At 73.4% G+C, this 48,164-nt stretch carries 42 protein-coding genes and 2 pseudogenes; 32 read left to right on the forward strand and 12 right to left on the reverse strand.

Features of this window, described 5'->3' with window-relative positions:
- The 6 genes and pseudogenes from JZ5iCDA_RS18695 to JZ5iCDA_RS02000 all read left to right on the forward strand — a co-directional run.
- A pseudogene (locus tag JZ5iCDA_RS18695) lies at positions 1-252 on the forward strand (DUF6297 family protein); the annotation flags it as partial.
- Between the two features lie 125 nt (positions 253-377).
- Positions 378-647, forward strand: coding sequence for a 30S ribosomal protein S15 (rpsO, locus tag JZ5iCDA_RS01980; RefSeq protein WP_069385593.1), 270 nt, complete (start codon positions 378-380; stop codon positions 645-647).
- Positions 648-908: 261 nt separating this feature from the next.
- Complete coding sequence (locus JZ5iCDA_RS01985; RefSeq protein WP_069385594.1) at positions 909-3,146, forward strand: polyribonucleotide nucleotidyltransferase; 2,238 nt, start codon at positions 909-911, stop codon at positions 3,144-3,146.
- Position 3,147: 1 nt separating this feature from the next.
- Complete coding sequence (locus tag JZ5iCDA_RS01990; RefSeq protein ID WP_069385595.1) at positions 3,148-4,479, forward strand: M16 family metallopeptidase; 1,332 nt, start codon at positions 3,148-3,150, stop codon at positions 4,477-4,479.
- A gap of 164 nt (positions 4,480-4,643) precedes the next feature.
- Entirely contained in the window at positions 4,644-5,399 is a 756-nt protein-coding gene (gene dapB, locus JZ5iCDA_RS01995) for a 4-hydroxy-tetrahydrodipicolinate reductase (RefSeq protein ID WP_290438794.1), read from the forward strand.
- Positions 5,396-5,908 (forward strand): hypothetical protein, encoded by a 513-nt coding sequence (locus JZ5iCDA_RS02000; RefSeq protein ID WP_083259551.1) that lies wholly within the window; start codon positions 5,396-5,398, stop codon positions 5,906-5,908. Before dapB ends, JZ5iCDA_RS02000 begins: the two co-directional genes overlap by 4 nt.
- Before the next feature lie 4 nt (positions 5,909-5,912).
- On the opposite strand, the gene JZ5iCDA_RS02005 is transcribed toward JZ5iCDA_RS02000, so the two are convergent.
- Both JZ5iCDA_RS02005 and JZ5iCDA_RS02010 read right to left on the reverse strand, forming a co-directional pair.
- Positions 5,913-6,422 (reverse strand): GNAT family N-acetyltransferase, encoded by a 510-nt coding sequence (locus JZ5iCDA_RS02005; RefSeq protein WP_069385622.1) that lies wholly within the window; start codon positions 6,420-6,422, stop codon positions 5,913-5,915.
- Between the two features lie 56 nt (positions 6,423-6,478).
- Positions 6,479-6,610: pseudogene (locus tag JZ5iCDA_RS02010) on the reverse strand (AzlD domain-containing protein); the annotation flags it as partial.
- A 374-nt stretch (positions 6,611-6,984) separates the two neighbouring features.
- On the opposite strand from JZ5iCDA_RS02010, the gene JZ5iCDA_RS02015 reads away from it, so the two are divergent.
- The 9 genes from JZ5iCDA_RS02015 to JZ5iCDA_RS02055 all read left to right on the forward strand — a co-directional run bounded on the left by JZ5iCDA_RS02015 (position 6,985) and on the right by JZ5iCDA_RS02055 (position 18,216).
- Entirely contained in the window at positions 6,985-8,832 is a 1,848-nt protein-coding gene (locus JZ5iCDA_RS02015; protein ID WP_083259552.1) for an alpha-glucosidase, read from the forward strand.
- A gap of 54 nt (positions 8,833-8,886) precedes the next feature.
- Positions 8,887-9,927, forward strand: coding sequence for an ABC transporter ATP-binding protein (locus JZ5iCDA_RS02020; RefSeq protein ID WP_083259553.1), 1,041 nt, complete (start codon positions 8,887-8,889; stop codon positions 9,925-9,927).
- Positions 9,924-10,934 (forward strand): ABC transporter permease subunit, encoded by a 1,011-nt coding sequence (locus JZ5iCDA_RS02025; protein WP_069385596.1) that lies wholly within the window; start codon positions 9,924-9,926, stop codon positions 10,932-10,934. Before JZ5iCDA_RS02020 ends, JZ5iCDA_RS02025 begins: the two co-directional genes overlap by 4 nt.
- Before the next feature lie 437 nt (positions 10,935-11,371).
- Positions 11,372-13,264, forward strand: coding sequence for an acetolactate synthase large subunit (locus tag JZ5iCDA_RS02030; protein ID WP_069385597.1), 1,893 nt, complete (start codon positions 11,372-11,374; stop codon positions 13,262-13,264).
- 20 nt (positions 13,265-13,284) lie between these two features.
- Entirely contained in the window at positions 13,285-13,809 is a 525-nt protein-coding gene (gene ilvN / locus JZ5iCDA_RS02035) for an acetolactate synthase small subunit (RefSeq protein WP_069385598.1), read from the forward strand.
- A gap of 100 nt (positions 13,810-13,909) precedes the next feature.
- The gene (gene ilvC, locus JZ5iCDA_RS02040) at positions 13,910-14,935 is read left to right on the forward strand and encodes a ketol-acid reductoisomerase (RefSeq protein ID WP_069385599.1); all 1,026 of its coding nucleotides are present in this window, start codon (positions 13,910-13,912) and stop codon (positions 14,933-14,935) included.
- A 269-nt stretch (positions 14,936-15,204) separates the two neighbouring features.
- A complete protein-coding gene (locus JZ5iCDA_RS02045) occupies positions 15,205-15,768 on the forward strand; it encodes an ASCH domain-containing protein (RefSeq protein WP_253181913.1) in 564 nt (187 codons plus the stop codon).
- Positions 15,769-15,838: 70 nt separating this feature from the next.
- The gene (locus JZ5iCDA_RS02050) at positions 15,839-16,882 is read left to right on the forward strand and encodes a 3-isopropylmalate dehydrogenase (protein ID WP_069385600.1); all 1,044 of its coding nucleotides are present in this window, start codon (positions 15,839-15,841) and stop codon (positions 16,880-16,882) included.
- A 197-nt stretch (positions 16,883-17,079) separates the two neighbouring features.
- Positions 17,080-18,216, forward strand: coding sequence for a branched-chain amino acid aminotransferase (locus JZ5iCDA_RS02055; protein ID WP_069385626.1), 1,137 nt, complete (start codon positions 17,080-17,082; stop codon positions 18,214-18,216).
- 13 nt (positions 18,217-18,229) lie between these two features.
- On the opposite strand, the gene JZ5iCDA_RS02060 is transcribed toward JZ5iCDA_RS02055, so the two are convergent.
- Entirely contained in the window at positions 18,230-18,823 is a 594-nt protein-coding gene (locus JZ5iCDA_RS02060) for a hypothetical protein (protein WP_069385627.1), read from the reverse strand.
- Between the two features lie 268 nt (positions 18,824-19,091).
- Here JZ5iCDA_RS02060 and cimA point away from each other — a divergent pair, with 268 nt between their 5' ends.
- Both cimA and JZ5iCDA_RS02070 read left to right on the forward strand, forming a co-directional pair.
- Positions 19,092-20,741 carry a citramalate synthase gene (gene cimA, locus JZ5iCDA_RS02065; protein ID WP_069385601.1) on the forward strand — a complete coding sequence of 550 codons (1,650 nt, stop codon included), beginning with the start codon at positions 19,092-19,094 and terminating at the stop codon, positions 20,739-20,741.
- Positions 20,742-20,782: 41 nt separating this feature from the next.
- Positions 20,783-21,832, forward strand: coding sequence for a lipoate--protein ligase family protein (locus JZ5iCDA_RS02070; protein WP_069385602.1), 1,050 nt, complete (start codon positions 20,783-20,785; stop codon positions 21,830-21,832).
- 10 nt (positions 21,833-21,842) lie between these two features.
- Here the strand turns inward: JZ5iCDA_RS02070 and JZ5iCDA_RS02075 are convergent, their stop codons facing one another.
- From JZ5iCDA_RS02075 to JZ5iCDA_RS02085, 3 genes are all read right to left on the reverse strand, one after another.
- The gene (locus JZ5iCDA_RS02075) at positions 21,843-22,901 is read right to left on the reverse strand and encodes a glucose 1-dehydrogenase (RefSeq protein WP_069385603.1); all 1,059 of its coding nucleotides are present in this window, start codon (positions 22,899-22,901) and stop codon (positions 21,843-21,845) included.
- Complete coding sequence (locus JZ5iCDA_RS02080) at positions 22,898-24,673, reverse strand: glycoside hydrolase family 15 protein (protein ID WP_069385604.1); 1,776 nt, start codon at positions 24,671-24,673, stop codon at positions 22,898-22,900. Before JZ5iCDA_RS02080 ends, JZ5iCDA_RS02075 begins: the two co-directional genes overlap by 4 nt.
- 125 nt (positions 24,674-24,798) lie before the next feature.
- Positions 24,799-25,536 (reverse strand): YggS family pyridoxal phosphate-dependent enzyme, encoded by a 738-nt coding sequence (locus JZ5iCDA_RS02085; protein ID WP_069385605.1) that lies wholly within the window; start codon positions 25,534-25,536, stop codon positions 24,799-24,801.
- A 103-nt stretch (positions 25,537-25,639) separates the two neighbouring features.
- Between JZ5iCDA_RS02085 and JZ5iCDA_RS02090 the strand changes: the two genes are divergently transcribed.
- Positions 25,640-26,038 (forward strand): YccF domain-containing protein, encoded by a 399-nt coding sequence (locus JZ5iCDA_RS02090; RefSeq protein WP_069385606.1) that lies wholly within the window; start codon positions 25,640-25,642, stop codon positions 26,036-26,038.
- A 3-nt stretch (positions 26,039-26,041) separates the two neighbouring features.
- On the opposite strand, the gene ybaK is transcribed toward JZ5iCDA_RS02090, so the two are convergent.
- Both ybaK and JZ5iCDA_RS02100 read right to left on the reverse strand, forming a co-directional pair.
- Positions 26,042-26,542 (reverse strand): Cys-tRNA(Pro) deacylase, encoded by a 501-nt coding sequence (gene ybaK, locus JZ5iCDA_RS02095; protein WP_069385628.1) that lies wholly within the window; start codon positions 26,540-26,542, stop codon positions 26,042-26,044.
- A gap of 97 nt (positions 26,543-26,639) precedes the next feature.
- Positions 26,640-29,354, reverse strand: a complete 2,715-nt coding sequence (locus JZ5iCDA_RS02100) for a DEAD/DEAH box helicase (protein ID WP_069385607.1) — start codon at positions 29,352-29,354, stop codon at positions 26,640-26,642.
- A gap of 154 nt (positions 29,355-29,508) precedes the next feature.
- Here JZ5iCDA_RS02100 and JZ5iCDA_RS02105 point away from each other — a divergent pair, with 154 nt between their 5' ends.
- From JZ5iCDA_RS02105 to JZ5iCDA_RS02125, 5 genes are all read left to right on the forward strand, one after another.
- A complete protein-coding gene (locus JZ5iCDA_RS02105; RefSeq protein ID WP_083259555.1) occupies positions 29,509-30,624 on the forward strand; it encodes a S1C family serine protease in 1,116 nt (371 codons plus the stop codon).
- A 9-nt stretch (positions 30,625-30,633) separates the two neighbouring features.
- Positions 30,634-30,984 carry a twin-arginine translocase TatA/TatE family subunit gene (locus JZ5iCDA_RS02110; RefSeq protein WP_069385608.1) on the forward strand — a complete coding sequence of 117 codons (351 nt, stop codon included), beginning with the start codon at positions 30,634-30,636 and terminating at the stop codon, positions 30,982-30,984.
- Between the two features lie 86 nt (positions 30,985-31,070).
- Positions 31,071-32,168 carry a tryptophan--tRNA ligase gene (trpS, locus tag JZ5iCDA_RS02115; RefSeq protein WP_083259556.1) on the forward strand — a complete coding sequence of 366 codons (1,098 nt, stop codon included), beginning with the start codon at positions 31,071-31,073 and terminating at the stop codon, positions 32,166-32,168.
- Positions 32,165-32,782: a 2'-5' RNA ligase family protein gene (locus tag JZ5iCDA_RS02120; RefSeq protein WP_083259557.1), complete on the forward strand. Its 618-nt coding sequence runs from the start codon at positions 32,165-32,167 to the stop codon at positions 32,780-32,782. The genes trpS and JZ5iCDA_RS02120 overlap by 4 nt, the downstream gene beginning before the upstream one ends.
- A gap of 9 nt (positions 32,783-32,791) precedes the next feature.
- The gene (locus JZ5iCDA_RS02125) at positions 32,792-33,895 is read left to right on the forward strand and encodes a YihY/virulence factor BrkB family protein (RefSeq protein WP_069385609.1); all 1,104 of its coding nucleotides are present in this window, start codon (positions 32,792-32,794) and stop codon (positions 33,893-33,895) included.
- A gap of 90 nt (positions 33,896-33,985) precedes the next feature.
- Here the strand turns inward: JZ5iCDA_RS02125 and JZ5iCDA_RS02130 are convergent, their stop codons facing one another.
- The 4 genes from JZ5iCDA_RS02130 to sdhC form a co-directional block, all read right to left on the reverse strand.
- On the reverse strand, positions 33,986-34,753 hold the full coding sequence (locus tag JZ5iCDA_RS02130) for a succinate dehydrogenase iron-sulfur subunit (RefSeq protein WP_069385610.1): 768 nt from the start codon (positions 34,751-34,753) through the stop codon (positions 33,986-33,988).
- The gene (gene sdhA, locus JZ5iCDA_RS02135) at positions 34,753-36,597 is read right to left on the reverse strand and encodes a succinate dehydrogenase flavoprotein subunit (RefSeq protein ID WP_069385611.1); all 1,845 of its coding nucleotides are present in this window, start codon (positions 36,595-36,597) and stop codon (positions 34,753-34,755) included. The genes JZ5iCDA_RS02130 and sdhA overlap by 1 nt, the downstream gene beginning before the upstream one ends.
- A gap of 69 nt (positions 36,598-36,666) precedes the next feature.
- The gene (locus tag JZ5iCDA_RS02140; protein ID WP_069385612.1) at positions 36,667-37,125 is read right to left on the reverse strand and encodes a succinate dehydrogenase hydrophobic membrane anchor subunit; all 459 of its coding nucleotides are present in this window, start codon (positions 37,123-37,125) and stop codon (positions 36,667-36,669) included.
- Positions 37,125-37,508 (reverse strand): succinate dehydrogenase, cytochrome b556 subunit, encoded by a 384-nt coding sequence (gene sdhC / locus JZ5iCDA_RS02145; RefSeq protein ID WP_083259558.1) that lies wholly within the window; start codon positions 37,506-37,508, stop codon positions 37,125-37,127. Before sdhC ends, JZ5iCDA_RS02140 begins: the two co-directional genes overlap by 1 nt.
- Positions 37,509-37,730: 222 nt before the next feature.
- Here sdhC and JZ5iCDA_RS02150 point away from each other — a divergent pair, with 222 nt between their 5' ends.
- The 9 genes from JZ5iCDA_RS02150 to JZ5iCDA_RS02190 all read left to right on the forward strand — a co-directional run bounded on the left by JZ5iCDA_RS02150 (position 37,731) and on the right by JZ5iCDA_RS02190 (position 48,129).
- Positions 37,731-38,870, forward strand: coding sequence for a mannose-1-phosphate guanylyltransferase (locus JZ5iCDA_RS02150; protein ID WP_069385614.1), 1,140 nt, complete (start codon positions 37,731-37,733; stop codon positions 38,868-38,870).
- A complete protein-coding gene (locus tag JZ5iCDA_RS02155; RefSeq protein ID WP_069385615.1) occupies positions 38,867-40,126 on the forward strand; it encodes an amidohydrolase in 1,260 nt (419 codons plus the stop codon). The genes JZ5iCDA_RS02150 and JZ5iCDA_RS02155 overlap by 4 nt, the downstream gene beginning before the upstream one ends.
- 224 nt (positions 40,127-40,350) lie before the next feature.
- On the forward strand, positions 40,351-41,445 hold the full coding sequence (locus tag JZ5iCDA_RS02160; RefSeq protein ID WP_069385616.1) for a BMP family lipoprotein: 1,095 nt from the start codon (positions 40,351-40,353) through the stop codon (positions 41,443-41,445).
- Between the two features lie 202 nt (positions 41,446-41,647).
- Positions 41,648-43,267 (forward strand): ABC transporter ATP-binding protein, encoded by a 1,620-nt coding sequence (locus JZ5iCDA_RS02165; protein ID WP_083259559.1) that lies wholly within the window; start codon positions 41,648-41,650, stop codon positions 43,265-43,267.
- A gap of 11 nt (positions 43,268-43,278) precedes the next feature.
- The gene (locus JZ5iCDA_RS02170; protein ID WP_069385617.1) at positions 43,279-44,583 is read left to right on the forward strand and encodes an ABC transporter permease; all 1,305 of its coding nucleotides are present in this window, start codon (positions 43,279-43,281) and stop codon (positions 44,581-44,583) included.
- Complete coding sequence (locus JZ5iCDA_RS02175) at positions 44,580-45,875, forward strand: ABC transporter permease (RefSeq protein ID WP_069385618.1); 1,296 nt, start codon at positions 44,580-44,582, stop codon at positions 45,873-45,875. Before JZ5iCDA_RS02170 ends, JZ5iCDA_RS02175 begins: the two co-directional genes overlap by 4 nt.
- A gap of 7 nt (positions 45,876-45,882) precedes the next feature.
- Positions 45,883-46,344: a cytidine deaminase gene (locus tag JZ5iCDA_RS02180; protein WP_083259564.1), complete on the forward strand. Its 462-nt coding sequence runs from the start codon at positions 45,883-45,885 to the stop codon at positions 46,342-46,344.
- Complete coding sequence (locus JZ5iCDA_RS02185) at positions 46,341-47,714, forward strand: thymidine phosphorylase (RefSeq protein ID WP_083259560.1); 1,374 nt, start codon at positions 46,341-46,343, stop codon at positions 47,712-47,714. Before JZ5iCDA_RS02180 ends, JZ5iCDA_RS02185 begins: the two co-directional genes overlap by 4 nt.
- 49 nt (positions 47,715-47,763) lie before the next feature.
- Positions 47,764-48,129 carry a YidH family protein gene (locus JZ5iCDA_RS02190; protein ID WP_083259565.1) on the forward strand — a complete coding sequence of 122 codons (366 nt, stop codon included), beginning with the start codon at positions 47,764-47,766 and terminating at the stop codon, positions 48,127-48,129.
- The last annotated feature ends 35 nt before the right edge of the window (positions 48,130-48,164 follow it).

The raw sequence follows: 48,164 nt of genomic DNA on the forward strand, positions 1-48,164 counted from the left end.
GCGGGCGCGCTGCGCGGGATGCTGCGCCCGGAGCCCGACTGGTCCGGCCCGCTGCTCGCGACGCCCGCCGGCGCGGTCCCCGTCGACGCCGCCGCCGTGGCGCGCCAGGGCCCGGACCTCGTGCTGCTCACGGCGCTGCCGTTCGCCGTCGCGGCGCTCCTGGGCGTCGTCACGCCCGCGCTCGTGGTCGTCCAGGCGCTCGTCGTGCTCGTGGCGTGCGTCGTGGCCGCACAGCCGCCACGACGCGGCTGAGGCCGGGCCCCGGGGCGCATGTGCGTCTGCTGGTAGGATCGATGCGCCGTCTGGACGGCCGCGGACAGAGAGAGCCCGGGATATCCGACCCGGAGCGCCGCGCAACGAACCCACGAAGGAGAGCCGTGCCGCTCGACACTGCCACGAAGCAGCGCATCATCACCGAGTACGCGACCAGCGAGGGCGACACCGGCTCGCCCGAGGTCCAGATCGCGCTGCTCTCGCAGCGCATCCGGGACCTGACCGAGCACCTCAAGGAGCACAAGCACGACCACCACAGCCGTCGTGGGCTGCTCCTGCTCGTCGGCCAGCGCCGCCGTCTCCTCGGCTACCTGCAGAAGGTCGACATCAACCGCTACCGCAGCCTCATCGAGCGCCTCGGTCTGCGTCGCTGACACCACGCCGCCAGCCCGGTCCCTGCAGGGACCGGGCTGGTCTGGTGTGATGTACCCGTAAGACACCCACCGCGCCGCCGGCCCCTCGTTCGGTCCTCGGTAGTGGCCCACGGACCCGTGCCCGTCACGGACCGCCGTGGACCTCGATCGAAGACCGCCGAGCGTCGAGCGCGACCGGTGCCCGGCACGCCAGGCGTGCGGGCACGGACCGGGCCCTCGACAGGGCTACCGGGCGGCGCCCCCGAGAAAGGGAGGGAACCCGTGGAGGGTCCCGAGATCCAGTTCGCCGAGGCGACGATCGACAACGGTCGCTTCGGCACCCGCACCGTCCGGTTCGAGACCGGGCGCCTCGCGCGTCAGGCCGCCGGCTCCGTCGCCGCCTACCTCGACGACGAGACGATGCTCCTGTCGGCCACGTCGGCGGGCAAGCACCCCAAGGACCAGTTCGACTTCTTCCCCCTGACGGTGGACGTCGAGGAGCGCATGTACGCCGCGGGCCGCATCCCCGGCTCGTTCTTCCGCCGCGAGGGCCGCCCCTCGACGGACGCGATCCTCGCGTGCCGCCTCATCGACCGCCCGCTGCGCCCCCTGTTCGTCAAGGGCCTGCGCAACGAGGTCCAGGTCGTCATCACCGTCCTCGCCATCCACCCGGACGACGCGTACGACACGCTCGCGATCAACGCCGCCTCGGCGTCGACGCAGATCTCGGGCCTGCCGTTCTCCGGCCCGGTCGGCGCCGTGCGCATCGCGCTCGTCGACGGCCAGTGGGTCGCGTTCCCGAAGTACTCCGACAAGGAGCGCGCGGTCTTCGACATGGTCGTGGCCGGCCGTGTCGTGGGTGACGACGTCGCGATCGCGATGATCGAGGCCGAGGCCACCGACAACGCGTGGGGCCTCGTCAAGGACGAGGGCGCCACCGCCCCGACGGAGGAGATCGTCGCCGAGGGCATCGAGGCGGCGAAGCCGTTCATCAAGGCCCTGTGCGACGCCCAGGCGGCGCTCGCCGCGCAGTCGGCGAAGCAGGTCCAGGAGTTCCCGCTCTTCCTCGACTACCAGGACGACGCGTTCGCCGCCGTCGAGGCCGAGGTCTCGGCGGACCTGCGCGAGGCGCTCGCGATCGCCGACAAGCAGGCGCGCGAGAACCGTCTCGACGAGATCAAGAACGAGATGGTCGGCAAGCTCCAGGCGGGCTTCGACGGCCGCGAGAAGGAGCTCTCGGCGGCGTACCGCTCGCTGCAGAAGAAGCTCGTGCGCCAGCGCGTCCTCACGGACGGCGTGCGCATCGACGGCCGTGGCCTCGCGGACATCCGCACGCTCTCGGCCGAGGTCGAGGTGCTCCCGCGCGTGCACGGCTCGGCGCTGTTCGAGCGCGGCGAGACGCAGATCCTCGGAGTCACGACGCTCAACATGCTCCGCATGGAGCAGCAGATCGACTCGCTCGGTCCCGAGACGCGCAAGCGCTACATGCACAACTACAACTTCCCGCCCTACTCGACCGGTGAGACCGGCCGCGTGGGCAGCCCCAAGCGCCGCGAGATCGGCCACGGCGCGCTCGCCGAGCGCGCGCTCGTGCCGGTGCTGCCGAGCCGCGAGGAGTTCCCGTACGCGATCCGCCAGGTGTCCGAGGCCCTCGGCTCCAACGGCTCGACGTCGATGGGCTCCGTCTGCGCCTCGACGCTCTCGCTCCTCAACGCGGGCGTGCCGCTGCGCGCGCCCGTCGCGGGCATCGCGATGGGCCTCATCTCCGACACGGTGGACGGGGAGACGCGCTACGCCGCCCTCACCGACATCCTCGGGGCCGAGGACGCGTTCGGCGACATGGACTTCAAGGTCGCCGGCACGCGCGAGTTCGTCACGGCCATCCAGCTCGACACGAAGCTCGACGGCATCCCCGCGTCGGTCCTCGCCGGCGCGCTGACGCAGGCCCGCGACGCGCGCCTGACGATCCTCGACGTCATCGCCGAGGCCATCGACGTGCCCGACGAGATGTCCCCGAACGCCCCGCGCGTCATCACGGTGAAGGTCCCGGTCGACAAGATCGGCGAGGTCATCGGCCCCAAGGGCAAGATGATCAACCAGATCCAGGAGGAGACGGGCGCGGACATCTCCATCGAGGACGACGGCACCGTCTACATCGGCGCCACCGACGGCCCGTCGGCCGAGGCCGCGCGCGCCGCGATCAACGCGATCGCGAACCCGCACGTGCCCGAGGTCGGCGAGCGCTTCGTCGGCACCGTCGTCAAGACGACGTCGTTCGGCGCGTTCGTCTCGCTGTCCCCGGGCAAGGACGGTCTGCTGCACATCAGCCAGATCCGCAAGCTCGTGGGCGGCAAGCGCGTCGAGAACGTCGAGGACGTGCTGTCCGTGGGCCAGAAGGTCCAGGTCGAGATCGGCGAGATCGACCCGCGCGGCAAGCTGTCGCTGGTCGCGGTGGTCGAGGGTGGCGCGGAGGAGGCCGACGCGGCCGACGCCGTCGCGACGGAGCCGGCCGAGGCCTGACGTGACCTGGCACCTCCCGCTCGTCCCCGCCGGCGAGCCCGGTGCCGAGCTGACCGCCGGGCAGGACGGTGCGACGATCCGTCGCAGCGTCCTGCCCGGCGGGGTCCGCGTGCTCACCGAGACGATGCCGGGCCTGCGCTCGGCCACGGTGGGCGCGTGGGTCGGCGTCGGCTCCCGGGACGAGACCGACGGGCACTTCGGCTCGACCCACTTCCTCGAGCACCTGCTCTTCAAGGGCACCGCGCGCCGCTCCGCCATGGACATCGCCGAGGCGTTCGACGCCGTCGGCGGCGAGGCCAACGCCGCGACCGGCAAGGAGCACACGTGCTACTACGCGCGCGTGCTCGACACGGACCTGCCCATGGCCGTGGACGTCATCACCGACATGGTGACCTCCGCGCGCCTCGACCCCGGCGAGCTCGAGACCGAGCGCGGGGTCATCCTCGAAGAGCTCGCCATGAACGACGACGACCCGTCGGACGTCGTGCACGAGGAGTTCGCCGCCGCGGTCCTCGCCGGTCACCCGCTGGGCCGGCCGATCGGCGGCACGCCCGACACGATCAACGCCGTGCCGCGCGACGCCGTCTGGGAGCACTACCGCTGGCACTACCGCCCCGAGACGCTCGTCGTCGCGGCGGCGGGCGGCGTGGACCACGACGCGCTCGTCGACCAGGTGGCGCGCGCGCTGGCCGACGGCGGGTGGACGCTCGACGCGACCGCCGCGCCGCGCGCCCGGCGCGACCCGGACGACCCCGCGCTCGAGGGCGTCGGGGCGGACGGCGTCGAGCTGACCGTGCGCCGCGCCGTCGAGCAGGCGAACGTCATCATCGGCGGCACCGGCCTCGCGGCCACGGACGACCGCCGTTTCACGCTGTCCGTGCTCAACGCCGCCCTCGGCGGCGGCATGAGCTCGCGCCTGTTCCAGGAGATCCGCGAGAAGCGCGGGCTGGCGTACTCGACGTACTCGTTCGCGTCCGGGCACGGCGGCACCGGCACGTTCGGCCTCTACGCCGGCTGCGCGCCGTCGAAGGTCGACGAGGTCACGGCGCTGCTGCACCGCGAGCTCGACCGGCTCGCCGACGACGGCATCACGCAGGCGGAGCTCGACCGCAGCACCGGCCAGCTGGCGGGCGGGCTCGTGCTCGGGCTCGAGGACTCCGGCTCGCGCATGAGCCGGCTCGGCAAGGCGGAGCTCGTCTACGGCGAGCTCCTCAGCCTCGAGGAGTCCCTCGACGCCATCCGCTCGGTGACCGCCGACGACGTCCGCAAGCTCGCGGGCGAGCTCGCCTCCCGGCCGCGCTCGGTCGTGCGCGTCGGCCCGTTCGGCGACTGACCGCAGCCGCTCCCGACGGCCGCCTCCCCGCCGGGGAGGCGGCCGTCGTCGTCCCGGCGCGGGCACGCCCCGCACGCCCCGGCGATAGGGTGGCGCCCGTGACTCCGCACGACGACGCAGCGCCCGCCGCCCCCCGCCCCGCCTCCTCCGACCCGTCCTCGCGGTTGCGCGTCGCGGTCCTCGGCGCCGCCGGCCGCATGGGGTCGACCGTGTGCGCGGCGGTCGAGGCCGCGCCCGACCTCGAGCTCGTCGCGCGCCTGGACGCGGGCGACGAGGTGTCCGCCGCCACGCTCGGCGGCGCTGACGTCGCGGTCGACTTCACCGTGCCGGGCGCGACGGAGGCGAACGTCCACGCGCTGATCGACGCCGGCGTGCACGCCGTCGTCGGCACGACCGGCTGGACCGACGAGAGCCGTGGCCGGGTGGCCGACCACCTCGCGCGCGCGGCGGAGGAGGGGCGTCCCGGCCTCGGGGTCCTCATCGCCCCGAACTTCGGACTGTCGGCCGTGCTCGCGATGACGTTCGCCGCGAAGGCCGCGCGCTACTTCGAGTCGGCCGAGGTGATCGAGCTGCACCACCCCGACAAGGTGGACGCGCCGTCCGGCACGGCGCGGCACACGGCCGCGGCGATCGCCGCGGCCCGCGCCGACGCCGGCCTCGCCCCGGCCCCCGACGCCACCGAGTCCGGCTGGGAGGCGCGTGGCGCGGACGTCGACGGGGTGCGGGTCCACGCCGTGCGCCTGCGCGGGCTCGTCGCGCACGAGGAGATCCTCTTCGGCAACGCGGGGGAGCAGCTCGTCATCCGACAGGACTCGTTCGACCGGGTGTCGTTCATGCCGGGCGTGCTGCTCGGCGTGCGCGAGGTCGGGGCCCGCCCGGGGCTGACGGTCGGCCTCGAGAACGTCCTGGACCTCGCGTGAGCGCTGCGGACGGCGGCGACGCGCGCCCGGACGGCCCGTCCGGGGGCGGCCGTCCCTGGAAGGGCTTCGTCGGCGCGCTGCTCGTCACGGCGCTCCTCGCCCTGTACGCGTGGGCGGTCGCGGGGCGCGCGCTCGCGCTCATGGGCACGGGCGAGCCGGCGGCGGTCGGCATCGGCGCCGGTGTCCTCGTCGTCCCGCTGCTGGTGATCTGGCTCGTCGCGCGCGAGCTGCGGCTCGCGACGACCGTCCAGCGCATGGCCGACGAGCTCGCGGCGTCGGGCCGCCTCCCTGCGGACGACCTGCCGCGCTCGCCGGGCGGCCGCATCGACCGGGCCGCCGCCGACGCCGCGTTCGGTCCCTACCGCGACGCGGTCGAGGCGGACCCGCAGCGCTGGGAGGCGTGGTACCACCTCGCGTTCGCGTACGACGCCGCGCGGGACCGGCGGCGCGCGCGCGAGGCGCTGCGCCGGGCCGCGGCGCTGTACCGATCCTCCCGCCGCCGGGCCTGACGGGTCAGATCTGCGCGACCCACCGGTGCTCGACGACGTCGCGCACCCCGGTGGCGAGCGTGCGGGTCCGGCCGTCCGGGCCGAGACCCGCACCGCCCAGGAAGGCCTCGCGCGCGACGTCGCCGTCGAGCACCCACGTGGCGACCTCCTCCGCGCCGTCGCGGCGCAGCCGGTCGACGGCGGCGGCCAGCAGCCGCGACCCGTGGCCTCCGCGCTGGTGGCGGGGCTCCACCTCGAGCGCGACGATCTGACCGGGCGCGACCGCGGCGAACCCCACGACGTCGGCCCCCGCGCACGCGACGAGCACGCCGAAGCCCGGACCGGGCGGCGAGGAGATCGCGGCGGCCCACTGCTCCCGCATCCGGACGCCGTCGAGCGCGTCGAGCACCTCGGCACCGAGCACGTCGTCGTGCGCGGCGCGCCACGCGCGGACCTGGATCGCGGTCATCGCGACGTCGTCGCCCGGGACGGCGGGGCGGACCGAGACGTCGGCGGTCTCGCGGAAGAGGCTCACGCCGCCCACCCTACGCGCGGCGCGGTGCCGGATGCCGCCCCGGGCGGGCGTCCCGGTCAGCCCCAGCCGAGCGCGCGCAGACCGGCGGCGGTGACCGCGGCGAGCAGCACGACGACGACGAACGGCGCCCGCAGCGCGAGGGCGACCGCCGCGACGGCGACCGCGGGCAGGCGCGCGTCCAGGGAGAGCTCGCGGCCGTCGCCGAGCGCACCTGGCGCGTCGCGCGGCGGCCCGAGCCCCCGCGGCTCACGCGCTACGCGCTGAGCCATCTCGCGGCCGAGCGCACGTACGACCTCGCCGTCCTGCGCGACGTGCTCGGCGTCGACCCGGCCCCGACGTCGTTCGCCGGTGCGGAGACGTGGTGACGCACCGCCGTCCAGGCGGCGAGTGAGGCGGCTCTGCTCGAACGATGCGGCCCTGCACGCATCACTCGAGCGGAGACGCGTCACTCGAGCCGAGGCGAACCTCTCACCGCGACGGCCGACCGGAGCTTCGTCGCGTCGCGGCGAGCGGCGCCGTCGGGCAGGGTGGGACGAGACCCCCTGACCCGAGAGGCGACCGGATGGCCCTGCACGCACCGACCGACGACGACGCACCCCGCGGCGGCTGGCCCGGCGCCGCGGCTCCCGAGGAGGCGCCGTGGTGGACGCGCGCCGTCGTGTACCAGATCTACCCGCGATCGTTCCAGGACTCCGACGGCGACGGGATCGGCGACCTGCCGGGCGTCCTGCGACGCCTCGACCACCTCGCCGAGCTCGGCGTCGACGTCGTGTGGCTGTCGCCGGTGTACCGGTCGCCGCAGGCGGACAACGGGTACGACATCAGCGACTACCAGGACGTCGACCCGTTGTTCGGCTCGCTCGACGACCTCGACGCGCTGGTCGCAGGCCTGCACGAGCGGGGCATGAAGCTCGTCATGGACCTCGTCGTCAACCACACGAGCGACGAGCACCCGTGGTTCCGCGACAGCAGGGCGAGCAGGACCTCGGACAAGCGCGACTGGTACTGGTGGCGCCCCGCCCGCGCCGGCATGGAGCCCGGCACCCCGGGCGCCGAGCCGACGAACTGGCGCTCGTTCTTCGGCGGCAGCGCCTGGGCGTTCGACGAGGCGAGCGGCGAGTACTACCTGCACCTGTTCGACACCAAGCAGCCCGACCTCAACTGGGAGAACCCCGAGGTGCGGGGCGCGGTGCACGCCATGATGCGGTGGTGGCTCGACCGGGGCGTCGACGGCTTCCGCATGGACGTCATCAACCTGATCTCCAAGGCGGTCGCGGACGACGGGTCGCTGCCCGACGGCGAGGTGCACTACGGCGTGCTCGGCGACGGCAGCCCCTACTACACCGACGGCCCTCGCGTGCACGAGTACCTCGCGGAGATGCACCACGAGGTCTTCGCGCCGTACCTCGCGCAGGGGCGCGAGATCCTCACCGTCGGCGAGACGCCGGGCGTGACGGTCGAGCACGGTCGCCTCTACACCGACCCCGCACGCCGTGAGGTCGACATGGTGTTCCAGTTCGAGCACATGGGCGTCGACCACGGTGCGTCCAAGTGGGACCCCGTCCCGATGCGCCTCACCGACCTCAAGGCGACGTTCGGCCGTTGGCAGGCCGGGCTCGCGGAGGCCGGCTGGAACTCGCTGTACTGGGACAACCACGACCAGCCGCGCGTCGTCTCCCGCTTCGGCGACGACTCGCCCGAGCACCGCGTCGCGTCCGCGAAGGCGCTCGCGCTGCTCCTGCACCTGCACCGCGGCACGCCGTACGTCTACCAGGGCGAGGAGCTCGGGATGACGAACGCGCACTTCACCAGCGTCGAGCAGTACCAGGACGTCGAGTCGCTCGGGCACTACCGGGAGATGGTGGAGCACGGTGTCGCGACGCCCGACCAGATGCTCGCGGCGCTCGCGGCGATGGGCCGCGACAACGCCCGCACGCCCGTGCAGTGGGACGCGAGCGAGCACGCGGGCTTCACCACCGGCACGCCGTGGCTCGAGGTCAACCCGAACCACGTCGAGGTCAACGCCGAGGCGGCGTGGGCGGACACCGACTCCGTCCTGCACTTCTACCGGCGCCTGCACGCCCTGCGGCACGACGTCCCGGTCGTCGCGCTCGGCGACTTCCGCATGCTCGTGCCCGACCACGAGGCGGTCTACGCGTTCACGCGCGCGCTCGACGCGCCGTCGGAGGACGGCGCACCCGGGGAGCGCGACGAGCTGCTCGTGCTGGTCAACGTGGGCGGTGAGCCCCAGGACGTGCCCGGCGACGTGCTCGACGGGTGGGCAGAGTCGTCCGTGCTCCTCGCGACGCACCCCGTGCCCGACGACGCGGGCGCGTCCGACCTCGGCGGTCGCCTGCGGCCGTGGGAGGGCGTGGTGCTCCGCCGGCGCCGGACGCTGCCTCCTCGGTAGAGCGCAGGTCATGTCTTGGCCGCGTGTGCTTCCGCGGAGCACCATGCGTCCCCTATGCTCCTCGCAGCCGACGGCACGGTCGGGCGACGAGGCCACGAGGTGGCGCGCGAGGGGGCACAGGTGCACGGTGCGACGGACGTCCCGGCGGTGGAGACGCGTGCGCTGCGCAAGACGTACCGGACGGTCCGAGGGCGCTCCGTGGGCGTCGAGGGGCTCGACCTCGTGGTCCCCGTGGGCGGCGTCCACGGCTTCCTCGGCCCCAACGGGTCGGGCAAGACCACGACGATCCGGATGCTGCTCGGGCTCGTGCGCCCGGACTCCGGCGAGGCGCGGATCTTCGGGCACGAGGTGCCGCGGCACCTGCCCGACGTCGTCGGGCGGGTCGGCGCGATCGTCGAGTCCCCGAAGTTCTTCCCCGCGTTCAGCGCGCGCCGCAACCTCGACCTGCTCGCCGGGGCGATCGGCGCGCCCCCGGGCCGGGTGGGAGAGGTGCTGGCGGAGGTCGGGCTCGCCGAGCGCGCCCGCGACCGCTACAGGGGCTTCTCGCTGGGGATGAAGCAGCGGCTCGCCGTCGCGGCCACGCTGCTCAAGGACCCCGACCTGCTGATCTTCGACGAGCCGACCAACGGGCTCGACCCCGCCGGCATCCGCGAGATCCGGGACACGATGCGCAGCCTCGCCGACCACGGCAGGACGGTGCTCGTGAGCAGCCACATCCTCGCGGAGGTCGAGCAGGTCGCGGACACCGTGTCGATCGTCGCGCGCGGACGGCTCATCGCGAGCGGGCGCGTCGAGGACCTCATCGGCTCCGGCGCACGATCTGTCCGCGTCGGCGTGCACGACCCGGACCGGGCCGCCGCCGTGCTGAGCGCCGCCGGGCACGGCGTGCGCCGGGACGGGCGGCACCTGCTCGTCGACGGCGTCGCGGAACCGGCGCAGATCACGCGCGCCCTCGCGCAGCACGACCTGTGGGTCGACGAGCTCGTCCCCGTCCAGGCCGGGCTGGAGGCCGTCTTCCTCGAGCTCACCGCGAAGGACGCCGCGGCCGGGTCGCGCCACGATCGTCGTCTCCGGGCCGAGGAGGTGACCGCGTGAGCCGCCTGCTGCGCGTCGAGCTGCGCCGCCTCGCCGCCCGGCGCCTCGTCCGCTGGGCGGTGGCCGGGACGATCGCGCTCGCGCTGGTGACCGTGGCGCTCGCCTGGGTCGTCGGCCTGCCGACGTCGGACGCGGAGCGCGCGCAGGCGCAGCGTTCGTACGAGTCCGTGCTCGAGGACTGGGAGCGCAACGGCGACCGGTACGTGGCCGACTGCGAGCGCGAGGAGGAGCGGGCCCAGGAGACAGAGCCTGGCGCGGACTTCGGCTGCGACGACATGGAGCCGCAGCTCGACCAGTTCCTGGCGCCCGTGCCGACGTTCGAGGGCGACGCGGAATCCTGGCCGGTGCCGGGGTCGACGACCGTCGCGCAGCTCGCGCCGCTCCTGCTCCTCCTCGCGCTCGTGGTCGGCGTCTCCTTCCTCACCGCCGAGATCTCGACCGGCGCGATCGGCCTGTGGCTGACGTTCGAGCCGCGCCGGCAGCGCGTCTACTGGTCGAAGGCCCTCGCCGCCGCGGTCGGCGTGCTGCCCGTCGTCGCCGTCGCGTACGTGCTCATGGCCGGTGGGGCGTACGGGGCGTACGCGCTCAACGGACGGCTCGGTCCGGTCACCGCCGACACGTGGGCAGAGCTCGCGGGAGTCGGCGGGCGTGTGCTCGTCGCGGCCGCCCTCGTCGCCGCCGCGGGCGCCGCGCTGGGGGCCCTGCTCCGCAACGCCGCCGGCGCGGTCGGCCTCGTCGTGGTGTGGGTCCTCGTGGTGGAGAACGTCGTCACCATGGCGCTGCAGGAGTCTCAGCGCTGGCTCGTGCGGACGAACCTCACCGCGTGGGTGCAGGGCGGCACGACGGTCTGGACCCAGGAGTGCACGACCGACGCCACCGGGATGATGACGTGCCAGGGGGTGGAGCAGACGGTCTCGCAGGCCCAGGGCGGTCTGTTCCTCGCGGCCGTGGTGGCGGTGCTGTCGGCGCTCGCGGTGCTCGTCTTCCGTCGGCGCGACGTGTCCTGACCCACGCCGCGCGCAGCGCGCGTGCGGGGGAGCCGCGCGACGACCGCCCGGTCGCAGCCCGTCCCATCCCGTGAGACGGCCGCCTCGACACGTGACATCGTCGGAGGGTCGGCGTAGAGTCCCATGCCGTGCAGACGATCCTTCTCGTAGTACTTCCTGAGCGCGCCGGCTGAGGCCACGCACACAGGCTTCGTCAGCGCGCTCACCCCTCGTCCAGCCCGTATCCCGGGTCCGAGGGGTTTTTTGTTGCCACCACAACCGCACAGCACGGCGCGACCGGCCCACCACGGCCCCGCGACTGCCGTCCCCGCGAGACCCGCGGGCACCGGCACAGCACGCGCGAGCAGCACGACCGCACCACGACGGTCGGCTCCGGCACCGGCGGAGCGCCCCACGGGGCGCCCGCCGGGCCGAGGCCACGACACGCAGGAGACACCATGGCCCAGGGTCACACCCCGGCACCCGCGCGACCGGACGCCCCCGCGCCGGCCACGGCGCCGAAGCCCGCCCCGACACCGGCGTCCGTCGCGCCCCGGACCGACGCGCGCCGCGCGCAGGTCCTCCCCGCCGCGACCGCCGGCGAGGAGATGACCGGCGCGCAGTCGATCGTCCGCTCGCTCGAGGAGGTCGGCGCCGAGGTCGTCTTCGGCATCCCGGGCGGGGCGATCCTGCCGACGTACGACCCGCTCATGGACTCCCGGCGCCTGCGCCACATCCTCGTGCGCCACGAGCAGGGCGGCGGGCACGCGGCCCAGGGGTACGCGCACGCGACCGGCAAGGTCGGCGTGACCATGGCGACGTCGGGCCCGGGCGCGACGAACCTCGTCACGCCCATCGCCGACGCGAACATGGACTCCATCCCGCTCGTCGCGATCACCGGCCAGGTCGCCGCGGGCGCCATCGGCACGGACGCCTTCCAGGAGGCGGACATCGTCGGCATGACCCTGCCGATCACCAAGCACAACTTCCTCGTCACCGACCCGGACGAGATCCCGCGCACCATCGCCGAGGCGTTCCACATCGCGTCGACGGGCCGCCCGGGGCCGGTGCTCGTCGACATCGCGAAGTCCGCCATGCAGTCACGGACGACGTTCTCCTGGCCGCAGGACGTCCGCCTGCCCGGCTACCACCCGGTCACGAAGCCGCACAGCAAGCAGATCCGCGAGGCCGCGCGCCTCCTGGCCACGTCCCGGCGGCCGGTGCTGTACGTGGGCGGCGGCGTCATCCGCGCGGACGCGTCGGCGGAGCTGCGTCGCCTGGTGGACCTGTCCGGCGCGGCCGTCGTCACGACCCTCATGGCCCGTGGCGCGGTTCCCGACACCCACCCGCAGAACCTCGGGATGCCCGGCATGCACGGGACCGTGCCCGCCGTCGCGGCGCTGCAGAAGGCCGACCTCGTCGTGTCGCTCGGTGCGCGCTTCGACGACCGCGTCACCGGCAAGCTCTCGAGCTTCGCGCCGCACGCGGCGATCGTGCACGCCGACATCGACCCCGCCGAGATCGGCAAGAACCGCGACGTGGACGTCCCCATCGTGGGCGACCTCAAGGAGGTCCTCGCCGACCTCGTGCCCGAGCTGGAGCGCGAGCACGCCGCGCACGGCAAGCCGGACGTCGAGGCGTGGTGGCGCCAGATCGACGACTGGCGCGAGACCTACCCGCTCGGCTACACCGAGCCGGACGACGGCCACCTCGCGCCGCAGTACGTCATCTCGCGGCTCGGTGAGATCGCCGGCCCGGACACGATCTACACCGCGGGCGTCGGCCAGCACCAGATGTGGGCCGCGCAGTTCATCCGGTACGAGCACCCGCGCACGTGGATCAACTCGGGCGGCCTCGGCACGATGGGCTTCTCGATCCCCGCCGCGATGGGCGCGAAGGTCGGACGCCCGGACGCGACCGTGTGGGCGATCGACGGCGACGGCTGCTTCCAGATGACCAACCAGGAGCTCGCCACCTGCACGATCAACGAGATCCCCATCAAGGTCGCGCTGATCAACAACAGCTCGCTCGGCATGGTGCGCCAGTGGCAGACCCTGTTCTACGACATGCGCTACTCCAACACCGACCTGCACACCGGTCACGGCACCCGGCGCGTGCCCGACTTCGTGAAGCTGGCCGACGCGTACGGGTGCGAGGGCATCCGCGTCGAGTCGGCGGGCGAGGTCGACGCGGCGATCAAGCGCGCGATGGAGATCGACGACCGCCCCGTCGTCGTCGACTTCACCGTCTCGCGCGACGCCATGGTGTGGCCGATGGTCGCCGCCGGCGTGAGCAACGACGACATCCAGTACGCGCGGGGCATCTCGCCCGCGTGGGACCGCGAAGACTGAGACCGGGGAGAGACCCAGCCATGTCCCGTCACACCCTCTCGGTGCTCGTCGAGAACAAGCCCGGCGTGCTCACGCGCGTCGCCGGCCTCTTCGCGCGCCGCGCGTTCAACATCCACTCGCTCGCGGTCGGCCCGACCGAGCACGAGGAGATCTCGCGCATCACCGTCGTGGTCGACGTCGAGGAGCGGCCGCTCGAGCAGGTGACGAAGCAGCTCAACAAGCTCGTCAACGTCATCAAGATCGTCGAGCTCGACGCGGGCGCGTCCGTGCAGCGCGAGCTCATGCTCGTCAAGGTGCGCGCCGACGGCGCCAACCGCACCGGCGTGCTCGAGGTCGTCAACCTCTTCCGCGCGAAGGTCGTCGACGTCGTCCCCGACGCCGTGACGATCGAGGCGACGGGCACCGGCGAGAAGCTCGACGCGCTGCTCGGCGCGCTCGAGCCGTACGGCGTCCGCGAGATCGTCAAGTCCGGGGCCGTCGCCGTCGGGCGCGGCGCCCGCTCCATCACCGACCGAGCGCTGGAACGCGTCGTCCGCCCCGCCTGACCATCGCCTACCCTCGCAACCGGACCCGCACGGGCGCCGGGCGAGGGCGGCACCACCGCACGTCCCACGCACCGCACACGACCAACCGAGGAGACCCACCGTGGCTGAGCTGTTCTACGACGACGACGCCGACCTGTCCATCATCCAGAGCAAGAAGGTCGCGGTCGTCGGCTACGGGAGCCAGGGGCACGCGCACGCGCTGAACCTGCGCGACTCCGGCGTCGAGGTCGTCGTCGCCCTGCGCGAGGGCTCGAAGTCCGCCGCCAAGGCGCAGGACGAGGGCTTCGAGGTCAAGTCCGTCGCCGACGCGGCGGCCTGGGCGGACCTCATCATGATCCTCGCCCCGGACCAGCACCAGCGGACGATCTACGACGACGACATCAAGCCGCACCTCGCCGAGGGCAAGACGCTCGCCTTCGCGCACGGCTTCAACATCCGCTTCGGCTACATCGAGGCCCCCGAGGGCGTCGACGTCATCCTCGTGGCGCCCAAGGCCCCGGGCCACACCGTGCGCCGCGAGTTCGTCGCGGGCCGCGGCATCCCCGACATCATCGCGGTCGAGAAGGACGCGTCCGGCCAGGCCTGGGACGTCGCCCTGTCCTACGCGAAGGCGATCGGCGGCACGCGCGCGGGCGTCATCAAGACGACGTTCACCGAGGAGACCGAGACCGACCTCTTCGGCGAGCAGGCCGTCCTGTGCGGCGGTGTGTCGCAGCTCGTCCAGTACGGCTTCGAGACCCTCACCGAGGCCGGCTACCAGCCGGAGATCGCCTACTTCGAGGTGCTCCACGAGCTCAAGCTCATCGTCGACCTCATGTGGGAGGGCGGCATCGCCAAGCAGCGCTGGTCCGTCTCCGACACGGCCGAGTACGGCGACTACGTCTCCGGCCCGCGCGTCATCGACCCGCGCGTCAAGGACAACATGAAGGCCGTCCTCGCGGACATCCAGTCCGGTGCCTTCGCCAAGCGCTTCATCGACGACCAGGACGCCGGCGCGCCCGAGTTCCAGAAGCTGCGCGAGCAGGCCGCCCAGCACCCGATCGAGAAGGTCGGCAAGGACCTGCGGTCGCTGTTCGCGTGGAAGCAGCAGGACGAGGACTACACCGAGGGCAGCGCCGCTCGCTGAGCCATCGCTGAACCGTCCGTGCTCACCTCGACGGGGTGGGTGACGCGTGCTGCGCGGTCTACCATCCGCGCCTCGTGCCTCGGCGCTCCCGCCAGGCCCGACCACGACCGCGCAGCACGCGTCACCCACCCCTCGTGCGTCTCGCCCCTGGGCGCGGGACCGGCCGCCGTTCCCCGGCGTCGGGCGATCGCGCCACGGGCGGGGCGACACACGGCGGACGAACGTGCCGGGACCGGGCAACTCGCCCGCCGGTGGGGGAGGATGCCTGCATGACGGCAGCACAGGGGGACGCGATGGCGGGGCGTGAGGACGAGGGCGCGGCGGCGCCCGCGTCGGTCGGCGGCACGGACGAGCAGGCGCGGGCGATCCTCGCGTTCTGGGAGGCCGCGCGCCCGAGCGCCGGGATCGGGCGGGTCGGCGTGGTGATCGGCGCCGGGGCTCGCGAAAGCCTGCCCCCGCCGGCGTGGTCCTTCGGCGACAACCCGCGGCTGGCGGACACGTTGCTCGCCGCCGTGCTGTCGGGCGCCAAGACGGCGACGTCGTCGTCGCTGTGGGAGTACGACGACGAGACGCCGGTGCCCGAGAAGGGCGAGCTGTCGATCGTGCTCGACGGCGCGGGGAACCCGCGGGCGCTGATCCGCACCACCTCGGTCGAGATCGTCCCGTTCGGCGACGTCGGCGCGGAGTTCGCGCTGGCGGAGGGCGAGGGCGACACGACCGGGGACGAGTGGCGCGAGGGACACCGCGGGTACTTCGCCCGCGTGCTCGACCGCGAGATCGGCGACGACATGCCCGTCGTGTGCGAGCGGTTCGAGCTGCGCTACCCGCGCTGACCGGGGGCATCTCGTCCGAGAGGTGAGACCGCCGTCCCGGCACGTGGTTGGCGGGCGTAGGGTCGGCGGCATGACGCGCACCATCGACCTGGCGGTCGTCGCCGGGGACGGCATCGGGACCGAGGTCGTCGAGCAGGGCCTGGCCGTGCTCGAGGCCGTCGTGGCGGGCTCGGACGTCAAGGTCACGACGACGCCGTTCGACCTGGGCGCGCGCCGCTGGCACGCGACGGGGGAGACCCTGACGGACGCGGACCTCGAGGCGATCCGCGGGCACGACGCGATCCTGCTGGGCGCGATCGGCGACCCGAGCGTCCCCTCGGGCGTCCTCGAGCGCGGCCTGCTGCTCAAGCTCCGCTTCGCGCTCGACCACTACGTGAACCTGCGCCCCGGCAAGCTGTACCCGGGCGTCACGTCCCCGCTCGCGAACCCGGGCGAGATCGACTTCGTCGTCGTGCGCGAGGGCACCGAGGGCCCGTACGTCGGCAACGGCGGCGCGCTGCGCACCGGCACGCCGCACGAGATCGCGACCGAGGTGTCGGTCAACACCGCGTTCGGCGTCGAGCGCGTCGTGCGCGACGCGTTCGCCCGTGCCCAGGCGCGCCCGCGCAAGCACCTCACGCTCGTGCACAAGCACAACGTCCTCGTGCACGCCGGCCACCTGTGGCGCCGCACCGTCGAGGCCGTGAACGCGGAGTTCCCCGACGTCACGACGGACTACCTGCACGTGGACGCCGCGACGATCTTCCTCACGACGAACCCGTCGCGCTTCGACGTCATCGTCACGGACAACCTGTTCGGCGACATCCTCACGGACCAGGCGGCCGCGATCACCGGCGGCATCGGCCTGGCCGCGTCGGCGAACATCAACCCGGACCGCACCGCGCCGTCGATGTTCGAGCCGGTCCACGGCTCGGCGCCCGACATCGCGGGCCAGGGCAAGGCCGACCCGACGGCGACCGTGCTGTCCGTCGCCCTGCTGCTCGACCACCTGGGCCTGGCCGACGAGGCACGCCGCGTCGAGGCCGCCGTCGCTGCCGACCTCGTCGAGCGGGAAAGCCGAGTACGCTCGACGGCCGAGGTGGGCCGCGAGCTCGCCGCTCGCGTCGCCGGCTGACCGCGCCGGTCACCCGTGACCGCCGCCCGCGCCTCGTGCCGGGCGGGACGGTCCTCGCCTCGGTCGTCGTCCCCCGGACCGGAACCCCTTCGTTTCGACCCGGTGACGCCGTGCCGCGCCGTGCTGCCCTCCCCGGGCCTGCCGGACGTGGAAAACTAGGCGGAGACCACCCGGGTCACCAGGTGAAAGGCCTCAAGATGAGCACCCCGCTTGCAGCGCAGCACGAGCCGTCCTCCTCGACGGAGGACCTCATCGCCCTGTTCGACGTCCGCCGCTCGGACACGCCGCGTCCCGTGGAGGAGCGCGAGGCCGCGATCGCGGCGCCGAAGTTCGGCACCGTCTTCACGGACCACATGGCGCGGATCAGCTGGAACTCGACCGACGGGTGGACCGACCGTCGTATCGAGAAGTACGGCCCGCTCCAGCTCGACCCGGCGACCGCCGTCCTGCACTACGCGCAGGAGATCTTCGAGGGCATGAAGGCGTACCGGCACGCCGACGGGTCCGTGTGGACCTTCCGTCCCGAGGCGAACGCCGAGCGCTTCGCGCGCTCCGCGCACCGCCTCGCCCTGCCGGCGCTCCCCGTCGCCGACTTCGTCGCCTCGATCACGGCGCTCGTGCGCACGGACGTCGACTGGGTGCCCTCGGGGGAGGAGGCGAGCCTGTACCTGCGCCCCTTCATGTACGCGTCGGAGGCGTTCCTCGGCGTGCGGCCGTCGCTCGAGGCGGAGTACCTCGTCATCGCCTCGCCCGTCGGCCCGTACTTCTCCGGCGGCGTGAAGCCGGTGTCGATCTGGGTCGACCGCGAGTACAGCCGCGCCGGCGCGGGCGGCACGGGCGCGGCCAAGTGCGGCGGCAACTACGCCTCGAGCCTCCTGCCCCAGATGGTGGCGCAGCAGCACGGGTGCGAGCAGGTGTGCTTCCTCGACTCGGCGACGCGCACGCACCTCGAGGAGCTCGGCGGCATGAACGTGTTCGTCGTGCGCGCCGACGGCTCCGTCGAGACGCCCGAGCTCACCGGCTCGATCCTCGAAGGCGTCACGCGGTCGTCGATCATCCAGCTGCTCACCGACCGCGGGCACGAGGTCGTCGAGCGCCGTATCCCGCTCGACGAGCTCCTGGACGGCATCCGCGACGGCTCGGTGACCGAGGTCTTCGCGTGCGGCACGGCCGCCGTCATCACGCCGATCGGCCGGCTCGCGGGCTCGGACTTCGACGTGACCATCGCCGACGGCGGCGCCGGGCAGCTCACCATGGCCGTCCGCACGGAGCTCACGGACATCCAGACCGGCCGGTCCGCGGACCGGCACGGCTGGCTGCGCCGCCTCGCCTGAGCCCGCGCGCCGGTCAGACGGCGGGGCGCCGCACGATCGTGCGCCCCGCCACCCCGGCGAGCAGCGACCAGACCGCGACGCCGATGAGCAGGTTCACGACGCCGGACAGCGCCGCCGCGGTCAGGTCGCTCGTCCAGGCGAACGGCAGCACCGCGATCACGACGATGACGAGCGCCATGATCCAGCCGAAGAACGCCCGCGGGCGCGGGGTGCTGAGGATGAGCAGGTGCAGCAGCCCGGCGGCCAGCAGGGCGAGGATGGCGCCGTCGATCGCGTAGGCCGCCTGCTGCGACCCGGTCGCGAAGAGGTCCGGCGGGGGCACGAGGGCGACCTGGAAGATCCGCTCGAACACGAGCACGGCGATGAGCCCGATGAGGGCGGCGACGAGGGCGGTCGCGGCGGCGCCCGCCCAGAACCGTCCCGCCTCGACCGTGAGCCGCGGGTCGGACGCGCTGGCCTCGCGCTGCGGCGCGGGGAAGTCGCCGCGCGTGTCCGCGGACGGCGGGACGGACGGCGGAGGTCCGTAGGCGCCGCCGGCGGGCTGCGCGGGCGGCTGTCCGTACGGCCTGGTGTCGCGCTGCGGGTCGTAGCCGGTGGGGTCGCTCATGGTCACTCCCTCGGTCGGTCCGGTCGCTGCGTGCGTGCGGCGCGCCGGCCGGACGGCTGCCCACTGGGTGGACGCCGCGACCGGCGTGCCGGGACCTGTGGCACCATGTGCTCTGTGACACACGTCTCACCGCTCATTATCGAGTAGCGCGTCCGGAAGCACTCGTCGGACGCGCAGACCTCCCGCACCCCGGGGGGTCTTTTTGTTGCCGGGCACCACCCGAGCCCGGCGCGCGGCTCCACCCCAGCGATCGGCAGGAAGAGGCACCATGACCTCGCAGACGACCCCCGTGACGACTCCGCGGGTCTTCCACGTCTACGACACGACCCTGCGCGACGGCGCGCAGCAGGAGGGCATGAACCTCTCCGTCGCCGACAAGCTCGCGATCGCGCCGCTGCTCGACGAGCTGGGCGTCGGGTTCGTCGAGGGCGGGTGGCCGGGTGCGGTCCCGAAGGACACCGAGTTCTTCCGCCGCGCCGCGAAGGAGCTGACGCTGCGCCACGCGGTCCTCGCCGCGTTCGGGGCGACGCGCAAGGCCGGCGTGCGCGCGTTCGACGACCCCCAGGTGCGCGCCCTGCTCGACTCCGAGGCGCCCGTCGTCACGCTCGTCGCCAAGTCCGACGTCCGCCACGTCGAGCGCGCGCTGCGCACGACGCCCGACGAGGGTCTCGCGATGATCACCGACACGGTGTCGTTCCTCGTCGCGGAGGGCCGCCGCGTCGTCGTCGACGCGGAGCACTTCTTCGACGGCTACCGGTACGACGCCGCGTTCACGCGCGCCGCGGTGACGGCCGCGTTCGAGGCCGGTGCCGAGGTCGTCGCGCTGTGCGACACCAACGGCGGCATGCTGCCCACGTGGGTCGCGGAGACCGTCACCGAGCTGCGCGACGCGATCGGCCTCCCGCACGGGAAAGACGCGCTGCCGGGCGACCCGCTGCTCGGCATGCACGCGCACAACGACTCCGGCTGCGCCGTCGCCAACACGCTCGCCGCCGTCGAGGCAGGCGCGGCGCACGTGCAGGGCACGGTCAACGGGTACGGCGAGCGCACCGGCAACGTCGACCTCCTCACGGTCGTCGCCAACCTCGAGCTCAAGCACGGCCTGCGCACGCTCGCCGGGGAAGGGCTGGAGGACGCGACGCGCATCGCGCACGCGGTCAGCGAGATCACGAACATCTCGCCGTACGCCCGCCAGCCCTACGTCGGCGCCAGCGCGTTCGCGCACAAGGCCGGCCTGCACGCGAGCGCCATCAAGGTCGACCCGGACCTGTACCAGCACATCGACCCGACGACGGTCGGCAACGACATCCGCATGCTGATCTCCGACATGGCCGGCCGCGCGTCCATCGAGCTCAAGGGCCGCGAGCTGGGGTTCGACCTCGCAGGCCAGGGCGAGCTGCTCACGCGCGTGACGAACCGCGTGAAGGACGACGAGGCGCGCGGCTACACGTACGAGGCGGCCGACGCGTCGTTCGAGCTGCTGCTGCGCGAGGAGATCGCGGGGGAGCGGCCGGGATACTTCCGCGTCGAGAGCTGGCGGACCATCGTCGAGCGCGCGGGTGGCCGGGGGACCGAGGCCAAGGCCGAGGCGACCGTCAAGCTCCACGCGGGCGGCGAGCGCATCGTCACGACCGGCGAGGGCAACGGACCGGTCAACGCCCTCGACCAGGCGTTGCGCCTCGCGCTCACGCGCGTGTACCCGGAGATCGAGGCGTACGAGCTCATCGACTTCAAGGTCCGCATCCTCGACACCGAGCAGGGCACCGACGCGATCACTCGCGTGCTCATCGAGACCACGGACGGTGCGTCGTCGTGGTCGACCGTCGGCGTCGGGCCGAACCTCATCGAGGCGGCGTGGGAGGCATTGACGGACTCCGCGATCTTCGGGCTCGTGCACGCGGGGGTCGAGCCGCGCTGAGCGGGGTCGGCACCGTGCGGCGTCGGGCTTAGGCTGGGCGGGTGCGCGGTGAGTACAAGGTCCCCGGTGGCAAGCTCGTGGCGGTCGACGTCGAGGTGGAGGCCGGGCGGCTCGCCCGCGTCGCGCTGAGCGGCGACTTCTTCCTCGAGCCCGACGACGCGCTCGAGGACATCGACCGCGCCCTGACGGGCATGCCCGAGACGGCGACGGTCGCCCAGCTGGCCGACGCCGTCCGCCGGTCGCTCGACGACGGCGTGTCGATGATCGGGTTCTCGCCCGACGCCGTCGCGATCGCCGTGCGACGCGCGCTCGGCCGGGCGACGGGCTGGGACGACCACGAGTTCGAGATCGTGCACGAGGGGCCGGAGTCGCCGGCGATGCACCTCGCGCTGGACCAGGTGCTCACCGAGGAGCTCGACGCCGGGCACCGCCGCCCGACGCTGCGCATCTGGGAGTGGGGCGCGCCGGCCGTGATTATCGGGTCGTTCCAGTCGCTGCGCAACGAGGTCGACGCCGAGGGCGCCGAGCGGCACGGCGTGACGGTCGTGCGCCGCATCTCCGGCGGCGGTGCGATGTTCGTCGAGCCGGGCAACACGATCACGTACTCGCTGTACGTGCCGGGCTCGCTCGTCGAAGGGCTGAGCTTCGAGCGGTCGTACGCGTTCCTCGACGACTGGGTGCTCGGCGCGCTCGCCGACGTCGGGGTCGAGGCCACGTACAAGCCGCTCAACGACATCGCGTCGCCTGCGGGCAAGATCGCCGGCGCCGCGCAGAAGCGCCTGCGCGGGGGAGCGGTGCTCCACCACGTGACGATGGCGTACGACATCGACGCGGCGAAGATGACCGAAGTGCTGCGCATCGGCCGCGAGAAGCTGTCCGACAAGGGCACGACGAGCGCGAACAAGCGCGTCGACCCGGTGCGGTCGCAGACGGGCATGGCGCGCGAGGACGTCATCGAGGCGTTCAAGGCGCACTTCCGCTCGCGCTACCGCACCGTCGAGGGCAAGGTCACGCCGGAGGAGCGGGAGCGGGCCGAGGAGCTCGCCCGCACGAAGTTCTCGAGCCCGGAGTGGACCGCGCGCGTCCCCTGACCGGGCGCGGCTACGCGCCGGTGCCGAGCTCGACCACGACCTTGACGTCGTCGGGACGGGCCTGCAGCGCGTCGTGCACGTCGTCGAGGCCGACGCGGCGCGTGACGAGGCCGCTCAGCCAATCCCGGTCCGCGGCCGCGAGCGCCTCGGTGGCACCGCGGTAGTGGTCGACGTTGGCGTTCACCGAGCCGACGACCACGTCGTTCTCGAGCACGAGGTCGCGGTTGAGCGCCCCGGCGTCGACCTGGACGCCGCGCCCGGCCGCGGAGACGCCCGTGAGGCACGTGACGCCGTAGTGCGAGGTGCGGGACATGGCGTCGATGACGACCTGGCGTGCGCCCGTGGCCTCGACCACCACGTCGGGCACGAGCTCGTCCATGACCTCGCCGGACGGGCGTGCGTGGTAGGTCGCGCCGAGCCGGCGCACGAGGTCGGGCTTGGGCCCGTCCTCGACGAGGTCGAGCACGTGCACGTCGAGGCCGCGCTGGACGCCGATCATCGCGGCGAGCAGGCCGATCGGTCCGGCGCCCGTGACGAGCACGCGCTCCGGCTCGAACCACGCCCTGCTCCCGACGGCGTCGATCTGCGCCCAGGCCTTGACGACGACGCTCGTCGGCTCGACGAGCACGCCGAGGTCGCCGAGGGCGGGGTCGACGCGGACGGCGTAGTCCCGCTCGACGGTCCAGCGCTCGCTGCCGTAGCCGTGGCGACCGACGATGCCGCGCTCGGTGTAGAGGCCGTTGCGGCACATGTCGAACTGCCCGCGGGCGCAGGCGCCGCACGGGGCCGGGTCGGGGCGGCGCACGACGCCGACGACGAGGTCGCCGGCGGAGAAGTCGCTGCCCTCGGGCGCCTCGAGCACGCGGCCCAGCGACTCGTGCCCGAGCACGAGGCGGTCCTCGCCGTCCGGTGCCCGGCCGTGCTCGCCGGCGACGATCTCGCGGTCGGTGCCGCACACGCCCATGACGAGGCCCTCGACGAGGAGCTCGTCCGGTCCGGGCTCGGGCTCGGGCAGGTCCTGCACCGCGAGCGACCCGGCGTCGCCCTGGACCAGCGTCAGCGCTCTCATCGTCCGCTCCTGTCCGTGTCGAGGGTGAGGGCAGCGTTCACGAGCCCCACGTGGCTGAACGCCTGCGGCACGTTGCCGAGCTGGCGGCCGGCGCGCGTGTCGTACTCCTCGGCGAGGAGGCCGAGGTCGTTGCGCAGGGACAGCAGGCGCTCGAAGAGGGCCACCGCCTCGTCGCGCCGCCCGATGCCCGCGAGCGCCTCGACGAGCCAGAACGTGCAGATGAGGAACGCGCCCTCGTCGCCGGGCAGCCCGTCGACGCGGCCGTCGGCCGACGTGTCGTACCGCAGCAGCAGACCGTCGACGCCCAGCTCGCGTTGCACGCTCTCCACGGTCCCGACGACGCGCGGGTCGGACCACGGGAGGAAGCCGACGCGCGGGACGAGCAGGAGCGCGGCGTCGACCCCGCGCGACCCGTAGAACTGCGTGAACGTGTTGCGGTCGGCGTCGTACCCGTGGGCGAGGACGTCGGCGTGGATGGTGTCGCGCAGCTCGCGCCACCGGTCGACCGGGCCGTCGAGGCCGTGGTCGGTCACGGCACGGACCGCGCGGTCGACGCCGGCCCACGCGAGGACGCGCGAGTGGACGAACGCGCGCGGCTCGCCGCGGATCTCCCACAGCCCGTTGTCGAGGTCGGTCCAGTGCCCCTCGAGGTAGTCGAGGAGGGCGCGCTGGAGCTCCCACCCGTCCTCGGTCGGGGCGATCCCGGCCTGGCGTCCGAGGTGCGACGAGTCGAGCACCTCGCCCCACACGTCGAGCTGGTGCTGGTCGTAGGCGCCGTTGCCGATGCGGACCGGCGCGGACCCCTCGTACCCGGGCAACCAGTCGATCGTCTGCTCGGGCAGGCGTCGCCAGCCGTCGAGCGCGTACATGATCTGCAGGTCGGACGGGTCGCCGGCTGCGGCGCGCAGCAGCCAGTCGCGCCAGCGCCGTGCCTCGCGCAGGTAGCCGGTCGCGACGAGCGCCTGGAGCGTGAACGTCGCGTCGCGCAGCCAGGAGAACCGGTAGTCCCAGTTCCGCACGCCGCCGATCTCCTCCGGCAGGGAGGTCGTCGCGGCGGCGAGGATCCCGCCCGTCGGCTCGTACGTCAGCCCCTTGAGCGTGACGAGGGAGCGCGTGACGGCGTCGCCCCACGTGCCCGCGTAGGTGGACCGCCCGCTCCACGTCTCCCAGAACTCGAGCGTCCTCGCGAGCGCCTCCTGCGCGTCGACGGGTTCGGGCAGCGGGTCGTGGGACGGGTGGTGCTGGAGGACGAACGGCACCGGGGTCCCCGGGACGGCGTCGAAGCGGGCGCGGAACGTGCCGTCCTCGGCGGTCACCGGGACGGGAGTGCGCAGCACGACCGCGTCGGGGCCGGCGACCGCGGTCACGTGCGGCTCCGTCGTCGTCCACGGCCGGACGCCGCCGTAGTCGAACCGCACGCGCAGGTCCATCTCGACCGGCACGCGGCCGCCGCGCGCCTCGACGACGCGGACGAGATCCGGCACCCGGTCCCGCGGCGGCATGAAGTCCGTGACGGTGAGCTCGCCCTCGGGGGTGCTCCAGGTGGACTCGAGGACGAGCGTGTCGCCGACGTACCGCCGCGAGGTGCAGGGGCCGCCCGAAGCCGGCGCGATCCTCCAGCGGCCGTGCTCCGGCTCGCCCAGCAGCGCGGCGAAGCACGCGGGGGAGTCGAAGCGCGGCAGGCACGTCCAGTCGACGGAGCCGTCCCGCCCGACGAGCGCCGCGGTCTCGAGGTCGCCGACGATCCCGTAGTCCTCGATCCGTCCCGCCATGCGCGCGTGGGCCTCCTCCGTCGTCGTCCGGGCGTCCGTCCCGAGTATTCGTGCCGCGGGAGGCGGGCGCACGTCGACGTCCGGTCGGCGCGCCTGTGTGCCCGGACACGGGTCGGGCGGGACGGTCAGGCGGCGGTGCGCGGACCGAACACCGCGGTCCCGACGCGCACGGTCGTCGCGCCCTCGGCGACGGCGAGCTCCAGGTCGCCGCTCATGCCCATGGACAGCTCGTGCGCGTCGCGCGTGCGCGGGTCGCCCGAGCGCACGACGGCGTCGCGCACCTCGCGCAGGCGCGCGAACCCCGCGCGGACCCGGGCCTCGTCCGGCGAGAGGGCACCGATGGTCATGAAGCCCGTGAGCCGCAGACCCGGGAGCGTGGCCACCTCGAGCGCGAGGCCCGCGGCGTCGTCCGGGGCGACGCCCGCCTTGGTCGGCTCGCCGGACACGTTGACCTGGAGCATGACGTCGAGCGTGCGCGTGTCGCGCACGCACCGGTCGGAGATCGCGCGGGCCAGCTCGAGCGAGTCGACGGACTCGACGCCGGACGCCGTCGCGAGCACCTGGTTGACCTTGTTGCGCTGCAGTCGGCCGATCATGTGCACGCGCAGCAGGCCGGCCGCGACGAGGTCCGCGACGTCGGGCGCCTTCGCGACGAGCTCCTGCACGCGGTTCTCCCCGACGAGGTCGACGCCCGCGGCCACCACGGCGCGGACGGCCTCGGCCGGCTGCGTCTTCGTCGCCACGAGAAGGCGGACGTCGGACGGGTCGCGCCCCGCGGACCGCGCCGCGGCGTCGACCCGGGCCCGGACGGCGCGGACGTTGTCGGAGACGAGCGTGACGAGGTCGGCGGACGGGTCGGGCACCCGGTCAGTCTAGGTGCGGACGGCGGACCGGTCGCCGAGGGTCCGGGACGGGATCAGGGTGGTCCCGGAGCCGCGACGGCGCGCGGTGCGCGACGATGGGCGGGTGAAGACCCTGCTGAACATCATCTGGCTGGTGCTCGCCGGCCTGTGGCTCGCGCTCGGCTACGTGGCGGCCGGCATCATCTGTTGCGTGCTGATCGTGACGATCCCGTTCGGCATCGCGTCGTTCCGCATCGCGGGCTACGCCCTGTGGCCGTTCGGCCGCACGGTCGTGGACAAGCCGACCGCGGGCGCCTGGTCGACGATCGGCAACGTCATCTGGGTGCTCGTAGCGGGCATCTGGCTCGCGATCGGGCATGTCCTCACGGCGATCCCGCTGTTCGTGTCGATCATCGGCATCCCGCTCGGCATCGCGAACCTCAAGCTCATCCCGGTCTCGCTCCTGCCGCTCGGCAAGGAGATCGTCCCGAGCGACGCGCCGTACCAGACGTACCGGCACTGACCTCTATCGCGCGACGGGGGCGGTCGCGCCGTCCGTGAGGCGCAGCAGGTCGGCGGGGGCGAGACCGACGTCGAGCCCGCGCCGCCCGCCCGAGACGTAGACGACGTCGAACGCGAGCGCGCTCTCGTCGAGGACCGTGCGGTGGCGCTGCTTCTGCCCGAGCGGGGAGATGCCGCCGACGACGTACCCGGTCGCGCGCTCGGCGACGGCCGGCTCGGCCATGGTGGCCTTCTTGCCGCCGACGGCGCGGGCGAGCGCCTTGAGGTCGAGCTGGCGGTCGACGGGCACGATGCCGACGACGAGCGGGCCGCCGTCGACCACCGCGAGCAGGGTCTTGAACACCTGCTCCGGGGCGGCGCCGATCGCGGCCGCGGCCTCCAGGCCGTAGCTCAGCCCGCTCGTGGGGTCGTGCTCGTAGGGGTGGAGGGTGTGCGCCGCGCCGTCGCGCTCGAGGAGCGCGACGGCGGGCGTCCCGGCGTGGGCGGACGACGACTTCTTGGCCACGGGCCGATTGTGCCCGATCCGGTCGAGCACGGGGTCGTCCACCGGAACCGCGTCGGAACGGTGGCCGAACCCGTGGTCGGCGGCCGGGCGCGACGGTCTACAGGGGCCCGACCGCCAGCACCGTGACGACGGGCGCGCCCGCCTCGTCGCTCGCGGCGAGGTCGACGCTCGCGGTGATCGCCCAGTCGTGGTCGCCCGCCGGGTCGTCGAGCACCTGCCGGACCAGCCACGTCCCCGCGGGCACGACGCCGCCGGGGGCGTGCGCCGACGTCCGGCCCTCGTGCCCCGGCGGTACCTCGCCGCCGGCCTCGACGACCCGGAACAGGGACGCGGCCCGCGCGCCCGGCCCGATGCCGACGGCGTCGTCGCCCTGCGCCTCGAACAGGGGGTCGAGCGCGTCGCCCCACGCGTCGGCGTCCCAGCCGCTCGCGCCGTCGAGCGCCGCGAGGGCGCGGTAGTCCTCGCGCGCGGCGAGCTCGACGCGGCGGAACATGGCGTTGCGCACGAGGCGGCGGAACGCGCGCGGGTTGCCCGTGACGGGACGCGCGGGCGCCTCCTCGCCGGTGCCGGCGAGCGGGCCGTCACCGACGAGGTCGTCGGCGTCGTCGTCCACGGGGCGCGACAGACGCTCCCACTCGTCGAGCAGCGACGAGTCGGTCCCGCGCACGAGCTCCCCGAGCCACTCGACGACCTCGTGCACCTCCTCGGTGCGGTGCTCCTCGGGCACCACCTGGCGCAGCGCGCGGTAGGCGTCGGCGAGGTAGCGCAGCACGACGCCCTCGGTGCGCTCGAGGCCGTACACGGAGACGAACTCGGCGAACGTCATGGCGCGCTCGACCATGTCGCGCACGACCGACTTGGGGGAGAGCTCGGCGTCGGCGACCCACGGGTTCGACCGCTTGTACATCGCGAACGCCGGCGCGAGGAGGTCCTCGAGCGGCTTGGGCCAGGTGATCTCCTCGAGCAGCGCCATGCGCTCCTCGTACTCGTACCCCTCGGCCTTCATCGCCGCGACGGCCTCGCCCTTCGCCGCGTTCTGCTGCGCGTAGAGCACCTGGCGCGGGTCGTCGAGCGTCGCCTCGATGACGGACACGACGTCGAGCGCGTGCGTCGGGCTCTCGACGTCGAGCAGGTCGAGGGCCGCGAGGGCGAACGGCGACAGCGGCTGGTTGAGCGCGAAGTCGCGCGGGACGTCGACCGTGAGCCGCACGCTCGGGCGGTAGCCGGCGGGGCGGGAGGCGTCGGGCACGCGGACGCGCTCGACGATGCCCGCCACCCGCAGCGACCGGTAGATGCGGAACGCCTGGCGCACGTGCTCGCGGCGCTGGGTGTCCGTGTCGTGGTTCGCGAGCAGGAGGTGGCGCATCGCCTCGACCGGGTCGTGACGGGCGTCGTCGGAGCCGGCCGTCCACCGCGTGCGGGCGAGCACGTTGAGCACCATCGCGTGCGTCACGCGGAAGTGGCTCGTCAGGGGCTCCGGCTCGGCGTCGCGCAGGCGCTCGAACGTCGCGTCGGTCCAGTTGACCGAGCCCTGCGGCGCCTTCTTGCGCACGATCTTCTTGAGCTTCTTCGGGTCGTCGCCGGCCTTGGCGAGCATCTTGCGGTTCTCGATCACGTGGTCGGGCGCCATGACGAGAACCTCGCCCACGGTGTCGTACCCCGCGCGCCCGGCCCGGCCGGCGATCTGGTGGAACTCGCGCGCGGTGAGGTGGCGCATGCGCTCGCCGTCGAACTTCACGAGGCTCGTGAGCAGCACCGTGCGGATGGGCACGTTGATGCCGACGCCGAGCGTGTCGGTGCCGCACACGACCTTGAGCAGGCCCGCCTGGGTGAGGCGCTCGACGACGCGCCGGTACTTGGGCAGCATCCCCGCGTGGTGCACGCCGACGCCGTGGCGCAGGAACTTGCTCAGCGTCTTGCCGAAGCCCGTGCCGAAGCGGAAGTCGCCGAGCTCGGCCGCGATGGCCTCCTTCTCGGCCTTGGACGCGACATTCGTCGACAGCAGCGACTGCGCGCGCTCGACGGCGTCCTTCTGCGTGAAGTGCACGACGTACACGGGCGCGCGTCGCGTCGAGACGAGCTCCTCGAGCACCTCGGTGAGCGGCTCGACGACGTAGCTGAAGTGCAGCGGGACCGGTCGCTCCGCGGTGGTCACCTCGGCGACGGGGCGGCCCGAGCGCTCCTCGAGCTCGGTGACGAACCGGCTCGTGTCGCCGAGCGTGGCCGACATGAGCAGGAACTGCGTACGGGGCAGCTCGAGCAGCGGCACCTGCCAGGCCCAGCCGCGCTGCGGGTCGGCGTAGAAGTGGAACTCGTCCATGACGACCTGGGAGATCGCGTCCTCGTCGTCGGGCTCGCCCGCGCCGCGGCGCAGCGCGAGGTTCGCGAGGATCTCCGCGGTGCAGCAGATGATGGGCGCGTCCGGGTTGACGGCGGAGTCGCCCGTGGTCATGCCGACGTTCTTCGACCCGAAGGCCGCGACGAGCGCGAAGAACTTCTCGCTGACGAGCGCCTTGAGCGGGGCGGTGTAGTAGGTGCGGCCGCCGCGGCCCGACCGGTGCGCCGCGAGCGCCGCGAACTGGGCGCCCATCGCGACGAGCGACTTCCCCGACCCGGTCGGGGTGGCGAGGATGACGTGGGAGCCGGAGACGAGCTCGATGAGCGCCTCGCTCTGGTGCGGGTAGAGCTCGAGGCCCTGCTCGGTGGCCCACGTGGTGAACCCCTCGTACAGCGCGTCCGGGTCGGGCGCCGCGCCCGTGGGGGCTGGGACGTGCGCGAGGAGCGTGGGGGCGCGGCCGGTCGTCGTCGTCACGGGACGAGTCTCTCAGGTCGGTCCCGCGGCGCCGGACGGCGGCTGTCCACGGCGCGCTCACCTGCGCGTAACCCGGCCCTGGCAAGGTGCGGACGTCCCGGCCCCGTCACCGCTGTCATGGCGACCGGCCCTTCCCCCCGACCATGAGGACCCCATGAACCCCAGTCCCACCCGCCCCCGCGGCGGGCGACGAGCCCGGCCGGCCGCCGGCGTCGTCGCGCTCGCGCTCGCCGCGGGCGCCGCGGGCGGGGTCACGGCGGACCGGGTCCTCGACCCGGCGCAGGGCAGCGCCGTCGGCCTCCCGGCCGCGAGCGTCGAGGACGGCGAGCTGGACCGGCCCGCCGGGTCCGTCGCGGACATCGCGTCGACCGTCCTGCCGAGCGTCGTGTCGCTGCAGGTGCGCGGCACGGACGGCGTCGCCACGGGCTCGGGCTTCGTGCTGCGCGAGGACGGCTACATCCTCACGAACAACCACGTCGTGGCGGCGGCCGCGGAGGGCGGCGAGGTCGTCGTGCTCTTCGCCGACGGCCACGAGAGCCCGGCGGAGCTCGTGGGCCGCACGGTGGACTACGACCTCGCCGTCGTCAAGGTCCCGGACACCGGTCTGACGCCGCTCGCGCTCGGGGACTCGGACGCCGTCGTCGTCGGCGACCCGGTCGTCGCCGTCGGGGCGCCACTCGGCCTCAACGGGACGGTCACGACGGGCATCGTCAGCGCGCTCAACCGCCCCGTGCAGGCGGGGGAGGCGGCCGAGACGGCCTTCATCAACGCGATCCAGACCGACGCGGCGATCAACCCGGGCAACTCCGGCGGCCCGCTCGTCAACGGTCGCGGCGAGGTCGTCGGCATCAACTCGGCGATCGCCCAGCCCCCGGGCGCGATGGCGGCGACCGGGAGCATCGGGCTCGGGTTCTCCATCCCGTCGAACCAGGCGCGCCGCACCGCGGAGCAGCTCATCGCCGACGGCGTCGCGACCTACCCCGTGATCGGCGTGCTCCTCGACCAGCGCTACCAGGGCGAGGGCGTGCAGGTCTCCACGGAGGACCAGCAGGGGCAGCCGGCCGTCACGCCCGACGGTCCCGCGGACGCCGCGGGCATCCGGCCCGGAGACGTCATCCTGTCGATCGACGGCCGCCCGGTCACGGAGTCGGACGAGCTCATCGTCGCGATCCGTGCCAAGGCCCCCGGGGACACGGTCGTGCTGCGGGTCCGCACGGGCGAGCAGGAGCGCGACGTGCGCGTCGTCCTCGACGAGGCGACGAGCGAGTAGTCTGACGGCGTGTTCGGGATCAACGGGGCCGAGTTCGTCGTGCTCCTCGTCGTGGCCGTGCTGATCATCGGCCCCGAGCGCCTGCCCCACTACGCCGAGCAGCTCGGCGGCTTCGTCCGGAGCGCGCGCGGCTACCTGCGCGACGCCAAGGCGCGCGTCGACGCGGAGATCGGCGCCGAGGTCGGGGACGTGGACTGGTCCAAGCTCGACCCCCGCCAGTACGACCCGCGGCGTATCGTCCGCGAGGCGCTCCTCGAGGACGACGACCCCCGCCCGTCCCGCCCGACGCCCCCGCCCCCGCCCGCCCCGGTCGCACGCACGAACGGTGGCCCCGCGCCGTTCGACGACGAGGCGACCTGACGCGAGCGGGCTCACCGACCGCACCGCCGGCCGGGAGGGTGCCGGCGCGATTCGGCGGGCGGCGGGCGACCTGTCAGAATGGGGCAATGTCCATCGAGGCGACAGAGGTCGAGGCGGCGCCGGGGACGGCGGCCGCGGAGCGGTCCGGGACCGGCACGACGGGCGGCACCGCGCCCCGCATCCTCTCGGGGATGCAGCCCACCGAGGACTCGCTGCAGCTCGGGAACTACATCGGTGCGCTGTCCCAGTGGGTGGCCCTCCAGGACTCCTACGACGCGCTGTACTGCGTCGTGGACCTGCACGCGCTCACCGTGAACCCGGACCCGTCGCGCCTGCGCGAGCGCACGCGGCGCACCGCGGCGCAGTACCTTGCGGGCGGCGTCGACCCGGAGCGGTCCGCGCTGTTCGTCCAGTCGCACGTGCCGCAGCACGCGGAGCTGTCCTGGGTCCTGTCGTGCCAGACCGGCTTCGGCGAGGCCGGGCGCATGACGCAGTTCAAGGACAAGTCGGCGAAGCAGGGCACCGAGGGCACGACGGTGGGGCTGTTCACGTACCCCGTGCTCATGGCCGCCGACATCCTGCTGTACGACGCCGCCCTCGTCCCCGTCGGCGAGGACCAGCGCCAGCACCTCGAGCTCGCGCGCAACCTCGCGGAGAGGCTCAACGCCCGCTTCGGGGACGGCACGGCCGTCGTGCCGGAGCCGCACATCGTGCGCTCGGTCGCGAAGATCTACGACCTGCAGGAGCCCACGGCCAAGATGAGCAAGTCGTCCTCGGGCGGCAAGGGCGTCGTCTGGCTGCTCGAGGACCCGAAGGTCGCCGCGAAGCGCATCCGCTCCGCGGCCACGGACTCGGAGACGGAGGTCCGCTACGACCCCGTGGCGAAGCCGGGGGTCTCGAACCTCTTGACGATCTTCTCGGCGCTCACGGGGCGCGACGTCGACGCGATCGCCGCCGAGTACGACGGGCAGGGCTACGGCCGGCTCAAGGTCGACCTCGCCGACGTCGTGGTCGACTTCCTCACGCCGTTCCAGGCACGTGCGAACGCCTACCTCGCGGACCCGGCCGAGCTGGACGCCGTGCTCGCGCGCGGTGCCGAGAAGGCGCGCGAGATCGCCGCGGGCACGCTCTCCCGGATCTACGACCGCGTCGGCCTGCTGCCGCTCGGGGGGACCACCGCGTGAACCTCCCGGAGCGCGGGCCCGGACAGGTGCGGGTCGGTGTCGCGATCGCGGTCCCCGAGCCGTTCGCGACTGAGCTGCAGTCCGCGCGGGCGCGCTTCGGCGACCCGTTGGCGTCCGCGATCCCGCCGCACGTCACGCTGCTCGGGCCCACGGTCCTCGACGTGGACGTGCTCGAGGAGGCCCGCGCCCACCTCGAGCGCGTCGCCGCCGCGGCGGCGCCGTTCCGCCTGCACCTGCGCGGCAGCGCGACGTTCCGTCCGGTGTCTCCCGTGGTCTTCGTCCAGGTCGTCGAGGGCATCGCCGAGTGCGAGCACCTCGAGCAGGCGGTGCGCAGCGGCCCCCTCGAGCAGGAGCTGCGCTTCAACTACCACCCTCACGTCACCGTCGCGCACGAGGTCGCCGACGAGGACCTCGACCGCGCCTTCGACGACATGGCGACCTACGAGGCGCGGTTCGACGTGCAGGGGTTCCACCTCTACGAGCATGGCGACGACGGCGTGTGGCGCCCGCGCCGGCCCTACCTCCTCGGGGGCGTGGAGGGCCGGCCCGACGGCGCCGTCGGCGGTGTCGCCGGAGGAGTCGCCGGAGGTGTGGCGCGAGGGAGCCGCCCGTAGGGTCGTGGCGTGACCAGCGCCGACACCTCCGCGGACGGCGGGAGCCCTGCGCACGGACGCCCGTCCCTCGTCGACCGCGCCAAGCGAGTCATGGCGTGGTGGACGTCGTCGCGCCCCGGACGGTCCTTCGCCTGGTACAACGCCCAGCACGGGCCGATCCTGTGCGGCGGCATGGCGTACGCGGCACTGTTCTCGCTCTTCGCGGCGCTCGCCATCGGGTGGACCGTCTTCATGGCGGTGCTGGGGTCCCGCACGGACCTGCGGGACGCGGTCCTCGAGCAGATCGACACGTGGCTGCCCGGCCTCGTCGGCACGGGCGGCTCCGCCGTGCTCACGCCCGACCAGCTCGTGCTCGACAACCCCGTCACGGTGACGAGCGTCGTGGCCCTGGGCGTGCTCATTTTCAGCGCGGTGGCGTTCATGGCCGCGCTGCGCAGCTCGGTGCAGGCGATGTTCGACGTGCCGCCCACCGCGCAGAACCCCGTCCTGGCGAAGGCGCGCGAGCTGGGCGGGTTCGTGCTGCTCGGCGTGGGCATCCTCGTGAGCGCCGCGGCGAGCGTCGTCGTCTCCGGGGTCGGCACGTGGCTCGCCGACCTCCTCGGCGGCTCGGTGGTGCTCACCGTCGTCGTGCGCGGGCTCGGCATCGCGGTCGGGCTCCTCGTCGACGCCGTCGTGGTCGCGCTCGTCGTCGTCCTCGTGGGCGGTGTCCGGCCGGCTCGGCGCGACCTCGTCCTCGGCTCGCTCGTCGCCGCAGCCGCCTTCGGCGCCCTGCGCTACCTCGGGACGAGCATCGTCGTCGGCTCCGCGTCGCGGAACGCGCTCCTCGCGTCGTTCACCGTGCTCGTCACGCTCCTCGTCCTCGTCAACGTCGTCGCGCGCGTGCTCCTCATGGTCTGCGCCTGGATGGCGGACCCGCCGGAGCTCCCCGCACCGGGCGAGGAGGACGACGCGGGGCGCGACGGCGGGGGGAGCGGCCCGGGCGGCGACGTCGACCGTGACGCGGCACGGGCCCGCTGGACGACCGAGGAGCGCGTGCGCGCCGGTCAGGGGCGTGGCCGGCCCTGGAGCGCCGTCGTCCGCGGCGTCCGGCGCGGACGCCTCACGGGCACCTGACCGCAGCGGACGTCCGACCCCGGCAGCCGCCCGCACGACAGCGGCGCCCCGCCCCGGTGGACCGGGACGGGGCGCCGCAAGCAGGACGCGTCAGAACGCGCGCGTGATCATCGCGCGCTTGACCTCCTGGATGGCCTTCGTGACCTCGATGCCGCGGGGGCACGCCTCGGTGCAGTTGAAGGTCGTGCGGCAGCGCCACACGCCCTCCTTGTCGTTGAGGATCTCGAGGCGCTGCGTGGCGCCCTCGTCGCGGCTGTCGAAGATGAAGCGGTGCGCGTTGACGATCGCGGCCGGACCGAAGTACTGGCCGTCGGTCCAGAACACGGGGCACGACGACGTGCACGCGGCGCACAGGATGCACTTGGTGGTGTCGTCGAACCGCTCGCGCTGCTCGGCGGACTGCAGGCGCTCCTTGCTCGGCTCGTTCCCGGTCGTGATGAGGAACGGCATGATCTCGCGGTAGGAGGCGAAGAACGGCTCCATGTCCACGACGAGGTCCTTGACCACGGGCAGGCCCTTGATGGGCTCGACCGTGATCGGCCTGTCGGGGTTGACGTCCTTGAGGAGCGTCTTGCACGCGAGGCGGTTGCGGCCGTTGATGCGCATGGCGTCCGAGCCGCACACGCCGTGCGCGCACGAGCGGCGGAACGTCAGGGAGCCGTCGTGCTCCCACTTGATCTTGTGCAGGGCGTCGAGCACGCGGTCGGTGCCGTGCGCCATGACGGTGAACTCGTCCCAGTACGCGTCCTCGCCGTGCGTGGACTCGGGGGAGTAGCGGCGGATCCGGAGGGTCACCTCGAACGAGGGGATCTCCCCGGCCTTCGCCTCGGGTGCGGGTGCGTCGAGTGTGGCAGTCATCAGTACTTCCGCTCCATGGGCTCGTACCGGGTCTGGGTGACGGGCTTGGAGCCCAGGGCGACCTTGTAGCCGTCGAAGTGCTCGACGTGGTCGAAGTAGCCCGGGACGTGACCGTCGACCAGCCTGTCGTCGGCCGTCCCGGCCTCGGTGGGGCGGCGGTACGCCATCGTGTGCAGCATGTAGTTGGCGTCGTCGCGGCTCGGGTAGTCCTCGCGGTAGTGCCCGCCGCGCGACTCCTTGCGGTTGAGGGCGGCGACGACCGTGACCTCGGCGATGTCGAGGAGGAAGCCGAGCTCGATCGCCTCGAGCAGGTCCGTGTTGAACAGCCGGCCCTTGTCCTGGACGGACACGTTCCGGTAGCGCTTCTGCAGGCCGCGGATGTCGGTGAGGGCCTGGTTGAGCGACTCGCCGGTGCGGAACACCTGGGCGTTGGCGTCCATCGTCTCCTGGAGCGCCTTGCGCACGTCGGCGACGCGCTCGCCGTCGGGACGGTTGCGCATCTCCTCGAGCTGGGCGATCACGCTGGCCGCGGGGTTCTCCGGCAGCTCGGTGAACGACGCGGTCGCCGCGTAGGCGGCCGCGGTGCGCCCGGCGCGCTTGCCGAAGACGTTGATGTCGAGCAGCGAGTTCGTGCCGAGGCGGTTCGAGCCGTGCACGCTCACGCACGCGACCTCGCCGGCCGCGTAGAGGCCCTTGACGACGTGGCTGCTGTCGCGCAGCACCTCGGCGTCGACATTCGTCGGGATGCCACCCATCGCGTAGTGCGCGGTGGGGTACACCGGGACGGGCTCGGTGTACGGCTCGATGCCGAGGTACGTGCGCGCGAACTCGGTGATGTCCGGGAGCTTGGCGTCGATGTGCGCGGGCTCCAGGTGCGTGAGATCGAGCAGGACGTAGTCCTTGTTCGGCCCGGCGCCGCGGCCCTCGCGCACCTCGTTCGCCATCGACCGGGCGACGATGTCGCGCGGCGCGAGGTCCTTGATCGTGGGGGCGTAGCGCTCCATGAAGCGCTCGCCGTCCGCGTTGCGCAGGATGCCGCCCTCGCCGCGCGCCGCCTCCGACAGGAGGATGCCGAGACCGGCCAGGCCCGTCGGGTGGAACTGGAAGAACTCCATGTCCTCCAGCGGCAGGCCGCGCCGGTAGGCGAGCGCCATGCCGTCGCCCGTGAGCGTGTGCGCGTTGGACGTCGTCTTGAAGATCTTGCCCGCGCCGCCGGTGGCGAAGATGATCGCCTTCGCCTGGAAGACGTGGATCTCGCCGGTCGCGAGGTCGTAGGCGACGACGCCGGTCGCGGTGACCGTCTCGTCGTCGGCCACCTCGCCCGCCGACAGGTCGTGGTCGGTGATGAGGTCGAGCACGTAGAACTCGTTGAAGAACTCGACGTCCTGCTTGACGCACTGCTGGTAGAGCGTCTGGAGGATCATGTGGCCCGTGCGGTCGGCCGCGTAGCACGAGCGGCGCACGGCGGCCTCGCCGTGGTTGCGCGTGTGGCCGCCGAACCGGCGCTGGTCGATGCGGCCCTCGGGCGTGCGGTTGAACGGCAGGCCCATGCGCTCGAGGTCGAGGACGGCGTCGATGGCCTCCTTGGCCATGATCTCCGCGGCGTCCTGGTCGACGAGGTAGTCACCGCCCTTGACCGTGTCGAACGTGTGCCACTCCCAGTTGTCCTCCTCGACGTTGGCGAGGGCGGCGCACATGCCGCCCTGCGCCGCGCCCGTGTGGGAGCGCGTCGGGTACAGCTTAGAGATGACGGCCGTGCGGACCTTGCTGGAGGACTCCAGCGCCGCGCGCATCCCGGCGCCGCCTGCGCCGACGATGACGACGTCGTACTGATGGGTTTGCATCGGTTCCGATGCCTCCTGGGAGAGAGCGGGGGGTGGGGCTGCGCCGGCCGCGGCCGGCGGGGGCGTGGGTCAGGCGGTGCAGAACGACGCGAGCAGCTCGGCCGGCGCGCCCGCGGGGCACGGGTCGAACGTGAAGATCACGAGCGTGCCCAGCACGGTGACGACCGTGAACGCGAGGTAGAGCGCGAGCTTGAGCACGAGGCGGGTGCCGTCGCGCTCCGCGTAGTCGTTGATGATCGTGCGGACGCCGTTCGTGCCGTGGAACATGGCGAGCCACAGCATGAGCAGGTCCCAGATCTGCCAGAACGGCGACGCCCACTTGCCGGCGACGAAGCCGAAGTCAATGGCGTGCACGCCCTCGCCGACCATGAGGTTGACGAAGAGGTGGCCGAAGATCAGGACGATCAGCACGACGCCCGAGGCGCGCATGAAGACCCAGCTGTACAGCTCGAAGTTGCTCCGCGTGGACTTGCGGCGCTTGTACGGGTCGCGCGGCGCGGCGACCTCCACCGTGGGCGCGGCGGCCATCAGTGTCCCCCTCCGAACACGTTCATGAGGTGGCGCGGCAGGAAGCCGGCCATCGTCACGACGAACAGACCGACGACGATCCACAGCATCGCGCGCTGGTAGCGCGGCCCCTTGGCCCAGAAGTCGACGAGGACGATGCGGACGCCGTTGAACGCGTGGAACACGATGGCGGCGACCAGGCCCGCCTCGCCGAGCCCCATGATCGGCGTCTGGTACGTGCCGATGACGGCGTTGTACGCCTCGGGGGAGACCCGCACCAGTGCCGTGTCGAGCACGTGGACGAGCAGGAAGAAGAAGATGAGCACGCCGGTCACGCGGTGCGCGACCCACGACCACATGCCTTCACGGCCGCGGTAGAGCGTGCCGGCAGGTGCACTGGGCACTTTGGGGGCCTCCTGTGGCGAGGTCAGGGGAGAGATGCCGGGTGATCCCGGAGCCGGCCCGGTCCGGGGCGGGGCCGTCGTCGGCTTCGGTCTCTGGGAATCACCATAGGACCTCCACGTCGAGGTCCGGACGCCGCCGGGCCGTCGGGGCAGGTCCTGGGCCGCGTTTGTGAGGGATCCCACAGGCGACGGGGGAACTGGGCCTCTCATTATGCTGCGCACATGGGCCCTTCTCCGTCACGTGCCGCGTCCGCCCCGATCCCCGGGTTCCACGCCGTCGTCCCCGCCGGGGGAGCAGGAACCAGGCTCTGGCCTCTCTCGCGCGCCGGGTCGCCGAAGTTCCTGCTCGACCTGACCGGCTCGGGGCGCACGCTGCTCCAGGCCACGGTCGACCGGCTCGCGCCGCTCGCGGGGCGGGACGGGATCGTGCTGGTCACGGGCGACCGGCACGTCGCGGCGGCGCGCACGCAGCTGCCGGAGCTGCCCGCCGGGAACGTGCTCGCGGAGCCCTCGCCGCGCGACTCGATGGCGGCGATCGGGCTCGCCGCGGCCGTCCTCGAGCAGCGGCACGGCGACGTGGTGCTCGGGTCGTTCGCCGCGGACCAGGTCATCACGGGCAAGGACGCCTTCGAGTCGTCGGTGCGCGAGGCGGTCGAGGCGGCCCGTGCCGGGTACGTCGTGACGATCGGCATCGCGGCGTCGCGGCCGTCCACGGCGTTCGGCTACGTGCACAGCGGGGACGCGCTCGGCGTCGAGGGGGCGCCGTCCGCGCTGCACGTGCGCGGCTTCACCGAGAAGCCCGACGCCGCCACGGCCCAGCGCTACCTCGCGTCGGGGGAGTACCGGTGGAACGCGGGCATGTTCATCGTGCGCACCTCGGTCCTGCTCGGCCACCTCGCGGATCAGCGGCCCGAGCTGCACGACGGCCTGCGCGCCGTCGCCGCCGCGTGGGACACGCCGGAGCGCGACCGGGTGCTCGCCGCGACGTGGCCGGCGCTCGAGAAGATCGCGATCGACCACGCGGTGGCCGAGCCCGTCGCCGCGGTGGGCGGCGTCGCGGTCGTGCCCGGCACGTTCGGCTGGGACGACGTCGGCGACTTCAACTCGCTCGCGGCGCTCCTGCCGTCGGTGGACAACGCCGGGTCGAAGGTGCTCGGCGACACGGGCAGGGTCGTGCGGCGCGAGAGCGCCGGGTCGGTCGTCGTCCCGGCCGCCGACCGGGTCGTCACGGTCCTCGGGCTCGACGACGTGGTCGTGGTCGACACGCCCGACGCGCTCCTCGTCACGACGAGGGCCCGCGCGCAGCAGGTGAAGTCCATGGTGGACACGGTGCGCGAGCTCGGGATGGACGAGCTCCTGTGAGCGCGCGGACGGTGACGGCCGACCTGCTGGCCCGGTCCGCGGCGCGGTACGCCGACGAGCTCGTCGCGACGCGCCGCGACATCCACGCCCACCCCGAGGTCTCGCGCGCCGAGACCCGCACGACGGCGCTGCTCGCGGGGCGCCTGGAGCGCGCCGGGCTCGAGCCGCGGCTGCTGCCCGGCACCGGGCTCGTCTGCGACCTCGGCCCCGCGCCTGGCGAGCTCGTCCCCGGCCCCGGCGGCACCCGCGTCCCGGCGCCCGGGCGGGTCGCGCTGCGCGCGGACATCGACGCGCTGCCGCTGCAGGACCGCTGCGCCCTGCCGTGGTCGTCGACCGTGAGCGGCGTGGCGCACGCGTGCGGCCACGACGTCCACACGACCGTCGTGCTCGGCGCCGGCCTCGTGCTCGCCGACCTGCACGTGCAGGGCCGGCTGCGCCGCGGTGTCCGGCTGGTGTTCCAGCCCGCGGAGGAGGTGCAGCCGGGCGGCTCGCTCGACGTCATCGCGGCCGGCGGGCTCGACGAGGTCGACGAGATCTACGGCGTGCACTGCGACCCCAAGACGGACGTCGGCACGGTCGGCACGCGCATCGGCCCGATCACCTCGGCCTCGGACGAGGTGTCGGTGACGATCGCGTCGCCCGGCGGCCACACCTCGCGCCCGCACCTCACGGGCGACGTCGTGTACGCGCTCGGTCAGGTCATCACGCAGGTGCCCGCGGTGCTCGGGCGGCGGCTCGACCCGCGGTCGGGCGTGAACCTCACGTGGGGAGCGGTGCACGCGGGGTCGGCGCACAACGCGATCCCGAGCACCGGCACCGTGCGCGGGACGCTGCGCTGCCTCGACGTGCGCGCGTGGGAGTTCGCCGGCCAGGTCCTGCACGACGCGGTCGAGCAGGTCGTGGCCCCCTATGAGGTCGAGGTGACGGTGCACCACACGCGCGGCGTGCCCCCGGTGGAGAACGACGCGCGCTGCACCGGCCTGCTCGAGGCCGCCGCGCGGGACGTCCTCGGGCCCGACGCGGTGACGCTCACGGAGCAGTCGCTCGGCGGCGAGGACTTCGCGTGGTACCTCACCAAGGTGCCGGGCGCGATGGCGCGGCTGGGCACGCGCACCCCGGGCGGGCGCTCCTACGACCTCCACCAGGGCGACCTCCAGGTCGACGAGCGCGCGATCGACGCCGGGGTGCGCCTCCTCGCGCGCGTCGCGCTCGGCGGCGGTCCGGTCGAGCGCGCGGACGCCGCGGGCGACCTCTGACGGTCCGCCACGTGGACGCTCGTCCGCCGGGGCTGAGACGGGCGATGACGCTTGCATAACGAAGTGGCCGCGCAACCGCCGCGCAACGTGCGCGGCACACGGGGCTGGCTAGTGTTCCGTCTCATGGAGGCCGACGGACCGGTCCTCCCGCGCAACGGTGCGCGGGGAGTCCCAGGGGTCCACCCCTGCGCGGCCCGGAAGACGACAGCGACAGGAGCAAGAAGGTGAAGAGAGCGACTCAGGTCACCGCGCTCGCGGCGGTCGCCGCGCTCGCGCTGGCGGCGTGCGGTGCGGCGCCGGAGGACGACGAGACCACCGGCGGTGGCGGCGAGGCGACCGGGGGCAACTCCGACTTCTCCGCGTGCATGGTCTCCGACCAGGGCGGCTTCGACGACCAGTCCTTCAACCAGGCCGGCTACGAGGGCCTGGAGCAGGCCGAGGAGGAGCTGGGCATCACGGTCCACGAGGTCGAGTCCCAGGCGGACACCGACTACGGGCCCAACATCGACAACCTCGTCCAGCAGGGCTGCAACCTCGTCATCGGCGTCGGGTTCCTCCTCGAGGACCCCATCCAGGCGGCGGCCGAGGCCAACCCGGACACGAACTTCGCGCTCATCGACTCGCCGTTCTCGGACGCGGAGCAGAACCCCGTCGAGCTGGAGAACGCCAAGCCCATCCTGTTCAACACGGCGGAGGCCGCGTTCCTCGCGGGCTACCTCGCCGCGGGCATGAGCGAGTCCGACACCGTGGCGACCTTCGGCGGCCTCCAGATCCCGTCCGTGATGATCTTCATGGACGGCTTCGCGGACGGCGTCGCGAAGTACAACGAGGACAACGGCACCGACGTCACGCTCCTCGGCTGGGACAAGGAGGCCCAGACGGGCACCTTCACCGGTGACTTCGAGAACCAGGCGAACGGCCAGAACGTCACCCAGGGCTTCATCGACCAGGGCGCCGACATCATCATGCCGGTCGCGGGCCCCGTGGGCCTCGGCGCGGCGGCCGCCGCCGAGGGCGCCGGCGCGAAGCTCATCTGGGTCGACTCGGACGGCTACCTCACGACCGACTACGGCAGCATCATCCTCACGTCGGTCATGAAGCAGATCGGCCCGGCCGTGTTCGACACGGTCAGCGAGTCCGCCGAGGGCAGCTTCACCAACGAGCCGTACGTCGGCACGCTGGAGAACGAGGGCGTCGGCCTCGCGCCGTTCCACGACTTCGAGGACGCGGTGCCGGTGGAGCTGCAGGACAAGCTCGCCGAGTACCAGGAGCAGATCATCGCGGGCGACCTGGTGGTGGAGACCCCGAACGCTCCGTGACGACCGGTCACGAGCACCGCGCGGCCGGGCCCTCGGGCCCGGCCGCGCCCCACGGTGGCCCGGGCGGACGCCCGGGCCATCGTCCTGATCAGCGGGGCGCGCACGGCGTCCCCACGACGAGCGGCAGCCGGCCGGCACGACGCGACGTGCGCACCGGGGTGCGGTTCGATGGACGAGGCGGACGAACGGAAGAGGCCGACCGGTGAAGCTGGAGCTGCGCGGGATCACGAAGGTGTTCGGGTCCCTGGTCGCCAACGACCACATCGACCTGGTGATCGAGCCGGGCGAGATCCACGCCCTGCTGGGGGAGAACGGCGCCGGCAAGAGCACGCTCATGAACGTGCTGTACGGCCTGTACGACCCCGACGACGGCGAGATCCTCGTCGACGACCGCCCCGTGCAGTTCGCCGGTCCGGGCGACGCCATGGCGGCCGGCATCGGCATGGTGCACCAGCACTTCATGCTCGTCCCCGTGTTCACGGTGGCCGAGAACGTCGCGCTCGGCCACGAGCCGGTGCGCGGCGGCGGCCTCATCGACGCCCGGCGCGCGCGGGGGCTCGTGCAGGACATCTCCGACCGCTTCGGGTTCGAGGTCGACCCGGACGCGTTGGTCGAGGACATCCCCGTCGGCGTCCAGCAGCGTGTCGAGATCATCAAGGCGCTCTCGCGCGACGCCCGCGTCCTCATCCTCGACGAGCCCACCGCCGTGCTCACCCCGCAGGAGACGGACGAGCTCATCGCGATCATGCGCCAGCTCAAGGAGGCGGGGACGTCCATCGTCTTCATCACCCACAAGCTGCGCGAGGTCCGCGCGATCGCCGACCGCATCACCGTGATCCGCCGCGGCAAGGTCGTCGGCACCGCGGAGCCGACCGCGAGCGAGACCGAGCTCGCGTCGCTCATGGTCGGCCGGTCGGTCGAGCTCGGCGTCGCGAAGGAGCCCGCGCGGCCGGGGGACGCGACGTTCCAGGTCCGCGACCTCACCGTCCTCGACGACACGGGCGCCGCGGTCGTGGACGACGTCGACCTCGACGTCGCGCGCGGCGAGATCCTCGTCGTCGCGGGCGTGCAGGGCAACGGCCAGACCGAGCTCACCGAGACGATCGTCGGGCTCCGCCGGCCCGTCGCGGGCTCGATCACGCTGGACGGCAAGGAGCTCGTGGGCCGCGGCGTCTCCGACGTGCTCGATGCGGGCGTCGGCTACGTCCCGGAGGACCGCAGCACCGACGGCATCATCGGCACGTTCTCCGTCGAGGAGAACCTCGTGCTCGACCTCGTCTCGTCCGCCCCGTACTCGCGCGGCGGCGCGCTCAGCCGCAGCGTGATCCGCAGCAACGCCGAGCAGCGCGTCGTCGAGTTCGACGTGCGCACCCAGTCCGTCGAGACCCCGGCCGGCACGCTGTCCGGCGGCAACCAGCAGAAGGTGGTCCTCGCGCGCGAGATGTCCCGGCCGCTGCGCCTGCTCATCGCCTCCCAGCCCACGCGCGGTCTCGACGTCGGCTCGATCGAGTTCGTCCACCAGCGCATCGTGTCCGAGCGCGACAAGGGCACGCCCGTGATCATCGTCTCGACCGAGCTCGACGAGGTCGTCGCGCTCGCCGACCGGATCGCGGTCATGTACCGCGGGCGCGTCGTCGGGGTCGTCCCCGGCGACACCGACCGCGACGTCCTCGGCCTCATGATGGCCGGCGTCCCGCTCGACGAGGCGGTCGTCCAGGCCGCCCGGCACCACACGACCCTCGGCGAGGCGGGCGGCGCGCCGTCGGGCGCCCCCGCCCCGGACACGACCGCCGCCACGTCCCGTGAGGAGGAGACCCCGTGAGCCAGCAGCCCATGGCGGACGACGAGGGGACGCCCACCGTCCCGCCGACGGCCGCACCGCCGAGCGACGTCCCGAAGGCCGAGCGGCCGGCAGGGCAGAGCATCCTGCGGGAGATGCTCGAGAGCAGCTGGCTCGTCTCCCTGCTCGCGATCGTCGCCGCGCTCGTCATCGGCGGCGTCCTCATCGCCGCCGCCGACCCGGAGGTCCAGGAGGCCGCGACCTACTTCTTCGCCCGGCCCACCGACACGCTCCAGGCGATCTGGGACGCCGTCTTCGGCGCGTACATCGCGCTGTTCCAGGGGTCCGTCGTCAACGTCGCGGCGCCCGACCTCGAGCGCGCGCTGCGGCCGCTCACCGAGACCATGACGGTCTCGGTGCCGCTCATCCTCGCGGGCCTCGGCCTGGGCATCGGGTTCCGGGCGGGCCTGTTCAACATCGGCGCGCAGGGGCAGATCATCCTGGGCGGCATCTTCGCCGGCTTCATCGGGTTCACGTTCGACCTGCCGCCGGGGCTGCACCTGGTGCTGGCGGTGCTGGGCGCGGCGCTCGGCGGCGCGATCTGGGCGAGCATCGCCGGCGTCCTCAAGGCCCGCACCGGCGCCCACGAGGTGATCGTCACGATCATGCTCAACAACATCGCCGTCTACCTCGTGGCCTACCTGCTCACGACCCCGGCGTTCCAGCGCGAGGGCAGCTCCAACCCCATCAGCCCGCCCATCCCGGGCAGCGCGACGTTCCCGCTCCTGCTGGGCGAGGGCTTCCGCCTCCACCTCGGGTTCGTCCTGGCCCTGCTCGCCGCCGTCGGCGTGTGGTGGCTCATGGAGCGCTCGACGCTCGGCTTCCGCTTCCGCGCCGTCGGCGAGAACCCGCACGCCGCTCGCACGGCCGGCATGTCCGTGGCCTGGGCCACCGTGTGGGTCATGGCCCTCGCGGGCGGTCTCGCCGGTCTCGCGGGCTCGGCCCAGGTGCTCGGCACGGAGAAGGTCCTCACGGCCGGCGTCGCGGCGAGCTTCGGCTTCGACGCGATCACGGTCGCGCTGCTGGGCCGCTCGCGCCCGCTCGGCACCGTGCTCGCGGGCCTCCTCTTCGGCGCGCTGCGCGCCGGCGGGTTCGCGATGCAGGCCCGCACCGGCACGCCGATCGACATCGTCCTCGTCGTGCAGTCCCTCATCGTGCTCTTCATCGCGGCCCCGCCGCTCGTGCGGGCGATCTTCCGCCTCCCGACGCCGGGCGGTCCCACGCGGGCCGAGCGCCAGGCGGCGCGGCGCCGCGCGACGCGCACGACCACCCCGACGACCCAGGAGGCCGGCGCATGACCGCCGTGACGACGCCCCCGGCACCCGCCCCCTCGAGGAGCGCCGCGAGCAAGCCGCTCACGCCGATCAGCTGGCGCGCCCCCGTCACGTACGCGGTGGTCGGCCTGCTGTCGCTCCTGCTGTTCGTGATCCTGCCGGACGGCGGCACCACCACGACCTTCCGGCTCTCGACCGCGGGCGACTTCTTCCAGATCCAGCCTGTCACGGTGAGCTCCACCGGCGCCGCCCTGTTCCTCACGATCCTGGCGCTCATGCTCGCGGGCCTGTCGTTCTGGGCGGCCGTCGACCGGCGCAAGGTCGGGATGTGGCTGCCCGTCGTGTTCGGCGTGCTCGTCGTCCTCGCCTTCCTGTGCTGGGCCGGTGCCGGCAAGTCGGCCATCCCGCTGACCGGGCTCCTGCAGGGGTCGCTGTTCCTCGCCGTGCCGCTCGTCTTCGGCGCGCTGTCCGGCGTCCTGTGCGAGCGCGTGGGCATCGTCAACATCGCGATCGAGGGCCAGCTCCTCGCCGGCGCGTTCCTCGCGGCCGTCGTCGCGTCCGTGACGTCGAGCGCGTACGCGGGGCTCGTCGCGGCGCCGATCGCGGGCGCGCTCGTCGGCGTGCTGCTCGTGATCTTCTCGGTCCGCTACTGGGTCAACCAGATCATCGTCGGCGTCGTGCTCAACGTGCTCGTCGTCGGCGTGACGAGCTACCTGTACTCCACCGTCCTCACCGAGGACTCCGCGACGTGGAACGCGCGCACCCCGCTGCCCGTCATCGAGATCCCGGTGCTGTCGCAGATCCCCGTGGTCGGACCGGTCCTGTTCCGCCAGACGCTGCTCGTCTACCTCATGTACGCGGCCGTCGTGGTGCTCCAGATCTTCCTGTTCCGCAGCCGGTGGGGCCTGCGCCTGCGCGCGGTGGGCGAGCACCCCAAGGCCGCGGACACCGTCGGCATCAAGGTCAACGCGACGCGCGTGAAGAACACGATCCTCGGCGGCGCGGTCGCCGGCCTCGGCGGCGCGTTCTTCACGGTCGCGGCCGGGCTCGCCTTCGGCAAGGAGATGACCGGCGGCAAGGGGTTCATCGCGCTCGCCGCGATGATCCTCGGCCGGTGGAACCCCGTCGGCGCGCTCGCCGCGGCGCTGCTCTTCGGCTTCGCCGACAACTTGCAGACGGTCCTCGGCATCGTCGGGACGCCGATCCCGAGCCAGATCATGCTCATGACGCCGTACGTCGTGACGATCTTCGCCGTCGCCGGCCTGGTGGGACGCGTCCGGGCGCCCGCCGCCGAGGGCATCCCGTACATCAAGTGAGGTGGGCATGACGAACGGGTCCGAGGGCGCGACGCGCGCGGTGGGCGACCGCGACGGCGCCGGGCAGGACGCCACCGCCGTCGACTGGGAGGCGCTGCGCGGCGCGGCGCGCGAGATCATGACGCGCGCGTACGCGCCGTACTCCGGCTTCCCGGTGGGCGCGGCGGCGCTCGTCGACGACGGCCGCGTGGTCGTCGGGTGCAACGTCGAGAACGCCGCCTACGGCGTCACGCTGTGCGCCGAGTGCTCGCTCGTCAGCGCGCTCGTCGGCTCCGGCGGGGGCCGGCTCGTGGCGTTCGCGTGCGTGGACAAGCACGGGGCGACGCTCATGCCGTGCGGGCGCTGCCGCCAGCTGCTGTGGGAGCACGGCGGCCCCGACCTGCTGGTCGACACCGTCCGTGGTATCACGACGATGAGGAACGTGCTGCCCGACGCGTTCGGGCCCGACGATCTGGAGGAGCGGTCGTGACGACCCAGGACAACGAGGGCGCGGCGCCGCAGGGCGGTCCCGAGGGGGCGCAGGGGCCGGAGGGGGCGGCGCCCGCGGCGGAGCCGTTCGACGCGGTCGACGTCATCCGGACCAAGCGCGACGGCGGGCTGCTCGACGGCGCGCAGATCGACTGGGTCGTCGACGCCTACACGCGCGGAGTCGTCGCCGAGGAGCAGATGGCCGCGCTCGCGATGGCGATCTTCCTCAACGGCATGGACCGCACGGAGATCGGCCGCTGGACGCAGGCGATGATCGCGTCCGGCGAGCGGCTCGACTTCACGTCGCTGTCGCGACCCACGGTCGACAAGCACTCGACCGGCGGCGTGGGGGACAAGATCACGCTCCCGCTCGCGCCGCTCGTCGCGTCGTTCGGCGTCGCGGTCCCGCAGCTGTCCGGGCGCGGCCTCGGCCACACGGGCGGCACGCTCGACAAGCTCGAGTCGATCCGGGGCTGGCGCGCGGCGCTGACCAACGCGCAGATGATGGACGCGCTCGAGCACGTCGGGGCGGTCATCTGCCAGGCGGGGTCGGGTCTCGCGCCCGCCGACCGCCTGCTGTACGCGTTGCGCGACGTGACGGGGACGGTCGAGTCGATCCCGCTCATCGCGTCCTCGATCATGAGCAAGAAGATCGCCGAGGGCACGGGCGCGCTCGTCCTCGACGTCAAGGTCGGGTCGGGCGCGTTCATGAAGGACCTCGGCGCGGCGCGCGAGCTCGCACGCACGATGGTGGACCTCGGGACGGACGCGGGCGTGCGCACGGTCGCGCTGCTCACCGACATGTCGACCCCGCTCGGCCTCACTGCGGGCAACGCCCTCGAGGTGCGCGAGTCGGTCGAGGTCATGCACGGCGAGGGGCCGCAGGACGTCGTCGACCTCACGGTCGCCCTCGCCGTCGAGATGCTCGCCGCCGCCGGCCGCCCGCAGGACCCCGACGACGTCCACCACGCCCTCGTCGGCGGCCGCGCCCTCGACAAGTGGCGGCAGATGATCGCCGAGCAGGGCGGCGACTCGCGCGCCCCGCTGCCGACTGCGCGGGAGAAGGAGCACGTCGTGGCGGACCACGACGGCGTCCTGTCGCGGCTCGACGCCTACGCGGTCGGCGTCGCGGCCTGGCGCCTCGGTGCCGGGCGCGCGCGCAAGGAGGACGCGGTGCAGGCCGGTGCCGGCGTCGAGCTGTTCGCCAAGCCGGGCGACGCGGTGCGCAAGGGCCAGCACCTCATGACGCTGCACACCGACACGCCCGAGCGCTTCGGCCGCGCGGTCGAGGCGCTCGAGGGCGCGTGGGAGATCGCGCCGCCGGGGACCGCGGTGGAGCGCACGCCGGTCGTGCTGGACCGCGTCGGCTGACGTGGCGGAAGAGCACGCGGAGCCGGGGGACCACCGGCGCCCCCGGTCCGTGTATGGCGTCGGGACCGAACCCGACGCGCGGTTCAGCCTCGCCAACGAGCGCACCGCGCTCGCGTGGGTGCGCACCGGTGTGGGCCTCGTCGCGGGCGGCGTGGCGCTGACGTCGTTCTCGACGTTCGCGGACCTGCCCGGCCTGGTGGACCTCGTCGCCGCCGTCGCGTGCCTCGTGGGCGCAGCCTGCGCGGTGTACGCGCTCGTCACGTGGCGCCGCAACGAGCGCGCGCTGCGCCGGCGCGAGCCGCTGCCCGCACCGGGCGGGCTGCCGGTGCTCGTCGTCGGCGTCGTCCTGCTCGCGGTGCTCATCGCGGCCTACGCGGCGGCGGCGGGCCTGGGCGAGGCCGCGTCGCTGCCATGACGTCGGCGGAGCGCCCGCCCGGGCCGCCGGAGCGC

This window comes from Cellulosimicrobium cellulans, from assembly GCF_001722485.1.
Classification (GTDB): domain Bacteria; phylum Actinomycetota; class Actinomycetes; order Actinomycetales; family Cellulomonadaceae; genus Cellulosimicrobium; species Cellulosimicrobium cellulans_A.

Bases quoted from the DNA above. Each gene is read 5' to 3' on its own strand.
- JZ5iCDA_RS02015 (WP_083259552.1), top strand. From the start codon at position 6,985: ATGGCCCTGCACGCACCGACCGACGACGACGCACCCCGCGGCGGCTGG.
- JZ5iCDA_RS02020 (WP_083259553.1), top strand. From the start codon at position 8,887: ATGCTCCTCGCAGCCGACGGCACGGTCGGGCGACGAGGCCACGAGGTG.
- JZ5iCDA_RS02030 (WP_069385597.1), top strand. From the start codon at position 11,372: ATGGCCCAGGGTCACACCCCGGCACCCGCGCGACCGGACGCCCCCGCG.
- ilvN (WP_069385598.1), top strand. From the start codon at position 13,285: ATGTCCCGTCACACCCTCTCGGTGCTCGTCGAGAACAAGCCCGGCGTG.
- JZ5iCDA_RS02045 (WP_253181913.1), top strand. From the start codon at position 15,205: ATGACGGCAGCACAGGGGGACGCGATGGCGGGGCGTGAGGACGAGGGC.
- JZ5iCDA_RS02050 (WP_069385600.1), top strand. From the start codon at position 15,839: ATGACGCGCACCATCGACCTGGCGGTCGTCGCCGGGGACGGCATCGGG.
- JZ5iCDA_RS02055 (WP_069385626.1), top strand. From the start codon at position 17,080: ATGAGCACCCCGCTTGCAGCGCAGCACGAGCCGTCCTCCTCGACGGAG.
- JZ5iCDA_RS02060 (WP_069385627.1), bottom strand. From the start codon at position 18,823: ATGAGCGACCCCACCGGCTACGACCCGCAGCGCGACACCAGGCCGTAC.
- cimA (WP_069385601.1), top strand. From the start codon at position 19,092: ATGACCTCGCAGACGACCCCCGTGACGACTCCGCGGGTCTTCCACGTC.
- JZ5iCDA_RS02075 (WP_069385603.1), bottom strand. From the start codon at position 22,901: ATGAGAGCGCTGACGCTGGTCCAGGGCGACGCCGGGTCGCTCGCGGTG.
- JZ5iCDA_RS02080 (WP_069385604.1), bottom strand. From the start codon at position 24,673: ATGGCGGGACGGATCGAGGACTACGGGATCGTCGGCGACCTCGAGACC.
- JZ5iCDA_RS02105 (WP_083259555.1), top strand. From the start codon at position 29,509: ATGAACCCCAGTCCCACCCGCCCCCGCGGCGGGCGACGAGCCCGGCCG.
- trpS (WP_083259556.1), top strand. From the start codon at position 31,071: ATGTCCATCGAGGCGACAGAGGTCGAGGCGGCGCCGGGGACGGCGGCC.
- JZ5iCDA_RS02130 (WP_069385610.1), bottom strand. From the start codon at position 34,753: ATGACTGCCACACTCGACGCACCCGCACCCGAGGCGAAGGCCGGGGAG.
- sdhA (WP_069385611.1), bottom strand. From the start codon at position 36,597: ATGCAAACCCATCAGTACGACGTCGTCATCGTCGGCGCAGGCGGCGCC.
- JZ5iCDA_RS02140 (WP_069385612.1), bottom strand. From the start codon at position 37,125: ATGGCCGCCGCGCCCACGGTGGAGGTCGCCGCGCCGCGCGACCCGTAC.
- JZ5iCDA_RS02150 (WP_069385614.1), top strand. From the start codon at position 37,731: ATGGGCCCTTCTCCGTCACGTGCCGCGTCCGCCCCGATCCCCGGGTTC.
- JZ5iCDA_RS02170 (WP_069385617.1), top strand. From the start codon at position 43,279: ATGGCGGACGACGAGGGGACGCCCACCGTCCCGCCGACGGCCGCACCG.
- JZ5iCDA_RS02175 (WP_069385618.1), top strand. From the start codon at position 44,580: ATGACCGCCGTGACGACGCCCCCGGCACCCGCCCCCTCGAGGAGCGCC.
- JZ5iCDA_RS02180 (WP_083259564.1), top strand. From the start codon at position 45,883: ATGACGAACGGGTCCGAGGGCGCGACGCGCGCGGTGGGCGACCGCGAC.